Below are 42,871 nucleotides of genomic sequence, written 5' to 3'. Positions count from 1 at the left end.
CGAACAGGGATTGCAGGCTGGAGCTCACTCTGGGAAGGCTGGCAAACACTGCAAAGTAAACTGGACGGCTTTATTGCCGCCAAAGAGATGATGGCTTCGGGGATCAAGATCTGATCAAGAGACAGGCTATGCAGTCTAAAACTAAAAGGCTATGTTGACCTGCCTGAATATCTATCAATAAGTCCAATATTACTCGGCACTAAAAGTCTCAACTCATATCTTGATGGTATTATTTCCAAGTGGAATAACAGTAATAGCCTTTTCAAAAGCAGGGTTGCGGCTGATCTAATCAGTCATACAACTACACACCCATTAGATGACACATTGTACTGGTTAGAATAAGGTTAGGAGGAAATATGAAGCTTAAAAGATGGCTAGAGAATTGGGATATGACATCCTTAAAAATAAAGGCACCATTTCTTGAGATGGATTGGTCTCCAAAGGATGAAGATAAGGAGGCAGCGTGGGAGATGTACATAGAACTCTTAACCAGAGTAACGACCCAGAGCCTATCCAATAATACTGGTAATGAAGATGCCGCTCTGAAAAGCGTACACAGCCTTTTCGCTATAACTAGGGATATAATTAAAAAAAATGGTCGCCACTGTATAACATTTACAAAAATTGCTGTTGTAGTGTTAAATCAAGTTATCCGACCATTTACATCGAAATGGCACAGAGCCTCGATAGAAGGTGCTTTTAGTGATGCCGACAGATGTGCTGAATTCAGAATGGAGCTTAAGGCACTCCAGATCATCTTAATTAAATATACCAAAATGTTGGCTGATATGGCTGATGTGGAGGATCTAACTTCTCTCGAGGGTGAGTAGTCTCAGCCACTTAAAAGGCGTGGCTACTCATTCAGAACATGATTGCCACAAGATTCATGTTTAGTTGGGATAGCCATACTTTTTCATATCAATAACGGCCCTTCCTTCAACGCAATTGGCCCCCCATCCTCTGGGACAGGAGGGCCACGCCATGCAACAACTTCAACTGACCATCGACCAGGACAGCCAGCTACTTAACGACCTGGTCAGCACCGTGCGCTCCCCCACCCTTTCCCGATCGGCCAAGCTCGCCGAGTTCGGTCGCATCCTGGCTCACTTCGATCTGCCTATCGAAGCACCCAGGGTTACCGGCCAGCTCTGGAGTGCAACCGAACTGGGCAAAGAGTTGGGGGTCAGCGCCCAGGCCATCGGCAGGTTAGCCAACCAGCACCAACTCAAACGCCCGGCGTTCGGGGAATACCGCCTTGACCAAGCGGTGAGTAGCAGGAAACAAGTCGAATGCTTCCTCTACAACCGAGCGGGCCGGGATGAAATCACCAGATTGACGAGGACCAACGAGCATGAAAAACCAGCTAGTCGTAAGCGATCAGGAGATCGAGCAGCTTACGGGGTACAAGCTACCATCGAAACAATGCAAGGCGCTGGAGAAAGCCGGGATCCGGTTCCTGCGCCGCCCTGATGGCCGCCCATCCACCACGCGAGAGTGGCTGACCGGTAGCGCAAGCCATCACCCTGCAAACAATGATCGCGATAACGGCTTTAACCTTGAGGCGCTTTCCTGATGGCAAGGACAAGATCCAACCCAGCAGACAACTGGTTACCACCACGTTGTTACATCAAGGGTCCTAGCATAGTGTTCCGCCCCGTAGGGGGCGGTTCAATCAAGGTGTGCGCAGCCACAGTAAAGCAGTCAGAAGTCTGGGCCGCATACGAAAAACTGATTGACCAGCGAGTGGCCACGCACACAGTGGCTGCCATGATCGACGAGTTCTTCCTATCTGCAGATTTTGCCGACCTGGCAAAGAACACCAAACTGGACTATCGAAAGCACAGCAAGCCGGTGCTACTGGTATTCGGAAAAATGGCGGCCGACGCTGTAGAGCCGAAGCATGTCAGGGCATACCTAGACAAACGAGGACTCAAGAGCCGGGTGCAGGCAAATAGAGAGAAGGCTTTTTTATCCCGGGCGTATCGCTGGGCATATGAACGAGGGCGGGTAAAAATCAACCCATGCCAAGGAGTAAGACAGTTCAAAGAGAAAGCGCGAACCCGCTACATCACAGACACGGAATACCAAGCTGTTTACAACCTTGCCTCACCCATGATCCAGATCGCTATGGAACTCTCTTACCTCTGCGTGGCGCGCAAGGGGGACGTTCTTGTCATGCGCTGGGAGCATGTACTTGATGATGGAGTGTTTATTCAGCAAGGGAAAACAGCAGTCAGGCAGATAAAGATGTGGTCACCCAGGCTCAAGACGGCCATTGAAGCAGCCGGCAAGCTGGCGAAACACAGTATTGCAGGGTTCGTATTGTCTAAGCCGGATGGGCAGGCTTATACCAGCAATGGGTTTGATGCTGCTTGGCGCAATACAATGCTGCGGGCAAGAGAGATAACAAAGATGCCGCTCGACTTCACCTTCCACGACATCAAGGCGAAAGCAATTTCAGATCTGGGTGGTTCAAGTCGGGATAAGCAGCAGATAAGCGGACACAAAACAGAGGGGCAAGTGCAGGTGTATGACAGGTCTATCAAGCGCGTGCCTACGGTGGAAACAGCCAGGAAAAAAGTGGCTGATATTCCCTCGGCATATTCCCCCGATATTCCCCAAGGGGTTAAGGGTGGGAGTGGAAGCTAGGTAAGTCTTTGATTTAAATGGTGCCCGAGGCCGGAATCGAACCGGCACGACGCGAACGTCGAGGGATTTTAAATCCCTTGTGTCTACCGATTTCACCACTCGGGCACCGCAACCGGTATCAAGTCCGCGTGGCGGGCTTGTCTATATGGAGGCACGTTCCGGAGTCGAACCGGACTAAACGGATTTGCAATCCGCTGCATAACCGCTTTGCTAACGCGCCATGCAAAAGAGAGTTGGCTCTCTATTGTCTGAATTTGGAGCGGGAAACGAGACTCGAACTCGCGACCCCGACCTTGGCAAGGTCGTGCTCTACCAACTGAGCTATTCCCGCATTGGTCTGGCTGACTGCCTGACTACGAGGACGCATTCTAGCGATGTTCCTCGCCCAGTCAACCAAAAATGTTTAATACCCTGATCGTTCGGGTGTTTTTTACCCTTTCACTGCACTTTTACCACTCATGATCGTTTCCCTGCCCCAACGACGGGGAAACGATGCTTTATGCCAGGCAGACACTAGAAGCGGGAGTGGTAGGTCAGATCGCCCCAAGCGGCCTTCATGTACTGGAACATGGACCAGAAGGTAAGCACAGTGGCCACATAAAGCAGCACGTAGGCGAGCCATACCATCCAGATGTCGTACTGCCAGATGAGGCCGGTGAGCGACACCATCTGGATCATGGTCTTCCACTTGCCAATCCAGCTGACAGCCACCGAGGAGCGTTTGCCGAGCTCGGCCATCCATTCACGCAGGGCGGAGATGATGATCTCGCGGCCAATCATGGTCATGGCGGGGATGGTGACCCAGATGGTGTTGTAGTGTTCGACAATGACCACCAGCGCCGCCGCCACCATGATCTTGTCGGCGACCGGATCGAGGAAAGCGCCGAAGGCGGTGGACTGGTTCAGCTTGCGGGCAAGGTAGCCATCAAACCAGTCGGTCGCAGCCGCCAGAATGAAGACGAGGGCCGCCGCCAGATAGGACCACTGATAGGGTACATAGAACAGGATGACGAAGACGGGGATGAGCAAGATCCGAAAAAACGTCAGCAGGTTAGGAATATTTGTCATTATTTTCAGCCACTTCTTGTATGCCGCTACATGGTAGCCCCAAGCCGATCACGGATGCAACCGGACTGGCGCCCGCCTTGGTCTATTAATCCATCAACAACCTCAGGATGCGGGCCATTATGGCATTTGCGGGCCCCCTGCGTCACGGCTCTTGTGCACCCCGAGGCGGGATTACGGCCACGATTCAGAGCTAATTGGATGAGCTGGGTTGAATGCCGAGTGCTCTGAGCCCAGCCCCCCGGCTCAGAGCGAGTGCAGTGCATCATGAATGGACTGGGCCAGCTCCTGGCTGATGCCAGGTACCTTGGCCAGCTCATCCACCCCGGCCTTTTTCACCTCCTGCAGCCCGCCCAGATATTTGAGCAGTGCCTGACGACGCCTGGGCCCCACCCCCGGAATATCCTCCAGAGTACTGGTGGTGCGCGCCTTGGCTCGTCTGGCTCGGTGGCCCGTGATGGCAAAACGGTGAGATTCATCACGAATATGCTGAATAAGGTGCAAAGCGGGCATATCTGCCGGCAAGTGCAGCTCTTCGTGGCTCTCCCCCATGATCAGGGTCTCCAGCCCCGCCTTGCGAGTCACCCCCTTGGCGATGCCCACCAGCAGCGGATATTTGCCGCCGAGGAACTCCAGCTGACGGGCCAGGATCTCCTCGGCGCGGCGCAGCTGGCCCAGGCCGCCGTCGATAAACAGCACGTCCGGCACCTTGTCCGGCTCCTGCAGCTTGCCAAAGCGCCGCTCCAACACCTGCTCCATGGCGGCGTAGTCATCCCCCCCCGTGATGCCGTCGATATTGAAACGGCGGTATTCCGAAGAGAGCGGTCCCTCCCGGTTGAACACCACGCAGGACGCCACGGTGCGCTCCCCCATGGTGTGGGAGATGTCGTAACACTCCATGCGGGCGATGGGATGCTCCAGCTCCAGCAGCTCCTCCAGCTGGCTGAAGCGGGCCGTGGTGGTGCTCTTGTGGGCGAGGCGCGAACGCAGCGCCGTCTGCGCATTGATGGAGGCGAGCTTGATGAAGCGGGCCCGCTCGGCGCGGGTACGGCTCACCACCCGCACCTTGTAACCGGCGGTCTGGCTCAGGGTCTCGGCAATCACGCTCTCGTCCTCGAGGGCCACGTCCAGCAGCACCTCGCTCGGGATCTGCCTGCCCCCCTGCCCCGACAGATAGAACTGCAGCAGGAAGGATTGCACCACCTCCTCGAGGGGCGTATCGCTCGGCACCTTGGGGAAATAGCTACGCGAGCCGAGCACCTTGCCCTGACGAATGAAGAGCACATGGATACAGGCCGCGCCTTGCTCGAATGCCACCCCCACCACATCCAGTTCATCGAGTACGTTGCCACTCACCGACTGCTGCTCGGTCACCCGGCGCAGCGCCTGGATCTGATCCCGGTAGCGAGCCGCATCTTCGAAGCGCAGATCGCCACTGGCGGACTCCATCTTGCCCACCAGCGCCCCTATCACCTGCTGATTTTTGCCCGCCAGAAACAGCTTGGCCAGCTCCACCTGCTGGGCATATTCCACCTCGCTCACCAGCCCCGCCACGCAAGGGCCAGCGCAGCGCTTGAGCTGATAGAGCAGGCAGGGACGGGTACGGTTGGCATAGACAGCATCCTCACACTGGCGCACCGGGAAGATCTTCTGCATCAAATGCAGGCTTTCGCGCACGGCGCCGCCCGAGGGGTAAGGGCCGAAGTACTCCCCCTTCACCTTGCGGGCGCCGCGATGGACGCCGATGCGGGGGTGCTGGTGCCCTGTGATAATGATCCAGGGGTAGGATTTATCGTCCCGCAGCAGCACGTTGTAGCGCGGCTGGTACTGCTTGATGAGGTTGTGCTCGAGGATCAGCGCCTCTGTCTCCGTGTGGGTCACCATCACCTGGATATCGGCGATCTGGCGTACCAGGGTGTGGGTCTTGATGCTGTCGACCCGGGTGCGAAAGTAGGAGGCGAGCCGTTTTTTCAGATCCTTGGCCTTGCCCACATAGATGACGGTGCCACCGCTGTCATACATGCGGTAGACACCGCTCTGGTGAGTCACGGCACTCAGAAAGGCCTTGCTGTCAAAAAGGGGCTCGGGAGAAAGGGTCATCAGCTACTCAGCTCAACACAAAGGGGCGAAAACGATAGAGATCAACATCAACGGGGAGAGCATACTGCGCCAGGCCAGCGAAATGCAAAAAGGCGGCACCCGCCGCCTTTTTGACTCCCCGCCACCCGCTTACAGGGTGTCGGCGTCCAGCATGCCATAGCGAATGGCCAGATGGGTCAGCTCCACATCACCGTTGATGTTGAGCTTGCTGAACAGGCGGTAACGGTAGCTGTTGACCGTCTTCGGGCTCAGGTTCAGCTGCTCGGAGATGTCGGTCACCTTCTGGCCCTTGGTGATCATCATCATGATCTGCAGCTCGCGCTCGGAGAGGGACTTGAAGGGATTTTCATCCGCCGACGCAAACTGGCTGAGGGCCATCTGCTGGGCGATCTCCGGGGAGATGTAACGCTGGCCCGAGTGCACCAAGCGAATGGCGTGGATCATCTCGTCCGGGGCGGCGCCCTTGGTGAGATAACCGGCGGCACCCGCCTGCATCACCTTGGTGGGAAAGGGATTTTCTGAATGAATGGTCAGCACTATGATGCGCACATCGGGCCGGATCCGCAGTATCTTGCGGGTCGCTTCCAGGCCGCCGATGCCCGGCATGTTCATGTCCATCAGGATCACGTCTGGATGGTGCTGACGACAGAAGGTAACTGCAGCTTCCCCGCTCTGCACCTCGCCCACCACCTTGATCCCGCGGACATCTTCCAAAATGCGTCTTATCCCTGTACGCACCAACTCATGATCATCGACCAGGAATACATTTATCACCCAAACACCCCGTTTTTTATCTCGTTATATGCCAGTTAGGGTTAACACGGCGTCTTGCATCATAACCAAACTCGCTGGTTTGGCAAACCATGGGCGGGAAAAGTTTGAAAGTGCTCATAAATGACGTTTGTAATCAAATAATTATGTAAGGATTCAACACAAAAAACGGCGCCCGCAGGCACCGTTCAGAGTCACATCGGTGGTGCTGGCATCAGTTCGCCAGCAGCGCACGCACCTTGTCTAGATCGGCCTGGGTATCCACCCCAACCGGCGGTGCTTGCAGCGCCTGGGCAACGTGGATCTTCTCCCCGTACCAGAGCACCCGCAGCTGCTCCAGCGCCTCAACCTGCTCCAACACGCTCGGTGCCCAGTCCACATAGCGCTGGATAAATCCGGCGCGATAGGCGTAGATGCCGATATGACGCTGATAGTGGCCGCCAATCTGCTCGTGGCGCCCAACAGCGCGATCACTGGCAGCAAAGCGATCCCTGTCCCAGGGAATGCAAGCGCGACTGAAGTAGAGGGCGTAGCCATCCTTGTCAGTCACGACCTTCACCGCGTTGGGATTGAACGCCTCCTCCGTATCCTCGATGGGCACAGAGAGGGTAGCCATGGGTGCCGTCGCCGCGGCCAGGTTATCGGCCACCTGACGTATGATGGCTGGCGGAATGAGCGGCTCATCCCCCTGCACATTGACGATGATGGTATCGCTGGCAAAGCCGTAGTGGCGGCACACTTCTGCCAGACGCTCGGTGCCGGACTGGTGATCCTGCGAGGTCATGCACACCTCAAAGCCTGCGAGCGCGGCGCAGGAGGCCAGCGCGCTGCCTACCCGCTCGTCATCGGTGGCGACGATCACCCGATCCGCACCGGATTGCAGGGCCTTTTCCACCACGTGCTGCACCATGGGCTTGCCATGGATGTCTGCCAGCGGCTTGCCCGGCAAGCGGGTGGAGGCGTAGCGGGCAGGAATGATCACCACGAAACTCATGACGGCATCTCGTCGCTATTAAGATGACGGGCGCGATTCTCCAGCAGCACAGGGATCCCCTCCTCCAGCGGATAGGCCAGCTTGTCGAAACGGCAAACCAGCTCGTGTACGGCCTTGTTGTAGTGCAGCTTTCCCTTGCAAACCGGGCAGGCGATGATGTCGAGCAATTTGATATCCAGTGCCAAAACGAAACTCCTTCAACGATGTCGAGCAAGCGACTATCTCGAGCGGGCCAGGATGCCGGGCACGCTATGATGTCGAGCCATTAATAGTCTAAAAACGTGAGCCAACTCGCGGCTCCTTCCACTCTGTCGAACGTGCCATGATGCCGGACAAGCCAGCATGCCGCCCTTCAGTGTTCAGAGCCGGCAGCGGGCGCCCTTCAGTGTTCAGAGCCGGCAGCGGGCGCCCTTGCAAGATTCAATTTCTGCAACAGACTGTCGAGCAAAGAGGTAGGCAACTCGGCACTGACCGGCAGATACCACCAGTTTTCCAGCGCAAATCCCCGACACTTGACCGCGTCTTTTTCGGTCATCAACAGCGCCCGCTCGCCGAAGCGGGCGAGCAATTCATCCCGCTCAAACACTTGATGATCCGCATAACCGACGCTCTGCTGAAGCTCATAACCAAGACTGGTCAGAGTGGCGAAGAAACGGGGGGGATGGCCTATACCGGCCAGGGCATCCACAACGCGTGGCAAGGGCCCGCTGGCGGGCACGTCATCGCGCACCCGGCGCGGCACATCGGCCACCAGCCGCATGGGATACTCCCCTCTGGCTGGCGTACCGCCGTTGCAGAGGATGGCATCCACCCGTTTAAGCCGGGTCACGGGTTCGCGTAGCGGCCCCATGGGTAGCAGGCAGGCGTTACCAAAACGGCGTACCCCGTCCACCACCACCAGTTCGATGTCGCGTGCCAGTCCATAGTGCTGCAGGCCGTCATCTGTGATGATGATGTCCACCTCGCCACCTTGTTCCAGCAGACGCACCGCATCGGCCCGCTTCGGTGCAACCACCACGGGACAGCCACAGCGACGGGCGATCAGCACGGGCTCGTCACCCGCCTGCGCCGTGCTGCTGTTGGCATCGAGCCGGTAGGGATAATAGGGCGCCTTGCCACCATAGCCGCGACTCACCACCCCGGGCCTGAACCCGCGGGCTTGCAACTGTTCCACCAGCCAGACCACGACCGGGGTCTTGCCGTTGCCACCCACCGAGATATTGCCCACGACGATCACCGGCAGACTGGCCCGATAGGCCTTGAACCAGCCACGCCGATAGGCGACGCGACGGGCACCGCTGATAATGGCAAACAGCAGGGCAACAGGGGCCAGCAACCAGCGCCAGCGGCTCTGGCCATACCAGAGTTGCTGCAGCATTAGCCCTTGTTACCCGCAGCAACGTTACCAAACTGGATGGCGCGCAGCTGGGCATAAGTGCCCTGGTTGGCCATCAGGACTTCATGGTTGCCACGTTCGACAATATGACCCTCGTCGATCACCAGGATCTCGTCCGCCTTCTCTATGGTGGAGAGGCGGTGAGCGATCACCAGCGAGGTGCGCGCCTTGCACAGCTCGTCGATGGCAGCCTGGATGTGACGCTCGGACTCGGTATCGAGCGCCGAGGTCGCCTCATCCAGCAGTAACACGGGGGCATCGCGCAGCAGGGCACGGGCAATGGCAATACGCTGACGCTGACCACCGGACAGTGACGCTCCGTTCTCACCAACCACGGTCTCGTAACCCAGCGTCATCTTGCTGACGAACTCGTCGGCATGGGCAATACGGGCCGCCTGCTGGATCTCTTCCAGGCTGTAGCGCTCTTCCGCCGCATAGGCGATGTTGCTGGCGACCGTGTCGTTGAACAGGTGCACGTGCTGGGAGACCAGAGCGTACTGTTTGCGCAGCTCGCTCAGGCGGTACTCGCGAATATTGACACCATCCAGCAGGATCTCGCCCTGCTCTACGTCGTAGAAACGGGTCAACAGGCTGGCGATGGTGCTCTTGCCGGAGCCGGAACGCCCCACCAGGGCCACGGACTTACCCGCTTCCACCTTGAAGCTGACGTTGTTCAGGGCCGGCATGTCCTTGGTCGGGTAGGTGAAGGTGACGTTGCGAAACTCGATCTCGCCACGGGCGCGATCCAGGGTACGGGTACCGGTATCCTCTTCCGGGGAGGTGTCGAGCAGACCGAACAGGCTCTGACAGGCAGTGATACCGCGCTGGAACTGGTTGTTCACGTCGGTCAGACTTTTGAGTGGCTTGAGCAGCATCATCATGGAGGTGACCATGACGGTGAAGGTACCCGCAGTCAGGGTCGCCTTGACCGAATCTATGGTGGCCACGTAGAGGAACACGGCCAGGGCAATGGAGGCCACCATCTGCACGATGGGGCTGCCGATAGCATCGGCGGCGACCATCTTCATGGTCTGCTGGCGCATGCGGTTGCTGACGCAGAAGAAGCGTTTCTCTTCGACCTGCTGGCCACCGAACATCAGCACCTCTTTGTGACCCTTGAGCATCTGCTCGGTCGAGGTGGTGATGTCACCCACAGCCTGCTGGATGTGGCGGCTGATCTTGCGAAAACGGCGGCTGATGAGGCCAATCAGAATGCCCACCAAAGGGCCCACCACCAGGAAGATCACCGACAACTGCCAGGAGTGCCAGAACATAAGACCGAGCAGACCGACCACAGTTGCCCCTTCCCGCACCAGCGAGACCAGCGTTGAACTGGCGGCAGAGGAGACCTGGCTGGCGTCATAGGTCACCTTGGCCAGCAGGTTGCCGGTGTTCTGGCGGTCGAAGAAGCTCATGGGCGTGGCCATCAGGTGGCGGAACACCTGCTGTTGCAGTCGCATCACAACATGGTTGCCGACCCAGGCCATGCAATAGTTGGAGAGGAAGGTAGCGCAGCCACGCAGGGCAACGATGCCGAGCACGAAGAAAGGCATCCATTTCAATACGTTACTATCATTGCCATTGAGGCCCTGATCGATCAGTGGCTTGATGGAGTAGACGAAGGTGGTATCCACAGCGGCATAGCCCAGCATCCCTATGATGCCGCCGACCAGACCCAGCTTGCGATCCCGGACATAACCGAGCAGACGCTTGAAAATGGGCCAGCTGTCTTGTGAGGTTTCTTGTTGCATGAATAGCCGTTAATAAGGGAAATGACGGGGTATTCTAGCCAAAGCTTGGGCATCCACCAAGCACCGCCATCTCGAGAGCCAGAGTCAGAATGGGAAATGACGGATTAATGCCCTCGCCAACACTTGCGCATCCACCCAGCATCGCCATCTCGAGAGCCAGAGTCAGAACGGGAAATGACGGATTAATGCCCTCGCCAACACTTGCGCATCCACCCAGCATCGCCATCTTGACAGCCAACACCCGGTTCCATACAGAGGGAGAGGATGGATTATTTCCTGACCGGCTCCGGGTCAGCGGCCCCTCGCAGAAACGGATCCGGGCGGGACATAACAGAGGGTGGCGTGGGCCAGCCCACGGGACGCCACCAGGCGCCGCCCCGGCGATACCAGGGACCATGGTCGCGCTCGGCGCGAATGCCAAGTCCGTCAGCCAGAGGTTCAACCAGGATGGCGCCATCCAGCCCTGTGACCCACTGACTGGCCTGCCGATACCGGGCCACCACCTCGGGACGGGGAAAGCCCCACTGATTAATAAATCCTGCGCTATGCACCACATAGCGGGCATTCACCGCCGTGACGAAAGCCGGGGTAGACGAGGTGCGGCTGCCATGATGAGGGCTCACCAGCAGAGTACTGGCCAGCTCGCCCCGATCCAGTGCCAGCAGACGGCGTTCAGCCTCCTGCTCTATGTCCGCACTGAGCAGGATGCGCCGGTTGCCGTCGCTTATCTGCAACACGCAGCCGTCGTTGTTGTGGCCACGCCCCGGCTGCTCGGGCCAGAGCACGACAAAATCGAGCCCCTGCCAGAGCCACCGCTGGCCACGACGGCACAAGGTGGTGAGCTTGCCAAACTCGAACGAGGAGAGCTCATGACGCACCGGTAGCGCCCGCAATATCGCCCGGCGGTTGCCGGCGTGATCCCTGTCCTTGTGGCTGATGATGAGATAATCCAGCACCTGCACATCGAGCCGGTTGAGCACCGGCAGGATAGCGGCATCCGCCATGTTGTAGCCACCGGGATAACGATCCCCGGTGTCATAGAGGATGCCGCGCTCCCCTCGGGTGATCAGCACAGACAAGCCCTGCCCCACATCCAGCACCCGCATTTGCCAGTGCACTGGCGTGGGCCAGGCAGCGAGCAAAAGGGCCGCGACCACAGGAATAAGCAGCGGGCGCGCCCCCGGCACGTGCCAGGCGCCCCAGAGCAGGGTCAGCAGGGCGCTCACCGGCATCACCCAGCCCGGCACCGGCCACCAGAGCTGCCACTGACTGGCCAGTTGCGTGAGCACCCACAACACCCACTGCAACCCCAGATCCGCCAGCCAGAACAAGCCGTGGGCCAGCCAGCCCCAGAGTGGCGCCAGCAGGACGCCGATCAGCGCCAGCGGAATTATCCCGATGCAAAACAGCGGCAACGCCAGCAGGTTGAGCAGGAGCGCCAGCGGCGCTATCCCCTCGAACAACGCCAGTTGCAGCGGCAGCAAGCCGATCAGCAGCAAGCCTTGCAGCCGCACCAGACCGGGTTTTGCCTCCATATAACCCGCCGCCAGTAGCAGGGCTACCGCCATAAACGAGAGCCAGAAGCCGGCCGAGTAGAGGGCAAAGGGATCCCACAACACCAGCACCACGAAGGCCCACAACCAGATGCGATAAGCGGGCCACTCTCGCCGGCACCAGCGCAGCAGGCTCCACACCAGCACCATGATGAGGGCCCGCTCCGTGGCCACCGCAAATCCCGCCAACCAGCTGTAGACAGCGGCAAACAACAGGGCGACCAGTATGGCCCCGCGTAACCCGAACAGCCGCCCCAACCACCAGCCCAGCACAGCCACCAGCGCGATGTGCTGGCCCGAGATGGCGATAATATGGGTCAGTCCGCTGCCGCGAAACAGCGTCCACTGCTCATCCGTGATACCGCTCTGCTCGCCAAAGGTGAGTGCCGACAACAGGGGAGCATGGGTCAGCCCCTGCCAACTGGCGGCGGCCTCAGCCAGCCAGCGCTCTCGCAAGCCCGGCGCGGCGGCTTGCGTCTCGATGATGCGGCGCAGGTTACCGGTGGCGGTGATCCCCTTGCCCAGCAACAGACGCCGTCCATCCATTCCCGCCTCGTTGGCCAGCCCATGGGCCGGTTTAAGAGAGACCACCAGCGTCATCCGGCTGCCCGCCGGCAGCGCGGGCAGGGCCTGGTAGGCGTTGATCCTGACCAGCGGCTCAGGGGTCAGCGCCTGGCCATCAAGGGATGCCACCCGCAGCAGCAGCCGGACAAATTTATCGCCCTCGGGCTCTGCACTTTGCAAGCGTGCGGTTATGATATGGCTCACCTGCGCCTCCAGCTGATCCAGCCAGGCGAGCCGGTACTGCAAACTGACCTGCATCCAGAGGATGCCGAGCAGCAGAAACAGCAGACGCCAGCAACGATAACAGGCGAGGGGGAGCGCGATCAGCAGCATCAGGCCCCCCCATTCCCATGAAGGTAACCATGGCCAGAGTAACGAGGAGCTTGCCCCCAGGGCAAACGACAACAAGCGCAGATCCATGGTGCAAGTATTTAGCAAGGTTTCAATATGCCCAAACGACTCATAAAACGCTGGATGCCTGATCAAGAGAGACTCAAGGAACACAAGCACTTACGGCTGTTCGGCAAGTTGCTGCTCGATGCCAACCTGTGGCATCTCAACCGGCGATCCGCCGCTGGCGCATTCGCGGTCGGCCTCTTCATGGCCTGGATCCCCCTCCCCTGCCAAATGTTGCTGGCGGCCGGTGGTGCCATCGTCTGTCGGGTCAATCTGCCCCTCTCCGTCGCCCTGGTCTGGCTCTCCAACCCCATTACCATGCCGCCCCTGTTTTACTGCGCCTACCTGACTGGTTGTCAGTTGCTGGGCCAGCCTTCCCAGCACATCAATATCGAGTTCACCCTGGCCTGGTTGGTGTCGGTATTCGAGACCCTGGCCCCGCCCTTGCTGCTGGGTTCACTGGTGCTCGCCTTGCTGAGTTCGCTGATAGGCTATGCCTTGATCCGCACCTTCTGGCGCATCAGCACGGTACGCCAATGGCAAAAGCGCAAGGAAGCGCGGACATGCTGAGCCCGTGGTTTGCCCGTTTCAAGATAGATCCGGACACGTTACGCCAACAGAAGTGGTTCGCCCTGTTTGGTGACCGCCTACTGGCACCCGCACTCTGGCAGGGGGGAACACGGGCCCTGAGTGGTGCCGTGGCAGCGGGCCTCTTTGCCTGCTGGATCCCGGTCCCCATGCATTCGCTGATCGCCGTCGCTCTGGCGTTGGCCTTCAGCCTCAACCTGCCGCTAGCCCTGCTGGCAGTCTGGTTCAACAATCCGGTGACGCTCCCTTTCATGTATTTCTATGCCTACCGCACCGGCTGCCTGGTGCTGCACAAGACGCCGGAGCCGTTTCATCTCACCTGGTCCCTGCACTGGCTGGAACACGAAGCCATGACCCTGGTACCTCCCTTCCTGCTCGGCAGCCTCTTGCTGGCGGTGCTGACCGCCGCCAGCGGCGCCGCCCTCACCCTGCTGCTGATGCAACTGGCCAAGCTGGCGCGCGCACGCTGACCGACCCCTTGTCAGGACCCCCTTGTCCTGACAAGGGGTCCCCTCATGTCCCCCTCCCTTGCCCGTCATGGCCAATCGCCACCCCCTCATCACCGGGCGACCGGCCCGGGCAAAACCGTCACCCTGCAGGTGCTGGTGTTCTTGTTCGATGAGAATACCGATGAGGTGCACACAGCAGGAACGAAAAAGCCCGCCAGGGATCCTGACGGGCTTTTATCACAGAGTAATGATGGCTCGCTTACAGCACCTTGACGATGGCCTCGCACAGAGGATCGATGTTGGCGCGGGTAATACCGGCTACGCTGATCCGGCCTGAGCCGACGATGTAGATGGCAAATTCACTCTTGAGGCGCTCCACCTGATCTTTGGTGAGACCGGAGAAGGAGAACATGCCGTTCTGCTCGCGGATAAAGCTGAAATCCTGGCTCACGCCGAGGGCAGCCAGCTTCTCTACCAGCAGCTCGCGCATCTCGCGAATACGCACCCGCATGGCGGCCACTTCTTCGACCCACTCGGCATAAAGAGCCGGGTCACTGACGATGGTAGTCACTACGGCAGCGCCGTGTGACGGCGGGTTGGAGTAGTTGGCACGGATGACAGTCTTGACCTGGGTGAAGGCCACATCGGCGATCTCTTTGGTCGCGCTGACCAGGGTGAAGGCGCCGACCCGCTCGTTGTAAAGGCCGAAGTTCTTGGAAAAAGAGCTCGCCACCAGCAGCTCGTTGTGGCACTCGGCGAAGATGCGCAGACCCTCGGCATCCTCTTCAATACCTCGGGCAAAGCCCTGATAGGCAAAGTCAAACAACGGCAGCCAGCCAGCAGCAGCACTCTGCTTGGCCAGGGCGCGCCACTGCTCGGCAGTGGGGTCGATACCGGTCGGGTTGTGGCAGCAGCCGTGCAACAGCACCAGCTCACCTGGCTGCACTTCGGAAAGCGAGGCCTGCATGGCGGCAAAATCGAGCCCCTTGGTCGCGGCGTCGTAGTACTTGTACCATTTCACGGTCAAACCGGCGGCCTGGAACACGCTCACGTGGTTGGCCCAGGTGGGATCGGAGATCCAGATGGTCTTGGCCAGACCGTTGCGCACCACGAACTCAGCGGCAATGCGCAGGGCACCGGTACCACCCGGCGCCTGGGCCGTCTTGGCACGACCGCTGGCGATCAAGGCGGAGTCCTGCCCGAACAGCAGTTGCTGCACGATGCGGCCGTATTCGATATTGCCTTCAATACCGAGGTAGTTCTTGGTCTTCTCGTCGGTGAGCAGCTGCTGCTCGGCTTGCTTGACGCGGTGAAGGATAGGGGTGGCACCGGTCTCATCCTTGTAGATCCCGACCCCCAGATTGATCTTGTGGCTGCGAGAGTCAGCGCGGAAGGCTTCGGTCAGGCCCAGGATCGGATCCGCTGGGGCGGCAACAACCTTTTCAAACATGGTATTCCCTGTATTCCGTTGAGTTCGTTGGGTGGCAAAGCGGCTTGTTAAACAAAAGCGCTCATCTGGCGAGCGCTTCGTCAACTCTTTATATCATCGTGCTTCATGGGGGAAAACCGCTTTCTCACCAACATCTGCGGCAATATCAACCGACCGCATGCCACTCTGACGCCAGTGCGCACACCTCGGCGGACAAACCACCATTGGACTCAACCAAGCCGCTACAAGCTGCTAACAAAGGCTTGGGGATCCGGCTCGGTTCCCAGGGGCGACCATCACCCAACGGCTGGGCATAGGCCGACACTATGGGGGAAAAAGCAGTTGGCAACCACCAGCTGGCCGGACGGCCCAACCGCTGGGCCAGCGTCAGTGTCCGATCCACCCCGGCAGGATCGAAGGAGGTAAGGTGGCTCCACTGCACATTCGGCGGCAGGGCGGCCACTACCTGTTGCAAAGCAACTTGCGCCGCCATGGGCGCCCATACCAGCAAAGTGCCGGGATCAAGGGGCAGCTCGGCAAAGGCGCCGACGCTGTCGGTGGTGATCACCCGCTCGATGTTTCCCTCTCCCCAGAGGATCTTGCCAAGACCCGCCAGGGTTCGCTCAGGCAGGGCCACCTCGCCGAGTGCCTGCAGCCAGGGCGCCGCATCGATCAGGGTACCACCGCAGAAGAACAGGCTGAAGGGCTGCGGCGCACGCAAGCGCAACAGCTGATCGGCGCAGAGCCCAATGCCCTTGTCCTCGAAATCGATCTGCTCGTTTGGGCTGAACGTTGCCCCTGATTTGCGATAGAGCGCCGCCAGCACCCGTTCGTTGACCTGCTCGCCCAACTGCCAGCCCTGAGCGTGCAACCACTCCTCGGGCTCGGGGGGAGCGGTGGCGATCTCGGCCAGCATCAGCTCGCGGGTCAGATAGCGCCGACCGGCAGGGGTCAGCTCATAGCTGTGATTGCCAAGGGCGAGCAGCAACCGGTTGTCCTTGAGCAGGCCCACCAGCGGCAGATACTGGCGAGCCCGGATCACCAGGGGGGAGTGATCCAGTAGCTGGCGGGCCAGTTCCCGCCAATGCGGGTGACTGAAGTCAATCAAGCGTCATCCTCCCCTGTTTGTCGAACGTCCTTCAACGAGTTGAATAATCTAGCGATTCACTGGCAAAGAGCCAAGGACAAAAAAGAGACAACGTGAGCTGGCGCAGCATCAACGCGAGGAAAAAATACAGAGCAATAGAAGAGAAAAGAGGCGGGGATAGATAAAACAAAACGGCCAAGCAAGCTTGGCCGTTTATCAACTAAATCAGCACTAGGGCTAGATTAGAAGTTGTATTGCAGGGCAACAGTCCACTCGTCGTCCAGATTGTCGATACCCTGGATTTTGTACTCGGTGTACGCCTTCAGCTTGGAAGTGAAGTTGTACTGAACACCCAGCAGGAATTCATCAACCTGGTCTTGGTACTCTGCGCCAGCAGCGCTGGAGTTAACCTTGACTTCTTTGAAGTTGTAGCCAGCCAGCAGGGTCCAGGCATCAACGTTGTAAGAAGCGGCCAGCTCGTAACCACGGCCCTTGTCTTTGTCACCACCAGTGGAGCTGTCATAGCTCAGGTCGCCGCGGGTGAAAGCACCGGCGAAGTAGAAACCGTTGATGGCGTAGTGTGCGCCCAGTGCCCACTCTTCCTTGTCACCGGTATGGTTGTTTGAGGTGCTTTCCAGGTCGGAATAGGCATAACCAGCGTTCAGACCCAGACCGAAGTCGAAGTCATAGCCAGCAGCAGCGGCATAACCGTAGTTACGCTTAACATCCGGACCATAAATGGCAACTTCTTTGATGCCCTGACCCATGTCAGTCACTTTGACGGCTTTGTCATCATTGGTCTGATAGGAGAGCTTGCCCTTGAAACCACCAATGGCGTTGGAGTAGATGATCTGGCCTTCTTGACGACCGTCGTAGAAGTTACCTACGTTACCCCATTCGTTGAAGATATCGGTCGGTTCCAGCACGTCGTAGAACGCGGTATCGGTCTGACCGAAGATGATCTTGCCGTACTGGGTACCGTCGAAGCCAACATAGATATGACGGGAGTCAAACTTGTTGTCGGAGTTTTCAGCAGAAACTTGCCACTCGGTCTTGGCGATACCGGACCAGGTGTTGTTCAGAGCAACTTTACCGGACCAGCCCAGACGGGAGGAACCAATCAGCTCACCATCAACGTCTTTGTAGCCAGAAGCGTCATTAGCATCAGCTTTGTTGTGCTCACCGTAGTAGTTAGCCTGAACACGGCCGTATATGTCAAAAGTGGTACCGTCTTTGTCATAGATCACTGCAGCGTTAGCGGCAGATGCAAACAGAGCCGGGATAGCAATAGCCAGAATTGTCTTTTTCATAGTTTCCAATGCCTACTGTAATTAAACACTAAGTTGTTGTTATTCCCTGTGTTAGCGATGTTCTTTGCATCACTATGCGATCGAGACTAGCACCGGGTTTTCCAATCCGCAATGAAAAAACTTGGAACTTCTTACGAAAAGCATGGTCATAGCGGAAAATTTGTGACCTGAATCGCACATTGTTTGCACCTTTTGGGAAAACGTTTACAGCGATAATGGCTGGCTTTAGTGGCCTATTCTGGTTAATTATCGCTCAGTAACGAGGACTCGCCTTATAAATAGAAGAAGAGGTCTGATCTGTGCGTTGCACCATGCCTCGACCCGGGTTGGCAGTTACGGGTATCCTGTCCTTCTTCACCCCCCGCAACGGTCTTTTCTTTCATGCTGTCTACCCGCCTCAAAGCCGCCATTCGCAATACCTATCGTCAAATCGCCGATGGGTTACCCGGTTTTGTGCCGCGCAAAGAGCAGAATTTTCTGGTGGCGGAGATCGCCAAGACCCTGACAGGGGAATATGACAAGCAGCGTCGCATCCTGGTGGCAGAGGCAGGCACAGGCATCGGCAAATCCCTCTCCTATGCCCAGGGCGCCATCCCGGTGGCGCGCCTGACCCAGAAGAAGCTGGTGATCTCCACCGCTACCGTCGCCTTGCAAGAGCAGCTGATCCACAAGGACCTGCCCTTTTATCACCGCCACAGCGAGCTGCCATTTCGTTTCATGCTGGTCAAGGGGCGTCAGCGCTACTGCTGCGAACATCTGCTGGAGCAGGCCGCCAATGGCGCCGAGATGGCTAACTTCGAGTTCAACTTCGAGGCGCTGAGCAAGCACAAGCCGTCAGATTCTGACAAGGAGCGTTATCAAGCGCTGTGGCAAGCCTATACGGACGGGAAATGGGATGGCGACCGGGACAACTGGCCCAAGCCCATCCCGGATCTGTGCTGGGATCGCATCGCTGCAGACCGCCACACCTGCAACAAGGCGCTGAGCCATCATCAGCACTGCCCCTTCCACCGCGCCCGCAACGACATGGATGCCGCCGATGTGCTGGTGGTGAACCATGCCCTGTTGCTCTCCGATCTCACCATGGGCGGAGGCATCATATTACCCCCCCCCGATGAGTGTCTCTATGTGCTGGACGAAGCTCATCACCTGCCCACCATAGCCCGGGATCACGGCGCCGCCTCGGCCAGCGTCAAGGGCTCTCGTCGCTGGTTGGAGAAGCTGGTACAGAGTGCCGGCAAGCTGGCCAGGACGCTAAACAAGGACAGCCTGCTCGATCCGCAATTGAAGCTGCAGGATGCGCTGGCTTCCCTGCAACCGGATCTGAAAGCACTGGAGCAGTGGCTCGGCGCCAACGACCGGCTGTTCAATGGTGAGGCACACTATCGATTCGCCGAAGGTGTGCTGCCAGACCCCCTGCCCATGCTGGCGGAAAACCTGAAAGAGACGAGCAAGAAGGCGCTGCGGGCACTGGACAGGATGCAGGGCGCCATCGGCGAGGCGTTGAAGGATGGCGAGATCCGGCGCAAGGAGGCCGAGCCCCTGCTAGCGGAAAGCGGTTTTCACCTGCAGCGGCTGGAGAGTTTCTGTGCCCTGTGGGAGATGCTGGGACGCCATGTACCCGAGGGCAAGACCCCGCTCGCCCGCTGGATGGCCAAAAGCGACGATGGCGACATCTGGTTGCACGCCTCCCCCATCGAAGTCGGGTATCTGCTGGAGGAGTGGCTCTGGTCCAGGTGTCTGGGCGCCGTGCTGGTGTCGGCCACCCTCACAGCCCTCTCTTCGTTCAGCTATTTTCGCCACCAAGTCGGGCTGAAAGAGCACGACGGCACCCGCTATCTGCGTTTGCGCTCCCCGTTTGACTACCAGAAAGCCGAACTCTATCTGCCCAGAATGGAGCATGAGCCCAGCTCCCCCGCCTTCACCCAGGAGCTCATCAGTGCCCTGCCCCGCCTGCTGGCAGGCAAGGAGGCGAGCCTGGTGCTCTTCTCCTCCTACCGGCAGATGAACGAGGTGGCGGTGGGACTGCGAGCCAAGGGCCTCTCCTTGCTGGTGCAGGGAGAGGCTTCCCGCAATGCCCTGCTCACCCTGCACAAGCAAAAGTGCGACGGCGGCCAGGCCAGCATTCTGTTTGGCACCGGCAGCTTCTCTGAGGGGCTGGACTTGCCTGGCCACTACCTCACCAACCTGGTGATCACCAAGCTGCCTTTTGCGGTGCCCAACTCGCCGGTGGAAGAGGCCACCGCCGAGTGGGTCGAAAAACGGGGTGGCAATCCCTTCCTGCAGCTGACAGTGCCGGAGGCTTCCCGCAAGCTCATTCAGGCCTGCGGCCGCCTCATTCGCAAGGAGGCGGACAGGGGCCGGGTCACCATACTCGACCGGCGTCTGCTGACCAAACGCTACGGCAAGGGGCTGCTCGATGCGCTGCCGCCATTCAGCCGCCGGATTGAATAAGGTCTTGCCCCCTGCGGGAGAAGATCCGGCTGGCCCACACCCCTTTTGATACCCAGAAAACGGTGGGTTGTCGGGCCAATACCTGGCGTCATAAACGCCTATTGCTGCCCTTGGGCAAACCTGTAAAAATGACCCCCTGTTTTTCAGTAGGCACTCGCCTGACTGTTCAAGGAGATGAAATGAAACTGACTGTTCTGGTGCCGGCTCTGGCTGGTCTGTTGTGGGCAGGTAGCGCCCTGGCCGATGCCCAATTGGAAGTCACCAACCCCTATGTCGTCCAGCTGATCGATGGTCAGCCTATCAATCCCAAGCTGCTCGACAAGTCCAGCACCTACCCCATCAAGGCGGGTGATCATCAGCTGGTCGTCGCCTTCGAAGGCAATTACTCCAGCCGCAGCGACATCAAGCTGGTGACCGCCGAGCCGCTGGTGATCAACTTCACCGCCGCCGACAATCAGAAACTGGTGCTGGATTACAAGAAGCCACGCAACGAAACCGAAGCAATACAGTTCGTCAAGGATCAAAAAGTGGTCCTGAAAGACAAGAGCAGCGGTCAAATCGTGGCCAGCGAGCAGTTCGTGCTGCCGAAAGTCGAAGGCTTCCAACTGACCCGTGACTACCAGCAAGAGCTGCTGGGTATGGGCAAGGCCTTCAACCAGCCGACTACGGTCGCCGTCTCCAGCGCCGCCGTCATGGCCGCCGCCAGCGCGCCGGTCCAGGTTGCCCCGAGCAAGGCTCAGAGCAACCCGGAAGCCCTGACCCAGCTGCAGAGCTGGTACAACAAAGCCGATACAGAAACCCGCAAAGCGTTCCAGATCTGGGTCATCCAGCAGCAGTAACGGCGCAGTGAATGCCATCTTGTACAAGAAGGGGAGCCTGGCTCCCCTTCTTCATATCCGCCGTTGAGGCGGCGCGCACGCGCCTTGGCTGAAGCCATTTTCCTGGCCCCATCAAGCAAGAGGCGACCCCGGGGTCGCCTCTTGCTTGATGGGGCCTTACTCTTCTCTTGGCTCGACTTGGCTCGTCCGGATGGCTCGACACCACCCGGTAACGCTGCGCCAGTCGACACCGGAGTAACGGCTTGATATCTACTTTTGACGCTTTCGGGCGTACTTGCGGCGGGCACGAGCCTGACGCTCATCTTCATGCTCGGCCTTCTCCTTGGCCTTCTGCGCCGCGTCCTCTTCGGCCGCCACTATCTCGGCGCTCACCATCTCCGGGGTTTCCAGTGAGATGCGCCCCAGCATGCCGGAGCGGAACTCGTTCACCAGGATCTCGGACGCCTTGTGCAGGTCGGCCAGGCCGCCTTTGCGCATGAAGGCGCGCTGGCGGGCGATCAACTCCAGCAGCTCGATCTCCGTTTCCGGCAGCTCGGCTATCTGGTAGCGGGCCTTGACGCGCTCCGGATAGGCCTTGATGAAGTAATCGGCGGCAAACATGGCGATGTCGGCATAGTCAAATACCGTGTCCTTGATGGCTGCGGTGATCGCCAGCCGATAACCACAGGAGGGCGGGTTGAGCTTGGGCCACAAAAAGCCAGGGGTATCGGTCAGGACGACGTTGTTATCGAGCTTGATCCGCTGCTGGGACTTGGTCACCCCCGCCTCGTTGCCTGTCCGGGCTATGATGCGCCCCGCCAGGGTATTGATCAGGGTGGATTTGCCCACATTGGGAATGCCCATGATCATGGCCCGCACGCCGCGCAGCTCCAGATTGCGCTCCGGCAGCATCTCGTGGCACAGGGTCAGCAGCTGCTTGATCTTCTCCGGCTCCTGCTGGGTCAGCGGCAGGGCCTTGATCCCTTTCTCTTTTTCCATGTGGGCCACCCACAGCGCCGTGATCTCGGGGTCGGCGAGATCCGCCTTGTTCAGCACCTTGATAACAGGGGTATCGCCACGCAGCTCGGGCACCAGTGGGTTTTCGCTGGAGAAGGGGATGCGGGCATCGAGCATCTCTATGATGACATCGACCTGTGGCATGACCTCGGCAATCTCTTTGCGGGCCTTGTGCATGTGGCCGGGGAACCAGTTGATGGACATATCCGTTACTCTCTGTAGGGGCTGCGGGCGCTGGCTTGCTATGGAACGAGCGGCGGGCAATGGCGGACGTCAGGCGTCGCAAGGGGGCGTATTTTACCTGCTGATGCCCGGATTTGACAGGTCATTCTAGCCCCATGAACGTAAACCCCCAACGCGCGAGCGCCCCTTGCCACCAGCACAAGCCCGCGTTTCATTCGACTGGTCTTTGCAGATAACTGATTGATACAACATAACATTCAAGTCTTGTCTTCACCGGATTGTCATCGATAACCACTAAAAGTGTCATCTGATCCCTTTAGGCTTCGCTCAGGTTTTACAAGGAGCGAACCCCAATGAGAAAAATGGCAGGACTTGCATTGATGATCGGCGCCGCCCTGGCCGCCGGCTGCAACTCCAACAACGACAGCGACACCCCAGAGTCCGGCGCCAAAAACGTCATCTTCTTCCTCGGTGACGGCATGGGCCTCAACACCCTGACCGCGGCCCGCATCTATGGCGTAGGAGAAGAGGGCAGTCTTACCATGGATACCCTGCCGGAGACTGCCTTCATCAAGACCTTCTCCCACGACTCCCAAGTCACCGACTCGGCCCCCTCCATGGCGGCCTACATGACCGGGGTCAAGAGCAACAACGGTGTCATCAGCATGGATGGCGATGCCACCTATGAGAGCGACTGCAGCAAGAGCGCCGGTAAGCCGGTCACCACACTGCTGGAGCTGGCCAAGGCCGATGGCCGTGGTACCGGCGTGGTGACCAGCACCCGGGTCACCCACGCCACCCCGGCCGCCACCTATGCGCACATCTGCAACCGGGATCTGGAAAATGACATCGCCGTCCAGCTGGTGCCGGGCGGCGTCGGTTACAACGGCACCCTGAAAGAGGGGCTGGATGTGGTGCTCGGTGGCGGCAGCAGCTTCTTCCTGCCCTTGGCCGACAAGGGCAAGCGGGAGGATGGCCGCAACCTTATCAGCGAGATGCAGGCCAAGGGCTACCAGTTCGCCAGCAATCTGGACGAGCTGAACAAGGCCGAGGCGGGCAAACCGCTGCTGGGGCTGTTTGGTGCAAGCCACATGAAATATGACCTGGACAGACCGGCCAGCGAGCCGTCGCTGGCCCAGATGACCCTGGCTGCCATCAAGCAGCTCAAGGATAAAGAGAAGGGCTACTTCCTGATGGTGGAAGGGGGACGTATCGATCACGCCCTGCACGACACCAACGCCAAACGCGCCCTGCAAGATACCCTCGCCTTCGACAACGCCATCAAGGCCGCTATCGACGAGGTAAAAAAGAGCGATCCCGAGCTGAAAAACACCCTGATAGTGGTCACCGCCGACCATGACCATACCCTGGTACTCAACGGCTATGCCAAACGCACCGGCAAGACCACGGCTGACAATCCGGGCGTGCTCGGGCTGGTGAGGAACTACGAGACCGGCGAACCGAGCAAGGATAGCGATGGCATGCCCTACACCATCATCGGCTTTGGCAACGGCTACAACCGGGTGGATGGCCCGCGCAGCAACGTCGCCGCGCTGGATGACGCCACCGTCTCCGCCAACGACTATCACCAGGAGGTGGTGGTCAAGGTGGGCGAGCTAGGCAACGAGACCCATGGCGGCACCGACGTCTTCCTCGGCGCCATCGGCCAGGGAGCGGACAGCTTCCACGGTTCACTCGATAACACCGCCGTCTTTGGCAAGGTCAAGGCTGCAGCCGGGCTGTAAGGAGCATTACCATGAAAAGCACCACCCCATACCACAACACCCTCGTCTGCACCGCCCTGCTCACCGCCCTCGGCTCCTTTGCCCAGGCCCAGGCCAGCGATGCCAAAAACGTCATCCTGTTTATCGGTGATGGCATGGGCCCCACTGTGCTCACCGCCACTCGTCTGTTCAAGGTGGGTGAAGAGGGCAACCTGGAGATGATGAAGCTGCCACGCAGCGCCCGCATCAAGACCTTCTCCAACGATGCCCAGACCACGGATTCGGCCCCCTCCATGGCGGCCTACACCACGGGCGTCAAAATGAACAACGAGGTGATCGCCATGAGCAGCGACACCAAGGCCGTCGCTCCGGCCAAAGATGCCAACGGCAACAAGGGCATCAACAACTGCACCAGCGACAACGGCTCGCCTGTGCCCAGCATACTGGAGCTGGCCAAAGCGGCGGGCAAGTCGGTCGGCGCCGTCACCACCACGGAGCTGACCCACGCCACCCCGGCGGCGACTTACGCCCATATCTGCCACCGGGATGCCGCCTATGCCATCGCTGCGCAGGCGGTGCCGGGCGGGGCTGGCTTCAACGCCGCGCTCGGGGACGGGGTGGACGTGCTGATGGGGGGCGGTGCCAATCACTGGACCCCCTACAGCGCCAGCAACAAGGGCGGCCGTGCCGATGGCCGGGATCTCACCGCCGAGCTGACCGCCCAGGGGTACAGCTATGTCACCACCCAGAGCGATCTGGCCAAGATAAGCAGTGGCAAGCTGCTCGGCCTGTTCAGTCCTAAATCCCACCTCGACTACGAGCTGGACCGCGTCGCCAAGGGGGCGGCCAATACCCAGCCATCCCTCTCCGAGATGACCGCCAAGGCGATCGATCTCTTGAGCCAGAACAGCCAGGGCTACTTCTTGATGGTGGAAGGGGGGCGCATAGACCATGCCCTGCACGGCACCAATGCCAAGCGTTCCCTCACGGATGCGGTAGCGCTGGATGACGCGGTCAAAACGGCGCTGGGCAAGGTGGACTTGAGCGATACCCTGATCGTGGTCACCGCCGACCACGACCACACCATGACCATCAACGGCTACTCCGCCAAGGGCAACAAAGTGCTGGATCTGGTCAAGAACGCCGACGGCTCGACCCAGAACGACGTGGATGGCAAACCCTTCACCACTCTGGTGTTCGGTAACGGTCCCAACCGCCCGGCGGTGCGTCCTACCCTCACCAGCGATGAGGTGATGAGCGACGACTACCTGCAGGAGACCGGCGTCAAGCTGGGCTCCGAGACCCACGGCGGCGGCGATGTGATGCTGTTCGCAGACGGCGCCGGCAGCAGCCGTTTCAAGGGCACGCTCGACAATACCCGCGTGTTCGGCAAACTGCGGGAGGCGCTCGGCCTGTAAGCTGCAGGGGCCCGGATGTCTGAACCCGGGCCCTGCTCTTTCGAGCGATCAAGCATGATGATCCGATTGTTACTTTCGTTATGGCTGCTTGGCAGCGCCCTCTCCTTTCAGGCTCAGGCCGGGGAGGCCCCCGATCTGGCCGCCCGGATCAGCTATCACGACAGGGTCACCAGCAGCGATGGCATTGCCAGGGAAAACAGCTGGCAAGAGAAGTGGATACGAGTCGGCAACCAGGTGTGGAGCCAGCGGCTCATCCCGTTGCCCTTGGCACGCGCCTATCACGCCACCCACGATGCCACCCCGGGCCACAAACACTTTACCCATCAGATGGCCGCCCGCTGGGTCAGCCGCAGTGAGGAGGGTGAGCTGCAACTGCGCTACGCCGACAGCTGGCACAACCAGCTGGTGGAGGTGCCGGTGGAAGAGTATGGCCAGGTGGCATTCAAACCCGATTGGGAGCGGATCCGCTACCTCATCAACCCGGCCCTGCTGCAAGGGATGACGCCCCTTGATGAGGCCGCCCCCGAACAGGCGCGCTGGTATGAAGGGCGCGAGGGCAAGCAGCGCACCCGTATCCTCTGGTCGAGCCGTTGGCAGTTGCCGCTGGTGGTGGAGTCGGCAAGCCTCGACGGCTATCGCAGCTACCGGATGACGGTGACCCTCAAGACCTTGCCAAAACAGCTGCCCTGGCAGCAGCTGGAGGGCTACCAGACCCTGGATCTGAGGGATTTCTTCGATTGACGCGCCACCCTGAATGAAGTGAGCAGACTGGCAGTGACGGGATGTTACACTGTGCTCTCATCCCTGATCCGGCCTCCTGTGCTGCTGCCTGCTCTTTCCGGCCATTCAGGCCCATGCCCTTGTAGTCATCGCGGCCGAGATCCCTCCTTATGTCATCCGCACCAATCAGGGTGCCCCGAGCGGCATGGCTGTAGAGGTGCAGGAGGACGCCACCCGCTGCCTCAAGGAGCCGCTGACAATCGAGCGAATGCCGCTGGCCCGCAACCGCATTCAGGACGATTATCAGGCCCCCTGACAACCCTATCAGGATAATTGCCAAAGCAGTCCAGAATGGTTATGGTATCCCCATGAAAGCGTTCATGATTTTTCCAAGCCAGCTCACACCCCGTTGAGCCCCCGCCCTCGCCCCTGACAGCGAGTCGTTCGGGGGCATGCGTTCCCGATCTGTTTTTTCGTATCGACCCCTTTTGCGACCAGCTTGTCTGCCATCCTGGTCATATGACCCATTGAGAAGGAATATCTTATGCAAAGACCTAATCTCGTGATTTCCAGCCTGGATCTTGATCGCATCGAACAGCTGCTCGGCAACCACCCACAGCACCTGGCATTGCAAGAGGAGCTGGACCGCGCCGAGATGCGTGAACCGGCCGACATGCCGCCGGACGTGGTGACCATGAACAGCACGGTACGCTTCAAGATGCAGAACAGCGGCAACGACTTCTGCCTGACTCTGGTCTATCCGAAAGATGTACAGGGGGATGAGTCCAAAATCTCCGTGCTGGCACCGGTCGGCAGTGCCCTGCTGGGACTGAAGGTGGGCGACAGCATCGCCTGGCCCGGCCCCGCCGGTCGCACTATCCAGGTCGAGATCCTGGAAGTGGTCTATCAGCCGGAACGGGCTGGCGAGCTGCACCGCTAGCCGCCACGGGCACGCGTCGACCCGACCATCACGGGAGACGGCGCGTGCTCTTCCTACCCTGACCCGGGCTGGGTGCAACGCCGCCCCCACCCTGATCCCGATCAAGTTTTGGGGCAGAAGCGCCCACCATATCTGACCACAATGCGCCCTTCCTCTTGAGCCCGAGCGAGGCGGCAGGTATCTTGTTGGCCGCGCCAGCACCCTGGCCGCAGATTTCAGGCTGACATCATGATAAAGATTGCCCTCATCGACGATCACCAGATCGTCCGTTCCGGTTTTGCCCAGTTGCTCAATCTCGAGCCAGACCTCAAGGTCGTGGCCGAATTCGGCTCGGCCGCCGACGCCCTCGCCGGGTTGCCGGGCAGTGGCGTGCAGTTGTGCGTATGCGACATCTCAATGCCGGATCAATCCGGGCTGGACCTGCTCAAGCGCCTTCCCTCCGGCCTCGCCGTGGTGATGCTGTCGGTCCACGACAGTCCGGCGCTGATCGAGCAGGCATTGCAGGCCGGTGCCAAGGGGTTTCTCTCCAAGCGCTGCAGCCCGGATGAGCTGATCGCCGCGGTGCGCACCGCCGCCCACGGTGGTTGTTATCTGACCCCGGACATCGCCCACAAGCTCGCCTGCAACAGCCAGGATCCCCTCACCAACCGGGAGCGGGAAGTGGCGCAGCTGCTGGCTCGGGGGCTGGAGGTCAAAGCCATCGCCGAACAGCTCGGCCTCTCCCCCAAGACGGTGCACGTCCACCGCGCCAACCTGATGGACAAACTGAAGGTCAGCAACAACGTGGAGCTGGCCCACCGCATGCTGGACAGCTGGTGATCCCCCGCCTTGCCAGCTATGTCGCCATCTCGCTGGCGGCCGGCTTCATTTTTGCCGCCGGCTGGTTTTGCCTGTGGAGCATCAGCCTGCATCTGGCGGGATCCCCCATACTGGCGGTGCTGCTGTTTCCGTTCGGCCTGCGCCTCGGCCTCCTGCTGCAAAGCCCGATCGCCTACTGGCCGCCGCTGCTGCTGTGTGAGTCCCTGCTGCTCTACTGGCTCAATCAGGAGGTGGGGCTGCCGCTGTGGCCACTGATCCAGGCGGGCAGCCTGCTCACCTTGCTGCCGTTGCTCATCGCCCGCCGCCAGCAGGTGCGCAACGACTGGCAACAGCTGCTGGTACTGCTGGCCACCGTCACAGTGGCTGCGCTGCTGCAATCCCTGCTCTGGCATCTGGCCGGGGAAGATGGCCTCACCGCCCTGCTGCTCACCCTGACCGGCGGCCTGACCCTCACCTCCACCTGCATGTTGATCTGGCACTATCTGACCCGCGCTACCTGGGTACCGCTCGGGCCGGCGCTGGTGGATCAACCGGTGGACTGGCGCTTTCGCCATCTGGTCTGGTATCTGCTGCTGTTCGTGCTGAGCCTCTGGCTGCAGCTCGGCCTGCCGGACTCGCTGGTGCGCTTCACCCCGTTTTGCCTCGCCATTCCCATCATGGCCATGGCCTGGCGCTACGGCTGGCAGGGGGCCCTGCTCGCTACCCTGATGAACACGGTCGCCCTGATGGCGGGGCAGGCCTGGCACGAACACCCGCTGGATCTGCTGCTCTCCCTGCTGGCCCAGAGCCTGACCGGCCTGCTGCTGGGTGCCGGGATCCAGCGCCAGCGCGAACTGAATCAGGCGCTGACCCGCCAGCTCGCCCACAACCGTCAGCTCACCGAGCGGCTGCTGGAAACAGAGGAGAGCATCCGCAAGGAGGTGGCTCGCGAGCTGCACGACGACATAGGCCAGACCATCACCGCCATCCGCACCCAGGCCGGTATAGTGCGCCGCCTAGCGCCGGACAACGCCGGGGTGGGTCAGAGCAGCGCTCTCATCGAGACCCTGTCGCTCGGCATCTACGATGCGGTGCGCAGTCTGCTCGGTCGCCTGCGTCCCCGCCAGCTCGATGACATGAGTCTGGAGCAGGCAGTGCGCGGCCTGCTGCGGGAGCTGGAGCTGGAGCGCCGCGGTATCGTCACCCGGCTCGAGTGGCAGCTGGCGGATGGGGATCTCTCCGATGCCCAGCGGGTCACCCTGTTTCGGGTCTGTCAGGAGGGGCTCAACAACGTGGTAAAGCATGCCAATGCCAGCTTGGTCACCATTCGTGCCCGTACCAGCGGCGAGCTGCTGCAACTGGTGCTGGAAGACGACGGGCGCGGTCTGCCGGAAAATCGCTCGCAGCAGGGCTATGGCCTGCTCGGTATTCGCGAACGGGTACAGGCGCTCGGCGGCGGCCTGCAACTCTCCTGCCCCCACGGCACCCAGCTGACCGTACACCTGCCCAATCGCAAACGGGAAGATCCCCATGACTGACGCGCCATCCCGGGAGCAGACCGTCTTATGCTGAACTTTATGCGCAGTGCGCCGCCACTGCCGCTCATTCGTGATCAGGCCGAGATCGATGCCAGCTACCGTCACTGGCGACTGCATATTCTGCTGACCATGTACCTGGGCTACGCGGTCTTCTACTTCACCCGCAAGAGCTTTAACTTCGCGATGCCGGACATGCTGGCAGACGGCATGCTGAACAAATCCGACATCGGCATGCTGTGGACCCTGTTCTACATCACCTACGGCTGCTCCAAGTTCTTCTCCGGCATCATCAGCGACCGCGCCAACCCGCGCTACTTCATGGGGCTCGGGCTGATGGCCACCGGCGTCATCAATATACTGTTCGGGCTCTCGTCGTCCCTGGGGTTGTTTGCGGCACTCTGGGTCGCCAACGCCTTCTTCCAGGGCTGGGGCTGGCCCCCCTGCTCCAAGCTGCTCACCAGCTGGTATTCCCGCAGCGAGCGGGGAGTCTGGTGGTCAGCCTGGAACACGGCCCACAACGTGGGCGGAGCCCTCATTCCGCTTATCGTCAGCACCATAGCCCTGCAGCATGGCTGGCGCTACGGCATGATAGTGCCCGGTGTCATCGCCATTGTGGCCGGGCTGTTTCTCTGCTGGCGACTGCGGGATACCCCGAGTGCCATGGGGCTACCCACTGTGGGGGTCTGGCGCAAGGATGCCATGGAGCTGGCCCAGCAGACTCAGGATGCGGGGCTCTCCCATCACCAGATCCTGCGTAAATACGTGCTCGGCAACCCCTATATCTGGCTGCTGGCGTGCTGCTACGTGCTGGTCTATGTGGTACGCACCGCCATCAATGACTGGGGCAATCTCTACATGACGGAGCAGCGCGGCTTCAACCTGATGAGCGCCAACTCGGCCATTTCGATGTTTGAGGTGGGGGGCTTTATCGGCGCTCTGGTGGCGGGCTGGGGATCGGATAAGTTGTTTAACGGCAACCGCGGGCCGATGAACCTCATCTTCGCGGTGGGGATCCTGCTGGCGGTGGGGTCGCTGTGGCTGATGCCCTTCTTCAGCTATGTGATGCAGGCAGCCTGCTTCTTCACCATCGGCTTCTTCGTGTTCGGCCCCCAGATGCTGATCGGCATGGCAGCGGCCGAGTGCTCCCATAAAAATTCGGCGGGGGCCGCCACCGGCTTCGTCGGCCTGTTCGCCTATATGGGGGCCGCGCTGTCGGGTTATCCGCTGGCCAAGGTGATGGAGATCTGGCACTGGAACGGTTTCTTCGTCGTGATCTCGGTGGCGGCCGGGGTCTCGGCCCTGTTGCTGCTCCCCTTCCTCAAGGCCCAGGCGCCGCGCACCCAGGCCCCGACACCGGAATAAGCGCCTTGAGGCGTCAGGCCAGTCGGCAGATCCGGTGCTTGCCCTTGGCCTGATAAAGGGCGCCATCGGCCGCCAGGGCGCACAGGCTCGACCACCACCATCGTCTAAGTCAGAGCACCTCCCTTTGGAACCCGATTAAATCCTCATCAAACCTTCACTTGTTGCATAAAATACCGCTGAGAATGCCCCATAAGAATCCCCTCCTGCGGCCCGCCGGAGCGCGAGTAACGTTTGGCACCACTGAATACGGGGGTCGGTGTAACAAAGTGTCCCGCCGGCATTTTGGACTTGAACCCGCTCCATTAGATAGATATGTTGTTTTCGTGTGATTTTATGAGTGCAGTCACGGGGAAAAAGCGCCACTAACCTATTGAGTCATCTGGCACAATCGGAAATTGGTACATTTTTCACTCAGCACGCAAGATATGGAATCTCATATGGGGCTTTTGCCTCAACCAAGACAATAATCCTGTCTTACCTGTTGCCGGATGCAGCAGTCTCTTGTGCCACGGAGTCGCACGGGAGCAGGTTCAAGGCTGAACACAACATCGACAGAGACGTCACTTATGATCAAAAAGCTCATTCTATCTACCTTGCTGTTTTGCGGACTGGCCAGTGCTGCGCCCGGTTCCACCCTTGACGCCGTGCTGGATCGCGGTGTGCTGCGGGTCGGCTTCGACGCCGGCTATCAACCCTTCGAAATGACCAACAAGCAGGGCCAGTACATCGGCTTCGATGTGGATCTTGCCAAGATGGTCGCCAAGGAGATGGGCGTGAAGGTCGAGTTCGTCAACACCGCTTGGGATGGCATCATTCCGGCGCTGCTGACCGACAAGTTCGATGTCATCATGGGCGGCATGACAGTCACCCCCCAGCGTAACCTGAGAGTCAACTTCGCCGACCCCTACATAGTCGTGGGCCAGACCATAGTCCTGCGCAAGGATAAGGCGGACGAGATCAAGTCCTTCAGCGATCTCAACGATCCCAAGTACAAGATCGCAGTCAAGCTCGGCACCACAGGCGAGCAGGCGGTCAAGCGTCTGATCCCCAAAGCCACCCTGCTGCAGTTTGAAACCCAGGACGACGCCAAGCTGGAAGTCATCAATGGCAAGGTCGATGCCTTCGTCTACGACCTGCCCTACAACGCCATCTTCGCCTCCCAGAACACCGGCGCCGTGGTGCACCTCGACAAGCCGTTCACCTTCGAACCACTGGCTTGGGCCATCCGCAAGGGCGACCAGGACACCCTCAACTGGTTCAACAACTACCTGCGCCAGATCAAGGGTGACGGTAGCTATGACCGCCTCTACAAGAAGTGGTTCGAATCCAACGCCTGGCTGAATCAGCTCAAATAACCTCCGGGGGGCGGCACCTTGCCGCCCCTGCACGCAGATCCCCACACAATAAATAACTACAACGAGGTTGCGACAGTGCACAACCCAACAAGACAGATGGAAAAACAGCCCAATCAGCTGCTCTGGCACGGCGTCTTTCTGCTGATGCTGCTGGCTGCCGTATTCGGCATCTATAAAGCGGTTCAGTCCGTGGATTACACCTGGCGCTGGGAGCGCATTCCCCAATACATCGCCTATCAGGCAGAGCAGAACAACCTGGCCGAATTTGACGGCACAGTGATCGCCGGCACCACCAGCGCCGAACAGGGCAAACTGTTCCTGCAAAACGATCTCGACCCCCATCAGCGCCAGGCCATTGCCAGCACAGGGATCAAGGTCGCAGAAGGGGATACCATCTTCCGGGGCGATACCCTGGATACCGAACTCACCTGGACCGCAGGCCCCATCGCCTGGGGCGTCTGGGTCACCGTCAAGCTCTCCCTGGTGGCGGGCGTGTTCGCCATCCTGCTCGGCACCCTGGCTGGCCTGGCGCGCCTCTCCCCCAACCCGGCCTTGCGCAATCTGGCGGTCACCTATGTGGAGCTCATTCGCGGCACGCCGCTGCTGGTGCAGATCTTCATCGTCTACTTCTTTATAGGCACTGTATTGAACCTGGACAGGTTCACCGCCGGGGTCGCCGCGCTGGCGGTCTTTACCGGCGCCTATGTGGCCGAAATCGTGCGCGCCGGTATCAGCTCCATCCACAAGGGGCAGATGGAGGCCGGTCGCAGCCTGGGGCTCACCTCGGCCCAGACCATGCGTTACGTCATCCTGCCCCAGGCATTCAAGCGGGTGCTGCCGCCGCTGGCAGGCCAGTTCATCAACCTCATCAAGGACTCTTCGCTGGTGTCTGTCATCTCCATCACGGATCTCACCAAGGCGGGGCGCGAGGTGGTCAGCTCCACCTTCAGCCCGTTCGAGGTGTGGTTCACCGTAGCCCTGCTCTATTTGGTACTGACCGGCACCCTCTCTTTCCTGGTACGTCGTCTGGAGGTGAAATATGCGCGCAGCAACTGATCCAATAATAAAAGCGACCGGAGTAGAGAAGTTCTATGGCACCGAGGTGCACGCCCTGAAAAACGTCAGCACCCAGGTGGCCGAAGGGGAAGTGGTGGTCATAGTGGGGCCGAGCGGATCGGGTAAATCCACCTTCCTGCGCACCCTCAACCAGCTGGAGACCATCAACGACGGCAACATAGTGGTCGATGGCATCTCTCTGACCGAACCGGGTGACGTCAACAAACTGCGGGAAGAGGTGGGCATGGTGTTCCAGTCCTTCAACCTCTTCCCCCACCTGAACGTGCTGGACAACATCTGCCTCGCCCCGCAGAAGGTGCGCGGGCTGTCGCGCAACGACGCGCGGGACAGGGCCAAGGCCCTGCTGCTGAAGGTGGGGTTGTCAAACAAGGCTGAGAGCTATCCGTCCCAGCTCTCAGGCGGCCAGCAACAACGGGTGGCCATCGCCCGGGCGCTCGCCATGCAGCCACGCATCATGCTGTTTGATGAGCCCACCAGTGCCCTCGATCCCGAGATGGTGGGCGAGGTGCTGGACGTGATGAAGGGGCTGGCCCGCGAGGGCATGACCATGGTGGTGGTGACCCACGAGATGGGTTTCGCCCGCGAGGTGGCGGATAGGGTGCTCTTCATGGAAAACGGTGAGCTGCTGGTGGATGAGAAGCCGACCGACTTTTTTGACAATCCCCCCTCCCCGCGCCTGCGCCAGTTCCTGAGTCAGGTGCTCTGACGCTGACAGCCGAAAAAAGCAGGAGAGGGAGTCCAGGGCTCCCTCTGTTTTTCCATCCCGGACTTGGCCTGCCATCATAATGGCGCAGGATCCCGCAGCAACACTGTGCCAGGGACCTCGCCCCTGCCAGGTCCCTCACCCATCTTTATATCACTTTAAAACAGATACTTACCATCATGCTTGCCATGAGTCAGCCAGCCGATGGCAGTGCAATATGCTAATGAAATATTAAATCCATTCGGTATGCTGGAACACAACTGGTCAAACCGGATGCCCACCATGGATGTGCAACTGCTGCTGCTCTACCTCTCCCCGGTCTTTCTGGCCTTTATCGGCTGGGAGATGTGCTATCTACGCAAGCACGGGGCGGCCTTTCCCACCGCCACCTACCAGTGGCGAGACCTGTTCGCCAACGCCACCCTGGCGCTGATGCATCAGGGGGGCGATGCACTGACGGCCATCGCCATCGCTTACCTGTATGACGCCCTCTGGGGCTGGCGCCTGTTCGACATAGAGCTCAATATCTGGAGTCTGTTGCTGCTCTTCTTGCTGCAGGATCTCTGTTACTGGCTGTTCCACTTTGCCAGCCACCACGTGCGCTGGCTGTGGGCCTCCCACGTGGTGCATCACAGCTCGGAGCGACTCAACCTCTCCACTGCCTTTCGCCAGAGCCTGATGTATCCCATCTCAGGCATGTGGCTGTTCTGGATCCCCATGATCCTCATCGGCTTCCCGCCCCAGGCCGTGGTGGCAACCGTGCTGCTCAGCCTGGGTTTTCAGTTCTTCGTCCACACCCAGGTGGTGGGCAAGCTCGGCTGGCTTGAGTGGGTCTTCAATACGCCCTCCCACCACAGGGTGCACCACGCCAGCAACGCCAAATACATAGACAGCAACTTCGCCGGCGTGCTCATCATCTGGGATCGGCTGTTTGGTACCTTAGTGGAAGAGGACCCCGCCGAGCCGTGTCGCTTTGGCATCACCAAGCCTATCCACAGCTTCAACCCCCTCACCCTCACCTTCCACGAGTGGCGGGACATGCTGCGCGAGGCCCGTGGCCTCCCCTGGCAGCAGAAACTGAGCGTGCTGTTTGGCAAGCCGGCTGGCCCCGGCAGCATCTGAATCAGAACCTTGAGGCAGAGAAAAAATGAGAGCGCCACCAGGGCGCTCTCGTTCATTGCGAGTCACAGACCCAGGTCAGACATGGGCAAATGACCAGAGTGCAGGCAGGAGGCTCACCAGGGTTATCCCGGCCAGCAGTCGCTCGCGGCCACTGAGTCGTTCAGCGCCAGCCTGCTGACGGCGGCTATAGAGAAACAGCAGCAGGCCCGGCCCGTAGAGCAGCAAGGAGAGCAGCAGGTATTCCACCCCGGCGGCATAGAGCAGCCAGAGGCCGTAACCACTCGACACCAGCGCCACCGCCCGCATCAGCCCCCGGCCCTGCCCGCTCTCACTCTTTCCACTGAAAGAGAGCTTGAGCAGAAACAGGCCGATCAGCAGATAAGGCACCAGGATCATGGAGGTGGAGATGAGCAGCAGGCTGGTATACCCCTTGCCGAGCAACCACACCAACAGCAGGCAGCCCTGCACCGTCAGACTGGTGAGCCACAGCGACGCTATGGGGGTGCCGTTGCGGTTCTGGCGCCGGAAGATGGCCGGAAAGGCGCCGTGGCGCGCCGCACTGAACGGCACCTCGGCCGAGAACAGGGTCCAGCTCACATAGGAGGCGAGCACAGAGACAATGAGGCCGACGCTGATCAGCAGCTTGCCCCAGGATCCCGTCATCTGGGCCATCAGCCCCGCCATGGAGGGGTTGGGCAGGGCCGCGAGCTCGGGTCTGCTCAATATCCCCAGCGCCAGTACCGAGATGAGCACATAGAGCAGCAGTGCCAACACGACCCCAAGCACGGTGGCCGTGCCCACATCCCGCCGGTTCCTGGCACGGGCCGACAAAACGGCCGCCCCTTCGATGCCGGTAAAGACCCAAAGGGTGATAAGCATGGTGTTGCGCACCTGCTCGGAGACAGGTACCGCCAGGGTGCTGCCCCCCTGATCTGCTGCGAAGGTCACAGGGTCGAAGTAGTAACAGGCAAACAGGATGAACAGCAGCAACGGCAGGCTCTTGGCCAGGGTCGCCACCAGATTGAACAGGGCCGCCTGCTGCACGCCGCGGGCCACCAGCAGATGCACGGCCCAGAGGATGCAGGACTCGCCAATAAAGGCAGCCAGGGTGTTGCCCTCGCCAAACCAGACACTGCCTGGGGTATCGACGAAGCTACCAAGGGCCGCGAAGGCGATCACCAGATAACCCACCACGCCTATGGTGGCGCACAGCCAGTAACCCCAGGCAGAGAAGAAACCCACCAGATCGCCAAAACCGGCGCGGGCATAGCTGTAGATGCCGCCATCGAGATCGGGTCTGAGCCGCGACAGGTAGAGAAAGCTCGCGGCCAGCGCCACTATGCCCACCCCGGTCACGCCCCAGCCGATCAGCACGGCGCGGGCACCGGCCACCTCGGCCATGTTCTGGGGCAAGCTGAAGATGCCCGCCCCCACCATGGAGCTGAACACCAGCGCGGTGAGGGACCAGAGGCCTATTTTACTCTCTTTCATATGCTCTCCCTAGCGCAGCCGGCTGGCCAGTGCCTGAATATGCTCGGGGCCAATGCCGCAGCAACCGCCGATGAGAGAGGCCCCCACCCCGCGCCAGCGCTCGGCCCAGCCAAGGTAATCCAGCGGTCCCAGATCAGCGCGGATCTCGTCCAGCCCGTCGTTGGCGGTCGCCTCTTTTGGCTGGGGCGGAAAGGCATTAGCGTAGGCGCCGAGGCGAATATCCCCTCGGCCCAGCGCCTGCAAGCTGGCGCCTGCCACCGTCAGCGCCGCCTCAATCACCTCGGGCTGACAACAGTTGAACAAGATGGCATCCACCCCGACCGCGACCAGCGCGGTGACGGCATCGACCACCCGCTCGCCGGAGCGCAGGGTCGGCTCGCTCCCCGGCGCTTCGTCCTCCAGCGTAAAAGAGACCCAAAATGGTTTGCCATCTGCAGGCAGCAGCGCCTTGAGGGCCAGTGGTTCGGCAATCAGGCTCATGGTCTCGGCCAACCAGATATCCACATGGGGCGAGAGCGCCCGGATAAGCGGCGTCGCCAGCTCGCTCACCCTGTCCACCTCGAACAGATCGGCGCGGTAAGAGCCAAACAGCGGCGGCAAGGATCCCGCTACCTGCACGACGCCGCCTTGCTCATTGGCAACCTCGCGGGCCAACTGACCAGCCAGCGCCGCCAGCGCTTCCCCCTCGGCGGCACATCGCTCGGCGCCAATATGAAACGGCACCAGCGCATAACTGTTGGTGGTGATGACCCGGGCACCGCTGGCCACATAGGCCTGATGCACCTCGCGCACCGTCTGCGGCGCCTCCATCAACGCCAGTGCCGACCACTCGGGCTGGCGAAATGGCGCCCCCCGCCGTGCCAGCTCACGCCCCATGCCACCGTCCAGTACCCACAATGCCTGTGTTTCCATCTGTCCTGTCTCTTTGTGTTGTGTTTGTCTGCATGTTGCATCTGCTGCTGTTCTCCTGACTGGCGTGGCGGTTCCTCGCCTTGCCCCTTCAGGATGAACGGCTAAATCAGCCATAAAAACATATGGATGTTTAGATGGCCAAATAAAGATAAAACAAAGCAGAGCCGACGGCAATCGGTATCACCGGAAATCCGCAGACAACAGAGACGGGAAAACAGCGCAGGAAGTAGCAGGCAGAAAAACGTGAGGCCACCCAGGGGTGGCCTCACTGCAACAGTGATGAACAGGTGGCTTAACGCCCTGCCAGCACGCGTTTTATCTGCTTGGTCCAGTCGGAAACCAGGCCCTGCTGGGGCAGCCCCTTCCAGATCTGCTCCCACTGAGCCGGGCTCAGAGGACGACCCAGTCGACGCTGCACCCCGGCATAGAGATAGTCGTGGGCCGTGGTGGCAGCCTGGGCGGAAGTGAGGAACTTGGAGACAGGATCGGTCAGCCGCACATCCCGCATGCCGAGCAGCGGATAGTCGTTGTGCACCGCCGCCAGCATGGTTTCGCGCATGGCCGATTCGATGTAACCACGGGCAAACAGGGCGGTCACCGACTCCAGCGATCCCTGATCCGGGCCATGATACTCTTCATCGAATACCGGGCTCGGCTCTGCCACGGCACTTTGCACCACGGCATCGGGATCCGGTTGCGGCACCACCACCGCCTTGGGGGCAGCAGGCTTGGCAACGGCAGTGGCCTTGCGGGGCGCGCTCTGGCTGCAAGCGCCCAGTGCAAGGGCGAGCGCCACACAGGCTAGCGCACGGGAATGAGACTGCATCTTCATGACTCCTTGATAGCTCCTTTACGATTCCTGAGCAGGTTTCTCGGTCAAAACGGGTTCCACCCGGGTCACCAGCAGTTGGTCAATCTTGTAACTGTCGATGTCGACGACTTCGAACTTGTAGCCCGCGTATTTCACCGAGTCGGTACGTTTGGGGATCTTGCGCAGCATGAACATGATGAAACCGGCGATGGTCTCGTAGTTCTGGCTATCCGGAAACGCCTCTATGTCGAAGGCACGCATCACGTCGGAGATGGGGGTCACCCCGTCCACCAGCCAGGAGTTTTCGTCCCGCTGTACGATCTGCTCTTCCACCACGTGGGTAGCCCACTCGCCCATGACGGTACTCATGAGGTCATTCATGGTGACGATTCCCACCACCAGGGCATACTCGTTCATCACCACGGCGAAATCGCCCCTGTGGTTCTTGAAGTACTCCATCGCCTCGTAGAGGTTGAGGGTGTCGGGAATGATGATGACGTTCTGCACCAATGAGCCGCTGTTGAGATCGATGCTCTGGCCGCTGATGACACGGATCAGCAGCTCTTTCGCATCGACGAAGCCCTTGATGCTGTCGAGGTTGTGATCGCACACCAGAAACTTGTTGTGCGGATGTTCTGCGATCTTGGCCTTGATGCTCTCCTCACCCTCTTGCAGGGTGAAGTAAATCAGGCTCTCGCGGGCCGTCATGGCGGAGGTCACACCAAGGGACTGCAACTCGAATACGTTCTCGATGAGCTGATGCTCTTCACGCTGGATGACACCGGCCTCAGCGCCCGCATCCATCACCGCATAGATGTCGTCAGAGGTGATCTCGTCGTTGCGAATCATGGAGACCCGCAGCAGACGGAACAACCCATTCGCCATGCCATTGAAGAACCACACCAGCGGCATCAGCAGCGTCACGCACAGCAGCATGGGGCGTACCACCACCACGGCGACCCGCTCCGGCATGGTCATGGCCAGACGTTTGGGCATCAAGTCGGCGAGCAGGATGAACATGCCGGTGACGAACACGAAAGAAGCGGTGGAACTTATCTGGCTGAGCCAGGGGCCCTGGTAGAAGCCGGAGATGAGCACCTTGATGGCAGGATTGAGGGCAGACTCACCCAGGATACCGCCCAGGATGGCGACAGTATTGAGGCCAATTTGCACCACGGTAAAGAAATTACCCGGCTGGGCCTGCAGCGCCAGCACCTTGGCGGCATGGCGGTTTCCCTCATCGGCCATCACCTGCAACTTGATCTTGCGGGAGGCGGCAAGGGATATCTCGGAAAGAGAGAAGAACACGCTGCTGGCAACCAGCAACATCAGAAGAAATATACTATCGGCAAAACTCATGATTAACCTATTGCTACACCCGTCTTAGCACAAGACGGAAAACTGGGCCTGGGAGACCAGACCGTGAGTCCATCCGAGACTCACACAGGGGGCACATTCTAGCAGAAAAGCGCCTGTTGGGTGGCGATATCTTACTCTGGCGCTCAGTGCAACAAAAAAGGCGCCCAAAGCGCCTTTTTATTCATTCTGCCATCAGGTTCACCAGGCCCAGCAAACTCAAGGAACTCAGCCCTACGCCTTGCTATGTCTGGCTTACTACAGTAATCCCTCAGACAAGCTGGAAGCTCTGATGAGCTTTCATTCCCCCTCATGAATGGTCAGGTGTGGTCAATCATGTGGACACCCCACAACTAACCTGCTTCACCTTTCAGAGGATTGAACTGCACGGCATCCTGTAAAAAATCAGGGGCGAAATGAGCATAGGTCATCGTCTGCTGGATAGATGCATGACCTAGGATCCGTTGCAGCACCAGGATGTTCCCGCCATTCGCCATGAAGTGAGTGGCAAAGGTATGGCGTAGTGCATGCACGGCTTGCCCTTTGGGCAAATCAGGCTTCACAGCCCTTAATATCTCTCGCACCCGAAGGTAATTCGCCGTGGGAAACAACACCCCCCGTTTGTTCGCCACCCATTGAGCCTCAACCGCTGCACTTATGGGGACTGCCCGATTTTTACCATTTTTGGTAGCTACGAACGTCACCCGCCGGTTGACCACATGCTCGGCCCGCACGGTGGAAGCCTCGCTCCACCGTGCGCCGGTACTCAGGCATAACACTGCGATTCCTCGATCATCCCCACTCAACCCAGCCAACAAGTGCTGTACCTCTAGTGGGGAGAGATAACTCATCTCTCTGGGGGCAACCTTCAAGGCTTTCAGTTCCCGAATCGGGTTATCACCGAGATAGAAACCGCCCTCTATGAGGAAGTTGAACATACCGCTCAACTCCACCACCAGGCGGTTCACACTATTGGGAGTTATGCTTGCGGCCAGCATACGTGAGCGCAACAAAGTCAAAGTATGGGCATCAAGCTGATTGACCCGCACCTCACCCAGATAACGATCTGCACGCAGCAAGGTGCGGCGTGCATGGGTACCCCATTTTTGATGCTGCCCTTTATGCGCCCACCAGATTTCGATGAGCTCAGCCAGCGTGCGGGCATCTATGGGCTTATCCTGCCAGGGCTTGTCATGCTGCGTCGCCAGCACATGCCGCTCAAAGGCAACAGCTTCGTGTTTCTTGGCAAACCTCCGCCGGATCCGCTTTCCATTGCGGCCCGTCGGTCTAACGTCCACTTGATACTGACCATCATCGAGCTTCTTAATTGACATAAGAGAGCCCTCCGATCTTAACCACTTCATTCGCCCGATGATTACTCAGGCTCATCCACTCGATGGCGTCGAGAAACGCCAAGTGCAGGGTTAGCCAGTTTTCTGGTCGGAGGCTGAGTAACCTGTTGCTTCTTGCCCAAAGTGTGCGAGAGCCGGTGCGATTTGCCCGGCTTCAGGTGCTACCTGATCTGTCATAAGCCATAGCGTGTATTTGGTTAGTTTTGGAAAAGCCAAGATACGTTGCGCCACTTCCATTGAGGGGATCGTTCTTCCCCCTTCGTAATGATCCAGAGTCCCTAATGGGATACCGCAAGCTTCAGCAAACTGCTGCCGGGTCATCATCTCCGACTTTCTGATCAAACGAATTTTTTGACCAATGCCACTTGATTTCATTAGTATCGATCCATAGTATGATTGCTATCGATTTGATGGCTTTTGCAATTTCCATCATAGAAGCCCCTGAAAGCTCACTAGAGCCCACAGAAGGCAACCGGAGAGATTACCAGAGATGAACGACACAACCAAAAAGCCAGATGGTGAGAACGATATTCCCGCGCGCTTCATGATCGGGCTGACCCCCACCATGGTGCATACGGATGCCGTAACAGCAGATGCTTTTGGCAGAGCTATCGGCAAAACGCGCAAGGCGGTGGTGGAAATGATCAAAGCGGGCAAGCTTCCTGGTGTTGAGATGAAGATCCCCGGCAACCCGGGAGCCAAAGGCGATTACTACGTTTACCTCCCAGCTTGGAACGCAGGCATAAAGCTCGCCTTCGAGAGCCGCCCAAAAGAGATCCGCGACGGTTGGCTGGCATGGCTGGGGCTGAGTATATGACACCCCACACAGATTACCCGGCCATGCTCCGGGCCCAACTCCTACAAAGTAAATCCCAAGTGCCGCGCTACTGGCGCGAGGCCAACCAAAAACAGCGGGCTGCCATCTGCTACACCGCAAAGTTGCCGGCCACGTTTTCCGGGCCGGAATTACCCATTGGTCGTGGTGATAGGGAATCTATCCGCCAGGCGGTGATTGAGCTCGATTTGCAGCATCTGTTCCATGGGCGCATGTCCGAATACGAGTGGCACACCGGCTGCCTGCCAGAGCTGCAACCCGAAGAGAAACCAAGAGAGGAAACAGGGCCGGCCGAGCGGCTGGCGAAGAGTAAGGGCTTGTTGATGTCACTGGTCAGCACCCCACAAACCGTAAATAGCAGGCAAGAAAAAACCCCGGTCAACGGCGCTGCAAACGCCTAACGGGGTTCCTATCAATCACTTATCACGGAAATTGACATGCAAATGTTACCCATTCATCGAGCTGTCCGCAATGCTCGGCTCCAAAACCGCAAGCTGGCAACTCATCCCGGTCGCCACCTCAAAACGAACCCTGACCGCATCGCCGTCGCTGAACGCCCCGCCGCCATGGCCTGGGGTGGCCTGTGGGGATTAGTCAACCGCTGCAAAGGGGGGCTGTGATGGCCTTCTATCCCATCAGCCCCCGCGCGGCTGGCTACGGGGTGCGCTGCACCTTACTGGTCTTACGGCTGTCAGCTTGGGCACCACTACCGTCCGAGAGAGCCCACTGCTACATCGAACGCAAAAACGCGCGGGTCGCTGTGCGCTGGTTCGATACCCATTG

At 59.6% G+C, this 42,871-nt stretch carries 38 protein-coding genes, 3 tRNA genes and 1 pseudogene; 21 read left to right on the top strand and 21 right to left on the bottom strand.

All coding sequences use genetic code 11. The features are described from left to right. Positions 1-356 precede the first annotated feature (356 nt). The 3 genes from GWQ22_RS12235 (at position 357) to GWQ22_RS12225 (ending at position 2,649) form a co-directional block, all read left to right on the top strand. On the top strand, positions 357-830 hold the full coding sequence (locus GWQ22_RS12235) for a hypothetical protein (protein ID WP_275930462.1): 474 nt from the start codon (positions 357-359) through the stop codon (positions 828-830). Positions 831-981: 151 nt separating this feature from the next. Then, positions 982-1,470 (top strand): hypothetical protein, encoded by a 489-nt coding sequence (locus tag GWQ22_RS12230; protein ID WP_275930461.1) that lies wholly within the window; start codon positions 982-984, stop codon positions 1,468-1,470. Positions 1,471-1,767: 297 nt separating this feature from the next. Beyond that, on the top strand, positions 1,768-2,649 hold the full coding sequence (locus tag GWQ22_RS12225; RefSeq protein ID WP_209418506.1) for a tyrosine-type recombinase/integrase: 882 nt from the start codon (positions 1,768-1,770) through the stop codon (positions 2,647-2,649). Between the two features lie 18 nt (positions 2,650-2,667). On the opposite strand, the gene GWQ22_RS12220 is transcribed toward GWQ22_RS12225, so the two are convergent. The 11 genes from GWQ22_RS12220 to GWQ22_RS12170 all read right to left on the bottom strand — a co-directional run bounded on the left by GWQ22_RS12220 (position 2,668) and on the right by GWQ22_RS12170 (position 13,263). Further along, positions 2,668-2,754, bottom strand: a tRNA-Leu gene (locus GWQ22_RS12220). 41 nt (positions 2,755-2,795) lie between these two features. Continuing rightward, a tRNA-Cys gene (locus GWQ22_RS12215) sits at positions 2,796-2,869 on the bottom strand. 35 nt (positions 2,870-2,904) lie between these two features. Then, positions 2,905-2,980 (bottom strand) — tRNA-Gly (locus GWQ22_RS12210). 182 nt (positions 2,981-3,162) lie between these two features. Further along, positions 3,163-3,717 (bottom strand): CDP-diacylglycerol--glycerol-3-phosphate 3-phosphatidyltransferase, encoded by a 555-nt coding sequence (gene pgsA / locus GWQ22_RS12205; protein WP_042036538.1) that lies wholly within the window; start codon positions 3,715-3,717, stop codon positions 3,163-3,165. Positions 3,718-3,960: 243 nt separating this feature from the next. Beyond that, positions 3,961-5,814: an excinuclease ABC subunit UvrC gene (gene uvrC, locus GWQ22_RS12200; protein WP_275930460.1), complete on the bottom strand. Its 1,854-nt coding sequence runs from the start codon at positions 5,812-5,814 to the stop codon at positions 3,961-3,963. 129 nt (positions 5,815-5,943) lie between these two features. Beyond that, positions 5,944-6,588, bottom strand: a complete 645-nt coding sequence (gene uvrY, locus GWQ22_RS12195) for a UvrY/SirA/GacA family response regulator transcription factor (RefSeq protein ID WP_042036535.1) — start codon at positions 6,586-6,588, stop codon at positions 5,944-5,946. Between the two features lie 211 nt (positions 6,589-6,799). Beyond that, complete coding sequence (gene kdsB, locus GWQ22_RS12190; RefSeq protein WP_275930459.1) at positions 6,800-7,579, bottom strand: 3-deoxy-manno-octulosonate cytidylyltransferase; 780 nt, start codon at positions 7,577-7,579, stop codon at positions 6,800-6,802. Then, entirely contained in the window at positions 7,576-7,764 is a 189-nt protein-coding gene (locus GWQ22_RS12185; protein ID WP_042036532.1) for a Trm112 family protein, read from the bottom strand. Before GWQ22_RS12185 ends, kdsB begins: the two co-directional genes overlap by 4 nt. Positions 7,765-7,961: 197 nt before the next feature. Then, a complete protein-coding gene (gene lpxK / locus GWQ22_RS12180; RefSeq protein WP_275930458.1) occupies positions 7,962-8,957 on the bottom strand; it encodes a tetraacyldisaccharide 4'-kinase in 996 nt (331 codons plus the stop codon). Next, positions 8,957-10,726: a lipid A ABC transporter ATP-binding protein/permease MsbA gene (gene msbA, locus GWQ22_RS12175; RefSeq protein ID WP_275930457.1), complete on the bottom strand. Its 1,770-nt coding sequence runs from the start codon at positions 10,724-10,726 to the stop codon at positions 8,957-8,959. Before msbA ends, lpxK begins: the two co-directional genes overlap by 1 nt. A gap of 269 nt (positions 10,727-10,995) precedes the next feature. Next, on the bottom strand, positions 10,996-13,263 hold the full coding sequence (locus tag GWQ22_RS12170) for a DNA internalization-related competence protein ComEC/Rec2 (RefSeq protein WP_275930464.1): 2,268 nt from the start codon (positions 13,261-13,263) through the stop codon (positions 10,996-10,998). Positions 13,264-13,290: 27 nt separating this feature from the next. Between GWQ22_RS12170 and GWQ22_RS12165 the strand changes: the two genes are divergently transcribed. Together GWQ22_RS12165 and GWQ22_RS12160 are read left to right on the top strand one after the other, a co-directional pair. Next, the gene (locus GWQ22_RS12165; protein WP_042036528.1) at positions 13,291-13,809 is read left to right on the top strand and encodes a DUF2062 domain-containing protein; all 519 of its coding nucleotides are present in this window, start codon (positions 13,291-13,293) and stop codon (positions 13,807-13,809) included. Then, on the top strand, positions 13,803-14,297 hold the full coding sequence (locus tag GWQ22_RS12160; protein ID WP_212514149.1) for a DUF2062 domain-containing protein: 495 nt from the start codon (positions 13,803-13,805) through the stop codon (positions 14,295-14,297). Before GWQ22_RS12165 ends, GWQ22_RS12160 begins: the two co-directional genes overlap by 7 nt. Positions 14,298-14,535: 238 nt before the next feature. Here the strand turns inward: GWQ22_RS12160 and GWQ22_RS12155 are convergent, their stop codons facing one another. The 3 genes from GWQ22_RS12155 to GWQ22_RS12145 all read right to left on the bottom strand — a co-directional run bounded on the left by GWQ22_RS12155 (position 14,536) and on the right by GWQ22_RS12145 (position 18,102). Beyond that, positions 14,536-15,726, bottom strand: coding sequence for an amino acid aminotransferase (locus GWQ22_RS12155; RefSeq protein ID WP_275930456.1), 1,191 nt, complete (start codon positions 15,724-15,726; stop codon positions 14,536-14,538). 145 nt (positions 15,727-15,871) lie between these two features. Next, complete coding sequence (locus GWQ22_RS12150; protein WP_275930455.1) at positions 15,872-16,813, bottom strand: hypothetical protein; 942 nt, start codon at positions 16,811-16,813, stop codon at positions 15,872-15,874. A gap of 221 nt (positions 16,814-17,034) precedes the next feature. Continuing rightward, positions 17,035-18,102 carry a porin gene (locus GWQ22_RS12145; RefSeq protein ID WP_275930454.1) on the bottom strand — a complete coding sequence of 356 codons (1,068 nt, stop codon included), beginning with the start codon at positions 18,100-18,102 and terminating at the stop codon, positions 17,035-17,037. A 381-nt stretch (positions 18,103-18,483) separates the two neighbouring features. On the opposite strand from GWQ22_RS12145, the gene dinG reads away from it, so the two are divergent. Next, complete coding sequence (gene dinG, locus GWQ22_RS12140; RefSeq protein WP_275930453.1) at positions 18,484-20,556, top strand: ATP-dependent DNA helicase DinG; 2,073 nt, start codon at positions 18,484-18,486, stop codon at positions 20,554-20,556. A 179-nt stretch (positions 20,557-20,735) separates the two neighbouring features. After that, entirely contained in the window at positions 20,736-21,395 is a 660-nt protein-coding gene (locus tag GWQ22_RS12135) for a DUF2057 domain-containing protein (RefSeq protein WP_108536171.1), read from the top strand. A gap of 249 nt (positions 21,396-21,644) precedes the next feature. Here the strand turns inward: GWQ22_RS12135 and ylqF are convergent, their stop codons facing one another. Then, entirely contained in the window at positions 21,645-22,595 is a 951-nt protein-coding gene (gene ylqF / locus GWQ22_RS12130; protein ID WP_275930452.1) for a ribosome biogenesis GTPase YlqF, read from the bottom strand. A 332-nt stretch (positions 22,596-22,927) separates the two neighbouring features. Between ylqF and GWQ22_RS12125 the strand changes: the two genes are divergently transcribed. The 12 genes and pseudogenes from GWQ22_RS12125 to GWQ22_RS12070 all read left to right on the top strand — a co-directional run bounded on the left by GWQ22_RS12125 (position 22,928) and on the right by GWQ22_RS12070 (position 35,331). After that, positions 22,928-24,319, top strand: coding sequence for an alkaline phosphatase (locus GWQ22_RS12125; RefSeq protein WP_275930451.1), 1,392 nt, complete (start codon positions 22,928-22,930; stop codon positions 24,317-24,319). Positions 24,320-24,330: 11 nt separating this feature from the next. Then, the gene (locus GWQ22_RS12120) at positions 24,331-25,716 is read left to right on the top strand and encodes an alkaline phosphatase (RefSeq protein WP_275930450.1); all 1,386 of its coding nucleotides are present in this window, start codon (positions 24,331-24,333) and stop codon (positions 25,714-25,716) included. 57 nt (positions 25,717-25,773) lie between these two features. After that, complete coding sequence (locus tag GWQ22_RS12115) at positions 25,774-26,457, top strand: hypothetical protein (protein WP_275930463.1); 684 nt, start codon at positions 25,774-25,776, stop codon at positions 26,455-26,457. A 76-nt stretch (positions 26,458-26,533) separates the two neighbouring features. Beyond that, a pseudogene (locus tag GWQ22_RS12110) lies at positions 26,534-26,719 on the top strand (ABC transporter substrate-binding protein); the annotation flags it as partial. A gap of 261 nt (positions 26,720-26,980) precedes the next feature. After that, a complete protein-coding gene (rnk, locus tag GWQ22_RS12105) occupies positions 26,981-27,376 on the top strand; it encodes a nucleoside diphosphate kinase regulator (protein ID WP_108536168.1) in 396 nt (131 codons plus the stop codon). 228 nt (positions 27,377-27,604) lie between these two features. Then, complete coding sequence (gene uhpA / locus GWQ22_RS12100) at positions 27,605-28,195, top strand: transcriptional regulator UhpA (RefSeq protein ID WP_042036506.1); 591 nt, start codon at positions 27,605-27,607, stop codon at positions 28,193-28,195. After that, positions 28,192-29,712: a signal transduction histidine-protein kinase/phosphatase UhpB gene (gene uhpB / locus GWQ22_RS12095; protein ID WP_275930449.1), complete on the top strand. Its 1,521-nt coding sequence runs from the start codon at positions 28,192-28,194 to the stop codon at positions 29,710-29,712. Before uhpA ends, uhpB begins: the two co-directional genes overlap by 4 nt. Before the next feature lie 27 nt (positions 29,713-29,739). Beyond that, positions 29,740-31,074 carry an MFS transporter gene (locus GWQ22_RS12090; RefSeq protein ID WP_275930448.1) on the top strand — a complete coding sequence of 445 codons (1,335 nt, stop codon included), beginning with the start codon at positions 29,740-29,742 and terminating at the stop codon, positions 31,072-31,074. A 566-nt stretch (positions 31,075-31,640) separates the two neighbouring features. Further along, positions 31,641-32,429, top strand: a complete 789-nt coding sequence (locus tag GWQ22_RS12085; protein WP_042036502.1) for a transporter substrate-binding domain-containing protein — start codon at positions 31,641-31,643, stop codon at positions 32,427-32,429. Between the two features lie 96 nt (positions 32,430-32,525). Beyond that, positions 32,526-33,485: an amino acid ABC transporter permease gene (locus GWQ22_RS12080; protein WP_275930447.1), complete on the top strand. Its 960-nt coding sequence runs from the start codon at positions 32,526-32,528 to the stop codon at positions 33,483-33,485. After that, entirely contained in the window at positions 33,469-34,212 is a 744-nt protein-coding gene (locus GWQ22_RS12075; protein WP_042870747.1) for an amino acid ABC transporter ATP-binding protein, read from the top strand. Before GWQ22_RS12080 ends, GWQ22_RS12075 begins: the two co-directional genes overlap by 17 nt. A gap of 279 nt (positions 34,213-34,491) precedes the next feature. Then, positions 34,492-35,331, top strand: coding sequence for a sterol desaturase family protein (locus GWQ22_RS12070; protein ID WP_275930446.1), 840 nt, complete (start codon positions 34,492-34,494; stop codon positions 35,329-35,331). A 75-nt stretch (positions 35,332-35,406) separates the two neighbouring features. On the opposite strand, the gene GWQ22_RS12065 is transcribed toward GWQ22_RS12070, so the two are convergent. The 6 genes from GWQ22_RS12065 to GWQ22_RS12040 form a co-directional block, all read right to left on the bottom strand. Then, positions 35,407-36,822: a basic amino acid/polyamine antiporter gene (locus GWQ22_RS12065; RefSeq protein WP_212514139.1), complete on the bottom strand. Its 1,416-nt coding sequence runs from the start codon at positions 36,820-36,822 to the stop codon at positions 35,407-35,409. 9 nt (positions 36,823-36,831) lie between these two features. Further along, a complete protein-coding gene (locus tag GWQ22_RS12060) occupies positions 36,832-37,734 on the bottom strand; it encodes a homocysteine S-methyltransferase family protein (protein ID WP_275930445.1) in 903 nt (300 codons plus the stop codon). Positions 37,735-38,026: 292 nt separating this feature from the next. Further along, complete coding sequence (locus tag GWQ22_RS12055; protein WP_275930444.1) at positions 38,027-38,566, bottom strand: hypothetical protein; 540 nt, start codon at positions 38,564-38,566, stop codon at positions 38,027-38,029. Between the two features lie 18 nt (positions 38,567-38,584). Then, complete coding sequence (locus GWQ22_RS12050; RefSeq protein ID WP_042036496.1) at positions 38,585-39,904, bottom strand: hemolysin family protein; 1,320 nt, start codon at positions 39,902-39,904, stop codon at positions 38,585-38,587. Between the two features lie 350 nt (positions 39,905-40,254). Continuing rightward, on the bottom strand, positions 40,255-41,235 hold the full coding sequence (locus GWQ22_RS12045) for a tyrosine-type recombinase/integrase (protein ID WP_275930443.1): 981 nt from the start codon (positions 41,233-41,235) through the stop codon (positions 40,255-40,257). 90 nt (positions 41,236-41,325) lie between these two features. Next, positions 41,326-41,628 (bottom strand): helix-turn-helix transcriptional regulator, encoded by a 303-nt coding sequence (locus tag GWQ22_RS12040; RefSeq protein ID WP_275930442.1) that lies wholly within the window; start codon positions 41,626-41,628, stop codon positions 41,326-41,328. A gap of 115 nt (positions 41,629-41,743) precedes the next feature. Between GWQ22_RS12040 and GWQ22_RS12035 the strand changes: the two genes are divergently transcribed. Next, positions 41,744-42,070 (top strand): Cox family DNA-binding protein, encoded by a 327-nt coding sequence (locus GWQ22_RS12035; RefSeq protein ID WP_275930441.1) that lies wholly within the window; start codon positions 41,744-41,746, stop codon positions 42,068-42,070. Between the two features lie 59 nt (positions 42,071-42,129). After that, on the top strand, positions 42,130-42,489 hold the full coding sequence (locus GWQ22_RS12030; RefSeq protein WP_275930440.1) for a hypothetical protein: 360 nt from the start codon (positions 42,130-42,132) through the stop codon (positions 42,487-42,489). Positions 42,490-42,871 lie beyond the last annotated feature (382 nt).

Origin of the sequence: Aeromonas sp. 1HA1, assembly GCF_029237385.1 — a bacterium.
Lineage (GTDB): Bacteria > Pseudomonadota > Gammaproteobacteria > Enterobacterales > Aeromonadaceae > Aeromonas > Aeromonas popoffii.
Note: the sequence above shows the minus strand (reverse complement) of the source record. Positions and strands in the feature narration are given on the sequence as shown.

Coding starts and splice junctions, on each gene's coding strand:
- GWQ22_RS12135 (WP_108536171.1), top strand. CDS start 20,736: ATGAAACTGACTGTTCTGGTGCCGGCTCTGGCTGGTCTGTTGTGGGCA.
- GWQ22_RS12085 (WP_042036502.1), top strand. CDS start 31,641: ATGATCAAAAAGCTCATTCTATCTACCTTGCTGTTTTGCGGACTGGCC.
- pgsA (WP_042036538.1), bottom strand. CDS start 3,717: ATGACAAATATTCCTAACCTGCTGACGTTTTTTCGGATCTTGCTCATC.
- GWQ22_RS12120 (WP_275930450.1), top strand. CDS start 24,331: ATGAAAAGCACCACCCCATACCACAACACCCTCGTCTGCACCGCCCTG.
- lpxK (WP_275930458.1), bottom strand. CDS start 8,957: ATGCTGCAGCAACTCTGGTATGGCCAGAGCCGCTGGCGCTGGTTGCTG.
- GWQ22_RS12080 (WP_275930447.1), top strand. CDS start 32,526: ATGGAAAAACAGCCCAATCAGCTGCTCTGGCACGGCGTCTTTCTGCTG.
- GWQ22_RS12035 (WP_275930441.1), top strand. CDS start 41,744: ATGAACGACACAACCAAAAAGCCAGATGGTGAGAACGATATTCCCGCG.
- GWQ22_RS12125 (WP_275930451.1), top strand. CDS start 22,928: ATGAGAAAAATGGCAGGACTTGCATTGATGATCGGCGCCGCCCTGGCC.
- dinG (WP_275930453.1), top strand. CDS start 18,484: ATGCTGTCTACCCGCCTCAAAGCCGCCATTCGCAATACCTATCGTCAA.
- ylqF (WP_275930452.1), bottom strand. CDS start 22,595: ATGTCCATCAACTGGTTCCCCGGCCACATGCACAAGGCCCGCAAAGAG.
- rnk (WP_108536168.1), top strand. CDS start 26,981: ATGCAAAGACCTAATCTCGTGATTTCCAGCCTGGATCTTGATCGCATC.
- GWQ22_RS12165 (WP_042036528.1), top strand. CDS start 13,291: ATGCCCAAACGACTCATAAAACGCTGGATGCCTGATCAAGAGAGACTC.
- GWQ22_RS12050 (WP_042036496.1), bottom strand. CDS start 39,904: ATGAGTTTTGCCGATAGTATATTTCTTCTGATGTTGCTGGTTGCCAGC.
- GWQ22_RS12090 (WP_275930448.1), top strand. CDS start 29,740: ATGCTGAACTTTATGCGCAGTGCGCCGCCACTGCCGCTCATTCGTGAT.
- GWQ22_RS12055 (WP_275930444.1), bottom strand. CDS start 38,566: ATGAAGATGCAGTCTCATTCCCGTGCGCTAGCCTGTGTGGCGCTCGCC.
- GWQ22_RS12060 (WP_275930445.1), bottom strand. CDS start 37,734: ATGGAAACACAGGCATTGTGGGTACTGGACGGTGGCATGGGGCGTGAG.
- GWQ22_RS12160 (WP_212514149.1), top strand. CDS start 13,803: ATGCTGAGCCCGTGGTTTGCCCGTTTCAAGATAGATCCGGACACGTTA.
- GWQ22_RS12045 (WP_275930443.1), bottom strand. CDS start 41,235: ATGTCAATTAAGAAGCTCGATGATGGTCAGTATCAAGTGGACGTTAGA.
- kdsB (WP_275930459.1), bottom strand. CDS start 7,579: ATGAGTTTCGTGGTGATCATTCCTGCCCGCTACGCCTCCACCCGCTTG.
- GWQ22_RS12065 (WP_212514139.1), bottom strand. CDS start 36,822: ATGAAAGAGAGTAAAATAGGCCTCTGGTCCCTCACCGCGCTGGTGTTC.
- uvrC (WP_275930460.1), bottom strand. CDS start 5,814: ATGACCCTTTCTCCCGAGCCCCTTTTTGACAGCAAGGCCTTTCTGAGT.
- GWQ22_RS12170 (WP_275930464.1), bottom strand. CDS start 13,263: ATGGATCTGCGCTTGTTGTCGTTTGCCCTGGGGGCAAGCTCCTCGTTA.
- GWQ22_RS12230 (WP_275930461.1), top strand. CDS start 982: ATGCAACAACTTCAACTGACCATCGACCAGGACAGCCAGCTACTTAAC.
- GWQ22_RS12145 (WP_275930454.1), bottom strand. CDS start 18,102: ATGAAAAAGACAATTCTGGCTATTGCTATCCCGGCTCTGTTTGCATCT.
- GWQ22_RS12235 (WP_275930462.1), top strand. CDS start 357: ATGAAGCTTAAAAGATGGCTAGAGAATTGGGATATGACATCCTTAAAA.
- GWQ22_RS12070 (WP_275930446.1), top strand. CDS start 34,492: ATGGATGTGCAACTGCTGCTGCTCTACCTCTCCCCGGTCTTTCTGGCC.
- GWQ22_RS12155 (WP_275930456.1), bottom strand. CDS start 15,726: ATGTTTGAAAAGGTTGTTGCCGCCCCAGCGGATCCGATCCTGGGCCTG.
- GWQ22_RS12115 (WP_275930463.1), top strand. CDS start 25,774: ATGATCCGATTGTTACTTTCGTTATGGCTGCTTGGCAGCGCCCTCTCC.
- uhpA (WP_042036506.1), top strand. CDS start 27,605: ATGATAAAGATTGCCCTCATCGACGATCACCAGATCGTCCGTTCCGGT.
- GWQ22_RS12225 (WP_209418506.1), top strand. CDS start 1,768: ATGATCGACGAGTTCTTCCTATCTGCAGATTTTGCCGACCTGGCAAAG.
- GWQ22_RS12040 (WP_275930442.1), bottom strand. CDS start 41,628: ATGAAATCAAGTGGCATTGGTCAAAAAATTCGTTTGATCAGAAAGTCG.
- GWQ22_RS12075 (WP_042870747.1), top strand. CDS start 33,469: ATGCGCGCAGCAACTGATCCAATAATAAAAGCGACCGGAGTAGAGAAG.
- msbA (WP_275930457.1), bottom strand. CDS start 10,726: ATGCAACAAGAAACCTCACAAGACAGCTGGCCCATTTTCAAGCGTCTG.